This window comes from Methylobacterium hispanicum (genome assembly GCF_022179285.1).
GTDB lineage: Bacteria > Pseudomonadota > Alphaproteobacteria > Rhizobiales > Beijerinckiaceae > Methylobacterium > Methylobacterium hispanicum.
This window is the reverse complement of sequence record NZ_BPQO01000004.1, coordinates 169875-223617: the sequence shown is the minus strand read 5'-3', so window position 1 is coordinate 223617 and position 53743 is coordinate 169875. Positions and strand designations below refer to the sequence as shown.

Sequence of the window (53743 nt, the reverse complement as noted above, 5' to 3'; positions counted from 1 at the left end):
GAGACCCCGAGATCGAGAACGGCGAGACGACCGCCGAGATCGACTTGGCTCTGCGGATCCTGGCGATGCCGGGTGTGCGGCAAGAGGCGGCGCCCGGCGCACTCAGAGGCCGAGCCGCCGACGAGCTTCTCCTCACGCGGCATCGGGCAGGCACTCCGTAGCCTGCATCGCCACGACTCCGGCCTCTACCTGAAGCCAGCGAGCCAGGAAGGCCTCGACCACGCGCGGCTCGAAATGGGTGCCGGCGTTCTCGACGAGGTAAGCTTTGGCGCGCTCGGCCCGCCAAGCCTGTTTGTAGGGGCGCTCCGTGGTGAGCGCGTCGAAGACGTCGGCCACCGCCACGATGCGGCCGGAGAGTGGGATCGCTTCGCCCGCCAAGCCATGCGGGTAGCCGGTCCCATCCCAGCGCTCGTGGTGGCTGAGCGCGATCTCGGCCGCGAGCCGCATCACCGGCGAGGCGCTGCCACCGAGGATGCGCCAGCCCCGCTCGGCATGCCGCTCCATCTCGCGACGCTCCTCGGGCGTGAGCGCGCCCGGCTTGAGCAGGATCGCGTCCGGAACACCGATCTTGCCGACGTCGTGCATGGTCGCGGCGAGGCAGAGCTGCCGGCGTTCGGCCGCCGGCATTCCGAGCGCGTCCGCGATCAGGCCGGCATACGCGGAGACGCGGGCGATGTGGTCGCCCGTGTCGGTGTCCCGGTTCTCGGCCGCGCGCATCAGCGTGGAGACGATCTCGCGCTCGCGCTCCTCCACCAAGGACACGGCGGCGGCCACCTCGCGCGCGAGCTGGGCGGCGTGGTCGCGCTGTGCCATGAGCGCGCACGACAGGGCGAGAAGGTTAGACACGCGCGCCCGGATCTCGACCGGATCCGCTGGCTTGGCGAGAAAGTCGGTCGCTCCGGCCTCAAGCGCCTCCCGGCGCAAGCTCCGCTGATCGAAGCTCGTGACCATGACGACCGGAACGGTCGCGAGCCCCGGGATGCGGCGGAGCGCTCGAATGACCTCGACGCCGTTCATGCCTGGCATCTCGTAGTCGGTGACGAAGACTCCGATCTCTTCCGCGTGGACCGAAGCGAAGGCGAGCGCCTGGGCCGGTACTGTGAAATCGTGCGCCGTGCATCCCGGGATCGGCTGCAGGGCCGTAATCATCAGGAGGTTGTTCATCTCGCCGTCGTCGAGCACGACGACCCGCAAGGCCTTCTTGTCCGGCATCCGTTTCTCCGGCCTCGCGCAGCATGCGCCCGCGAATCGTGGCAGCACACCGCAAGCCAACGGGGATGCGGGCGGAGCGGTTCGGGGAATGTGCGGGAATGATGGACGGGAGGGTTTCCCATTCCTTACGGGCTACGGCTGAACGAATGCTGCGCGAAGGCCCTGACCGCAGGCCCGGTCGCCGATGCTGGGCTCCACAGCCGAAGCGACCACGAAGGTGCCGAGACGGAGGCGGGATGTACCGTCCTCTTTCCAGGCACGAGTCCTCGGAGGCTCCACCGCCCCGGCAGCTAGCTGCTTCCAGCTGCGGCCCCGCGGGCAAACAGCGGCACGAACTCCGCGACCTCTTCGTAGGCGATCCCCCGGTCGAACTGCCGGAGGCACTCGCCGTGCGCCTCCAGGAAAGCGGCCGGGGCCAGCAACACCGTCTCGAAGTCTCTATAGTCGAGCCAGCGCGGGTCGTTCGCCTTGAAGGCCGCCCGGCGCCGGTAGGCGGCCGCCTGGGCGTACCCGAGCACGCCGTGGGGCGGCTTGTTCTCGACGTGAATGGCGAAGCGGCCGGCGGAAGGATCCTCGAAGACGGCGAAGATGTCGGTCTCGCCCTGGGTGCCGTCCGGCATCGTGCACCACCAGTGCTTCCACCAGTGGGCGGCCTTCCTGGCCGCGGCCTGCTCCGCCTGCATAAGCCTTGCCGTCCGCGCGTAGCGAGCGAACCGGCCACCGGCGAGCAACCACGTGCGTAGATGCGGGGAACGTTCGAGACCCTCGGCGAAGGCGTGATCGAGCTCGGCTTCCCGCATGTCCTTCTCCGACGAGCGATCAGGCCGTTGCAGCCGACCGACGGGATGGATACCGAAGCACGCCGACTATCGGAACAGGCTCATGACGTTCTGAGAGCTGGCGTTGGCGATCGAGAGCGACTGGATGCCGAGCTGCTGCTGGGTCTGCAGGGCCTTCAGCCTCGTCGACTCCTCCTCGACGTCTGCATCGACGAGCGAGCCGATCGACGAGGTGTTGATGTCCATCAGCTGCCGGGTGAACTCCTGCTGGGCCTTCAGCAAGGTCGACATCGAGCCGAGCTTCGAGGCGCCGGTCAGCAGCTGCTGCGTGGTCGCGTCGACGATCTTCAGATAGGTCAGAAGCTTTCTCTGGTCGGCATCCGACGACGTGAGGGATTCCATGTCGAGCGTCGCAACGGACATCGTGTCGGAGCCGGCGCCGATGTAATAGGCGGTGTCCATGAAGCCGCCCCGGTCTCCGCCGCCGAGACTCACGGCGATGGCGAGGCTGGCGGAGGTATCCCGGTTCACTGCGGCGACGACGTTTGCCCAGCCTTGGGCGAGATCGGCGTTCGACGTATTCGCGGGATTGGCGTCGTAGAGGAAGAACGAGCCGATGCTCAGCGTGGTCGTGCTGACGGACACCGACCCGTTCTTGCGCGAGAAAGCCGAAACGAGATCCATGTCGAAGCTGAAGCCCGGCTTACTCGAGTCGATCGAGAGCCAGTTCGAGCCGTTCATCACCGTGTTGTCCGAGTAGTTCCTTATCGCGACCTGAGCGACTTCGATGTCGTTCTGCAGCTTGCCGCGGTCGGTGTTGGCGCTCGCGGCCGACACGAGGGCGTTGCTGATCGTCCTGAGCTGGTCGATGACCTTGGTGAGGCCTACCGCGGCGGCATCGACCGAGTTTCTGTCGAGGCTGATCGCATCCTCCAGGGCACCGAGCGAACCATTGTCGGCTTTCAGGGTGGAGGCGATGGCCCAGTAGGCAGCCCCGTCTGCTGCCGAACTGATGCGCTGACCGGTCGAGACCCGGTTGCCTGTCGCGTCGAGCTGCTGGTTGACCATCCGCATCGTCTGCAGGGCGATCAGGGCCGATCTGTTGGTCAGGATGCTGGTCATCGCGTGCGGTTGCTGCCTGGGGCTGGACGTGGGCCTTGCCGGTACATCCGGGCTCTCACCGGTGCTCGCGGAGCGGCGTCATGCCTGTGCCCGAGGGCGATCCGCGATGCTTCCAGCCAAGCGGCCAGATCAGAATCCATGCCCTCAAGCCATCGCTGCGTCCTTGCCTGCCGCTGGGCCGAGAATGACGCCGACACTCCTATGGAAGCGTTAAAGGCCCCGGGCAACGAACGGGGCCGAGCAGGCCGGTCCTTGCCGGTGCATCGGAGCGTCACCGCATCGAGCCGTGGCGTACCGCCCGAACCGTGCCGGAGGGGGCGACCCCTCTATGGTCGCGGACCCGCGGTGCATGCCTGCTCGTGCGAGGCCAAGGCCTCCGTGCAGATGGACACGATGCCCGCCATGTCCCGGGTATCGTAGCGTTTGTCTGTGCGCCTGAACTCGAGGATCCGCTCGAGCGTGTCCCGAAAGGCGTCGTCCTCGTCCGTCGAGGCCAGCGCTTCCTCCGCGATGGTGACGGCGCCCGCGACGTCGTGGCGGTCGGGCTTCATATTCGCGATCGCGCTCAGAAGAGGCGAGGACGAGGCCGGTTGCGGTCGATCGTACTGTTCGACGATGCGGCGGACGGCGATTTCTGCTGCGGACATGGCGAGCTCCTTCGCCGAAGGATCGGGAGGAGCGTCGCAAGGGTCAACGTGCTCTCCGAGAGAGACCGCCGTTCCCAATGCGACGTCCTTCCCCATCGCCCGGCACATGGTTGCGGGATTCCGCCGAACGGCAGCCTCGGGCCCTCCCACGCGGCTTTTGGCGACGTCATCGCCCCGCCAAGCGGCGCAAACTACCGAGTGCATGTCAGGACAAGTGCAAGGTGGCCTGAATCATCACGGCTTTTCCCAGTGTGGACATAAGATTGAAAACTTACATCCCCAAATCTTGGGATGCCCCACCCCTTTGTCATTCGACGAACGTGGACTACTGCCTTGCTCTCGAAGGCGGTCGACCCGGGCCGCCGGCGACTTCGGGGCCGCAGGAGACGCGGATGGGCAGGGTCGGAGAACTGAGCGGGGGCGAGCGACGGTGCCCGGGCCTGGAAACTTCGGCCCGCATGCGCCTGGGTCGCCAGCGCGCGGCCTTCGACGCGCTCCCGACGGGAGAAGCGAAAGCCCGGCTCATGGCCCTCATGCTGGCCAGAGCCGAGGAACTCCTGTCGGTCAACCCCGAGGCAGCAGACGTCCTGCTCGAGTTCCTCCCCGAAGCGGACCGCAGCAGGTTGCTCTCGGACTTCTTCGGCGGATCGTGACGCTCAGGCTCTGCGATCGCGCCAATCCGCCAGGAAGGTCCACGCCCGCGCTTCCGAAAAGCCTCTCGTCAGGTGCGATGGGCGCTCGACGGAACGTCCTGCGAGCTTCCGGAGCCACTGGAATGGTCGGCGGCCCCGCGGCATGCACGACCTCGACGTTTCGAGGATGCGCATGCCGACGAGGATAAGCCATGTGTGAAGGCTTTTCCTCCGTACCTTCGTCGATCTAAGCTTGGCGACCGAGCGGCCGCCGCAGCGTGGCGCAGCCGCTTTTCCATTGCTTCGGACGAGGACGCCGTGATCCGGCATGGCGAGACGCCGTTTCTCGAGTGCTCCTCCAAGGGTGACAAACGCTTCAGCGCCTTCTCGGCCCGTCTGCGTTCCCACGGCGGACGTTCGATCGAAGAGATCTATCAGGCCGCGAAGGTCTTCGAGGACGGGGCGACCGGCCTCGGCTGGCGCGCGGCCAAAGGCCGGCGGGCGGTGAACATGGCAGACGTCCGGCTGCTCTACGCACGCCTTTGGGATCTCCATGTTGCGGAGAATCCCGACCTGCTCCACGTCCTCCAGGCGCAGTCCGGTCTCTCCGACGTGTTCGGGCAACCCGGCAAAGCCTGTCAGGCCACCGAGCTATGGCGGATCCGCAATCGGCATCGGCCGGTCGCCGGCGTGGCGATGCCTGTTCCGGTTCAGGGAGAGCTGTTCTGAGTTCCCGCCTCGACGAGGAAGGCCTGCCGCCGAGCCACCCGGACGGTCGGCCTTGGCGCAAGGCCTGTCCCGAATGCGCGTTCCGTCGCGCGAACCCGCAGGGATTGGTCGAAGCGGACTTCGACTATCTCTGGCTCGAGCGGGCGCTCGGCGGCTACGTCTTCTACTGCGCCCACCGCGTGGTCGACGGCTGTGTGCGCGAATGCGCCTGCTGGGCGGCGATGGAGGCTGGCCGGGCGAGCCGCGGGGAGGCGGCAGCCTGAGGAGACGCCTTCAGGTCTCAGCGCACGCCCGGGGCCGCCGGCACATGTTCCGTCTCGGCGGAGGGCTCGGCTTCCAGGATCCCCTCCAAGCCGCGGACGATCTCGGAGGGCGAGACCGGCTTGGCGTAGACGGGGCCGTTGAAGCCCTCGCGACGCATCTCCGGCGGCACCATCCCGCCGGTGCACACCATGGTCGGAACGCCGTGGTGGCGCAGCAAGCGGTAGGTCGGGACCGTATCGCCGTCGGCGACGTTCACGTCGATCAGGGCGAGATCGATCGGTGCGCGTCCGATCAGGTCCAGGGCGTCGCGGTTGCTGCGCACCGGACCGACGACTTCGCCTCCGGCCTCGATGATGACGTCCTCTATGAGCAGGGCGTTCAAATACTCGTCCTCGACAACGAGGATGCGGCGGCCTGCAAGCATTTTGGACCTGGGGTTTCGGGGCGGACCCCGCAGGCTGGATACCGGCGATGAAAACCGCAATGCGTTCCGGGCGCTGCGGAGGGGCTGGCCTCTTGCGCGGCGGGGCCCCACCTTCGAATCGACGGCCCCGACGGGAGACGAGCCGATGCCGGAGAACGTGGTGGCGAAGCATGACGTCCCGCCCGACGGCGTTGACCAGGACGAACTCGAGGCCGCCATCCGGGCCGACTTCGAGCACCGCATGAGCGAGGTCAGGCGGAAGGTGTCGGACCTGCTCGCCCACTCCGCAAGCCGCGAGGCGTTCACGGCGCTGCTGGGTCTGGACGGTGACGCGCGACACGGCTTGATGCGCCACGTCGTATCGAACCTGTCCGGTCCGCGGACGATCGACGGGCTCGAAGCTTTGGCTGTGTTCGCGTCTTACTTCGTGCTGGACGACGGCGAGGTCATGGTCGTTCCCGACGTCGACGAGGAGGTCGAAAGCGTCGGCATGGCGGCGATCATGGCCAACCACGCCACGTTCGGAACCGACCCGAAGGAGGATCTCAAGGCATACGCGGATCGGGAGCGCCCGAAGACGCTCGTACTATCCGACCGCGACGAGCGGCCCGCGCGCGGGGCCGAGATCCTGGAGGCCATCCGCTTCAACGCCGACTTCGCGGTTCGGGAGGAGGCCGCGCGCGAGGCCGCGTATGCAGCGTTCCTCGACGACGACCTGGATGCCCCGGCCCCGCGCCCATAGGCGCCCTCAGGGCCGCAGCGTCGAGTCCTGAGGCCACTCTCCATAGCCGGGCACGCCCTCGACCCCGTGGAGCCGGACCAGCAGAGCCTGGACGGCACTCTCCGGGAACTCGCCGCGACGGGTCGGCGGCAGCGTGCCCGAGCGCCTCAGGAGTTCGCAGAGGGCCGGCAGCAGGCTCCCGCGGTCCACGAGGCCGTCGGTGACGTAGTTCGCGGCGTCGTGGGCGTGCCTGACGAGGTCTCCCGGCAGGTCCGCGAGATAGCGGGCGTAGCGGTTCGCGATCCACGGCGCGATCGTCGCGCACAGGTCGTTCCTCGCGCCGTCGAGGTAGGCCGTATCCACACGGTCGACGCCGCCCACCACGCGGAAGGGTCCTTGGCGCCCTCGCGTCACGAGAGCCATGTAGCGACGCGCATCCTCCAGACGATCGACGTCGAAGATATCCGCATCGCGGTCGGCCGTCGTCATCCGCCTGTCCTCGAGCGAGATCTCGTTGCCGGATGCGTTCGCCCACCACCGCGGAAGCGGAGCGGACTTGTAGAGCCGCCCGCCCGCGAAGAGCAGGTTGTCGGCCGCTCCCCGTCGGAACGAGGCCACCACCGGCGCGGCCCAGGTCAGGTCGTACCGCTCCGCTAGATCCGTCGTCCATGCGAGGGCCGGCTGCCCGTCCGGCTCCGCCTCCCGCCGTCCCGTGGCGGCGTGATAGGGGCTGTCGACGGACATCATCCCGGTGATGGCGACCTCCTTGCCCAGGAGCGAGATGCCGTCCCTCGGGTGGAGGTCGTCGGGCTCGAGTCCGTAGGGGAGCAGGACCTTGGCGTAGGTCCTGCCTTCACGGCCGGCGTAGTCGACCGGGAGTTCGGGACCTCGCGGCCATTCTCCGCCGCACATGGTGAGCGACCCCGCCAGCCTGACACTGGCGACGACGGGCAGGTCGTCGCGGACGACGGGAATGGCGCCCTCGACCCTTACGGAGATGCGACGGGCCATGCCGCCGCGCTCCACCACGTCGAGGGGGATGACGGCCCGTACGGGACATGTGGCGATCACGCTCACGGACGGGGCGCCTCCAGAGGAACGGACGGCGTCGCAATGACACCCTCGACGGAGACGAGTCTCGTCCGGAGATGGGTCCAGCCGCACCCGGCCTTCCCTGGGTCTACGCAGCCCACCGCCTCGGCGTGATCCATCAGCCCCAGGACGTCCGGCAGCATCGCCGAGGCGCGCCAGCCCTCGCCGACGGAGACGATAGTCTCGATCTCGCGCAGATCCCTCCATGCTCGAACGAGGTGGCCGGGCATCCCGAGGACGAGACGTCCGAAGACCTCGCCCAGGTAGGCATTCGCGGCGATGCAGATCTGAGCGGCATCGTTCCGATCGTCGAAATCCCTGTCGAGCTCCTCGACGACGCCCAGGACACGGGGTTCTGGCCAACGTCCGTCGCCGATGGCCGACACGAACGCGCGCGCTTCTTCCAGACGGGTGAGGCCGAACTTGAGGAGATGCCGGTCGGGCGCGCAGGCGAAGGCGGGGACTTCGAGGCGGACGACGCCCAGAGCGGGATCCGCCATCCAGGTGGGAAAGCTCGTCTGCACGTAGGGACGGCCGTCGGCGACGATGAAGCGTCGCCCGACCGCAGCCTTCAGTTCTTCAGCCGCGCGATCCATTCTTGCGGGCGCATCGGTTCCGTAGCGCTCGGCGAGACCGGCGTCGCCTCGTCCAACCGTCCGGTAGTCTCCGGAAGTCAGGCGTCGGCCCGACGCGTGCCGAAATCTCGTGGTCGTCACGTAATCCATGCCTATGGGATGGCTGGGCAGTCTATCGTCGTAGATCTCGGCGAGATTGCCGCCCGGCAGCAGGAACGCGGTGGGGGCGTAGGACCGACCTTCGTATCCGACGTAATCAAGACGGAGCCCTTCCAGCGCGAAGCGCCCCACCACCGGCAACGGGTCCGTCACTAGGTTCGGACCGCAGTTCACCGGAAACTGCAGACGGCACGCCCTACTCTCCCGATCGAACACGTCGATCTCGGCATGGATCTCGAAAACGTCGGGCGCATCGGTCACGAGAAACATCCGTCGGCACGTGTCGGATCATATGTCGAAGCGATGAAAAACCGGCGCGTCCGCTCGGTTCGTTAACCGTCGTTCCGGCAGTCCCGACGGCGCAACCGCAAAAGTCTGCGTACCCGGGGTTGAATCCGAAGTTCAGTCCGAATAGATCGCCGATCAGCGAAAGATCGCGCTGGGCTTCGATCTGCCCAAAACGCAGGCTTGCAACCGGAGATTGTGGTGTCTTCTGAAGATTCAATCCAACACCCCTCGACCGACTTCGTCACGTTGGCATCCGACATCGTTTCCGCCTACGTGAGCCGGAATCACGTTTCGCCCACGGAGCTTCCCGCGCTTCTGGTTTCCGTGCATGGGTCCCTGCAAAACCTCGCTACCGGCGTGGCGCCCGCTGCGGCCGAAGACGAGGTCGAGAAGCCGACAGCCGCGCAGATCCGCAAGTCCATCACGCACGATGGGCTGATCTCCTTCATCGACGGCAAGTCCTACAAGACGCTCAAGCGCCACCTTACCGGTCGCGGCCTCGATCCACGCTCGTACCGCGCCCGCTACGGCCTGCCGAACGACTACCCGATGGTCGCTCCCAGCTACGCGGCGCAGCGGTCCGAGCTCGCCAGGGCGATCGGCCTGGGTCGCGTCTCCGCGTCGGCCGCGGCCGAGCAGCCGAAGAAGCTCGCCGTCGAGCAGCCGAAGAAGGCTGCCGTCGAGGAACCCAAGACCCGCGGACGCCGCCGAGCCGCCTGAGCCGAGGGCGATCCGGCCTCGCTGGATCGGGACGTTCGGGTGTCCCGAATTTCATCGTGCCCGAAAGAGACCAGCGTGCCAGTATCGGGCTTCGGGGAGGGGCGGCCCTCCCCGTGATTCCCGGACCGGTACGCCGTGATCTTCGTGAGCAGACAATCGACGGCCGGCATCGAAGCCGGCCGTACCTTCGACTACTGGCGCAGCACGGCCCTCTCGCGCGTCGCCGCGACACCCGTCCAGGACGCCCGGCCCTTCGCGGCGCAACGGCTGGCGGTACTCACCTCCCACGGAACCCTGTTCCACACCTGCAGCAGTCCTCTCGTCGTCGAGAGGAGGATCGAGAGCATCCGCCGCGACGGCAACGACGACGTTTCGCTGAGCCTCCTTCTCGGCGGCCGCGCACATCACGAGCAGGGCAGCCGCGGCGGGGTCTTGTCGAGTGGCGGCATCGGCATCGTCACGAACGACCGCCCGTTCGTCTCCGGCGCACCCGAGGCCTACGAGGAAATGCGCCTCAGCGTATCCCGGTCGTTGTTCTCGGCCCACGTCGGCATCCCCGAGGACGTGAGCGGAAGAACGTTCCAGGGAAGCGGCCTCTCCGTCCTGCTGACGGACTATCTTCGGTCCTTCGCGGGATCGGTCGAGCGCATGTCCGATGCGGAAGCGGCCCACGCCTTCGAGGGGGCGATGCACCTCGTGCGCGGCATCGTCAATCTGGAAGGGGGGCGGCCTCGGCAGGACCTTCCTTCGACGGCGGTCCGATCGCTGGTCCTCGCCTACATCCAGCGCCGCCTTCACGATCCCTCGCTCGACCCCGCAGCCGTCGGGGCCGACCTGCGCATTTCCCGAACCCGGCTCTATCTCGCCTTCGCCCAGGATGGCGGCGTCGCCGCCGCGATCCGCGACGCGCGTCTGGACCTCGTCAGTCGGCGTCTTCTCTCGAGGGCTTGGGACGGAGAGACGATAGCGTCCATAGCCTTCGCCAGCGGCTTCAGGGACGCGGGCGTCTTCGGCCGCGCCTTCCGCCGTCGCTACGCCATGTCCGCCCGCGACTTCCGGCACGCAGCCCGCGGTTGAAGATGCCCGCCTGATCAGCCTGTACGCCGGCTCCCGGTTCCCGAGTTCCGGCTCGTTCCAGCGTCCAGGTCCGTCGCCCCCGCGTCGGCAGCGCGATTCGGCGAAGGAAAGGCGAGCACGTTGTCGGCGACGGCCTCGTCCGGCATCGGTGACGTCTGGCGGGACGATAGGGCGAGTGCCGCCGCGATCCGTGCCTTGGTCGCTGCGGAGAACCCCCGGCGATCAAGCCAAGCGGGGAGATGTGATGACCGCCTCATTCCGTCCTCGGTGTCCGGCACTGCCAGCCGCCCCGACACAGGAACGTAGCGCCCGCCCTCGGGGAAGAGGCTGGGCGTCCCGAAATTCCGTCTTTCCATCCCGTTCCCGCGGCCGGCCGTCTCTGCCGAAGGAGTGCACGGATTCCGCTCGATATCTTCAGCCGCCGACCGCGTGCGCCGCGCGTCGCGCCGGCGGAAGCGTCCGGATGCCCTCCACCTCCAGCCGCTCGAGGACGCCGTTCCAGAAGGGGTTGGACCGCAGGCTGGATCCGCGGCCCGTAAAGGCGTCCGGATAGGCCTGCAGGTCCTCCGCGAGGGCCGCCGCCCCCACCAGGATCTCGGCCGCACGTCGCGGCCCGTCGTTGCAACCGGCGTTCGCCGCGGCCGCCACGTCGTGCCACCGTCGGACCAGGTCCGCGGGTAGCTCGGCGATCGGGTACCTCACCGTCTCGACGAGCCACGTGCAGACCACGCCGGCGAGATCGGGCAGGTTCGTCCCCGGAGCGTGGGCGGGATCGAGGAAGTCGAGGGAGCCCCGCACGTCGATCCCGACGTCCGGTCGTCGCCTGCGCTGGTAGGCCAGCGCGTCGTCGAGCCGATCGGCGGAATACGTCCAGACGAGGTGGTGGCCGCCGGCGTGACGGTAGTCCTGCCGCTTGCGGACCACGCCGTGAGGCACCGCGAGCTGCACGACGGCACGGTCCGGATCGACCCACCACGACGGCAGATCGCTCGCGAGGTGGAGGATTCCGTCCTGCACGGCGAGGAGGCGCGAGACGTCGCGGCGGAGCTCCTCCACCTGCATCCTCGCGGCGGAGAGATCGCAGCCCCGCCACGCGGCCTCGTCCTCCCAGGGGGCCGCCTCTCCGTTCGACGCGTCGTAGACGATCTCGCCGGTCAGCGCGTGCCGGTCGGATCGCCGGCAGTCGAGGTCGATCGCCGTGAGGTGCAGCGTCTGCCGTCGCAGTTCCGCGTCCTGCGCTGTCGGCGCCACCCGCCGCTCGAGGCCCGCTCGGTCGCGAACGACCTCCGAGAGGGGGCGCATGACGGTCCCGGAGCGAGCCATCCAGGTGCACGACCAGCCGTTCGGCTTCGTCGCCGTGGCCACGACGGGCATGTCCGCGACCACCGGCACTTCGCAGACGACCGTCGTCTTCAGCCGCCGCCCTCTGCCCGCGGCATCGCGGACGTCGACCGAGATCTCGAAGTCGGATGCGATGGTGCGGAGGGCGCTCGGCATGGAACGAGCCTAGCGCCGCCGTCCGAAAAACGCGTCGGCGCAGGTGCGCTCCTTCCCGCGTCCGGGCGGCGGCGCCGGCTATCCCGGACGGCCGCATCCAGCCACGCAGCCACGCGGTCGGATCCCTACATTTGCGAGATGCGTCGCAACCGGCTCTTCACGCGACCTGGTCCATGATGGCGGCATGAAGCTCCGCCTCCTCGCCATTCTCGCCACCGCGATCCAGGCCGCCCCCACGGTGGCGGCCCCGATCCAGGACAAATGGACCGCCGAAGCCACGGAAAGCCGCGGCGGCATCGATTACCGGACGCTGCTGACCTTCACCTACGACGGGGCCGTCTCCAGCTTCAACGGCCGCGCCGAGTGGAAGGTCGCCGTCCTGTGCGAGGCGAGGAACACGGCCAGCGGCAAGCTGGACGTGTTCAACCGGGCGACGAAGTCGATCCTCGCGCAGGGCGCCTGGGAGGGAGACCTCGGGGACCGGAACTACTTCCACCTCGATCCCGGCTACAAGGACGACAAGGGCAGGATCGAGGATCCGGGCAAGTTGGAGGTGACGGACAAGCGCTGCGCCTCCGGCCGCCCGACCGTGGTGAACGATCTGGCGCCCAAGCCCGCTTCCGCCGCTCCGGCCGCGGTGCCTGCGAAAGCCTCCCCGGATCGGATCGGCAACAACGGCAAGAAGTTCGACGGCTATCTCTGGTATCACAACGGCAGCGACATGCTCGTCGACGAAGAGTTCGGCGAGATTCGCTACGACAAGCCGAAGGCGTCCATCTCGAAGGTGGTCAAACCCGGCGACGTCCTCTTCCGCGGCGTGTTCAGCAAGGACGGCACGGTCGAGGGAACGGCCTACGCCTTCAAGGTCGGATGCCCGCCCGCGGAATACGCCGTGAAGGGCCGCTACCCGAAGCCCGTCACCTTCGTGAACGGCCGCATGACCCTCACGGGTCCGGGACCGAAGTTCAAGCCTGGTTCGTGCGAGTATACGCTCTCGCCCGCGAGCGGGCATTCGAAACTCGTACTCGACGCCCATTCGGACGTCTGACCCCGCGGCAGCTCGGTTGCCGGACCGTCGGGTCCTACCTTGCGGGGACCCCGCGCGAGGGGCCACTAGGCGACGGGGATGGCCGCCAGGATGTCGACGCTCCCGTAGGCGTGCGCCAAGCCGCCTCCGCGGCGTCCCTGCTCACGATCGGGCTCCGCTGCCGTCCGGATCTCCAGGCAGGCGCGCGGGAAGTCGTCCGAGGGACGCTACCGGTCGCCGAGACGGGGTCCCCGGAGGCTCCGAGCGGAACGTGGAATGCTTGCCCCCGGCGACCCAGGGTTGTGTCGCTTGGGGCAGACCCGTCGCTGCCGGCTCGCCCCGCAGGAGCTCGGCAGGGATCCAGGCCGCCGACGCCTCGAGCTTGATGTCGCGAGATCGTCGAGTGTGTCCTCCGTCGTCGTACCATCCTCACGGGTATCCGGATTGCGGTCCCGGCCGGCGGCCCGACTGGCGATCCCAAGGCGGGCGGGGCACGATCCCCGCATTGTGACGCCCCCGCGCGTGCCAAAGCGCCGACCTGTCGCACGCCTACGCACCGCGGGGTGCCGTTTCCGCGGGAAGGGCTACGCCCAGCCCGCAGTGGCCTTTCCCCTTCGAGCGGAAGCCGTTTCCTACCGGGGCACACCTTGGGATCACCGTTCGGGCGGCTGGTCGCCGCGCCCAACCTTCGCCCTTCCCCGTTCCGCATCGGAAGGCGCGCCGGCGTCATTCGTCAGGCGGCCTGCTTCCACTCCTTGGGATAGCCTTCGCGGCCCGTCGTCGTGATCGTGCCGACGTGCCGGCGGGTCTTGCGATCGAGTCCGAGCAGGTAGACGTGGTTGCCCGGATGCTTGAGCCTCACGAAGGCGTCGGAGCGGAGCGCGCGGTCGACCCAGGCCCGCGGCTCCTCGCCGACGTCGCGCTCGGGCGCGCCCATTTCGACGAGTTGCCGGGCAGCGTGGTCGGAGCCGCGCTCCTCGTTGCGGATCTTCGAGAGGGCGCGCTGCGAGACGACCCGGCCGTCCCGCGAGAGGACCAGCGTGCGGGAGCAGCCCCGGCCGAAGTAGCCGAAGTTCAGGGCCTGATAGATGACGCCGATATGCCCCGGCTTGCATCGGTTCCCGTCCGCATCCCAGCGCTCGGTCGGGTCGGCGTAGCTGACGACGCCGACGACGTCGGGCTTCTCGGCCCGAAGCATCGACATCGCCCTGGCGACGAACCAGCTCTCGCCGTCCGACAGCACCTCGTCCAGGAGGACGAGGCGGCTCAGCTCGACGCCCCGATTGGGCTCGACGCCGATGTAGCGGGGTACCGACCGCTCGTTCATGGGAACGCCGAAGACGCAGGCGCCGACGAGGCGGGACTGCCCGACGCCGATGCGCCGCATCAGTCCTACGGCCAAGCGCGCGGCGGGGTAGGACCCCGAGTAGTGGTGCTGCGTCACGAAAGCCTTGGCATCGCGATCGCGCAGGATCTCGACGCCGAATTCGGCGGGGACGATGCGCTCGTCGGACGGGCGTCGGTACTCGCGACGGTCGCGCCAGCGCTGCGCGAAGGAATGAACGGGGGCGTCGGGGGACATGGAGCTCCGGTCAGGCGTCGTCGTCGGGACCCGACGATGCACCCGTGCCGCGCCGGCCTCCAGTCGTTCCTTCCTCTACGGTTGACGAACCCTTGCGACCGCATCCCGCGCCCGAGAAGGAACGAGAACGCGCGCCCGGATCGGCTCCGCATCGCGGCTGCCGTCGGCGCCGGAGATGTGGGCGGCGAACATGCGACCCTGGAGGACGAGGACTGCGGCGAGGAAGCAGAGGTCGGTCGCGTGAAGCCCCGTGATGCCGCGCCCGAACGCGAGGGCGAGGCCTGTCGCGGCCGCCGCGTAGGACGGAAGGCAGGCGGTCAGGATCCGGCCGCGCGTCCAGGTCCGGGCGTCGGCGCCCGAGATCCAGGCGGCCAGCATCACCGCGGTCTGGCACGCCACGGCACCGCCGAGCACCGCGAAGGCGCCGTCGGCCCTCGTGTAGCTGCCCGCGAGGGCGCCGGCAGCCATCAGGCCGGAGAAGGTGGCGGCGTTGCGGAAGGCGCGCGCGTGAACGTTCATCGAGATCTCCTGCCGGATCGTAGCGCAACGTCCGGCTTCATGCCATGCGGCGGGCCACGATAGCCGGCTCGCGTGTGCATCCCGCTCCTTCGAACCGTACAAGTCTAGCCATCGGGCTTTTCACCATGAGGGCATCTTCTGTACCGGCCGCCGCGCCGCGCCGACATTTCCGGCTCGATATCGGGCAGCGTCGATGGCATGGTGCACCCAAGCTTTCAGGGGGGTGTCGGATGCGGATACTGACGTGGCTCGCGGTCGCGGGCTCGGTCTGTCTGGGATACGGTCAAGCGGCCGCCGACCAGACCGTCAAAGGCGAGTGCCTGATCTCCGTGAAGGGTCGGACCTATCTGGATGGGCCCTGTCCGATCCTTCTCCAGCCCGGTGGCAGCTTCCAGGCCGGCAACGGGCGTGGAGGCACCCACTTCGCCACCGTCGACGTCGATGAGGCCACCGGGACAGCCACGGCGAACTGGAACGGCCGCGAGGCCGAGAGCCACGCCCACGATCCTCTGGGCGCGATGAAGCGCGACGGCGCTTGCTGGTCCAACGCGTCCGCGAAGGTCTGCGCGTGGCGGGCCGGCACGAGACCCAGGGCCGATGTCCCGTCCCTGTCGGACGGCGCCGCCGTCTCATGGGCGGCAGGCGGGAAGATCGACGTGCCGATCGTCATCGGCGGCAGCACCAAGTTCGACGCCTGCGTGGGCGCGGGTCACGTGGTCGGTCTGGACCCGAAAGGCGACGGCTTCCTCTCCGTTCGGAGCGGCCCGGGCGGTCGCCCGTACAGCGAGCTCGACCGCCTCTACAACGGGAACGAGGTCGTCATCTGCGACGAGCAGGGCCCCTGGCTCGGCGTTCTCTACGGGCCACGCTCGATGGACTGCAACACCGGGACGCCCTGGCCCACGCGGCAGGCCTACACCGGTCCCTGCAAGGCCGGATGGATCCATCGGAAGTACGTCAACATCACCAACGGTTGATCCGTGCCTTTCTACCACGTGACCAGGGCTGACCGGCTGCCGTCGATCCTGAGGCACGGCCTCGGGGGCTTCGACGGCGGCAGAAACTGGGAGTGCGAGGACGGCGTCTACCTCGCCTCGGACCCCGCCATCGGCCTGGCCGTGATGCTGCAGCACTATTGCGAGTTCGGCGCCGCCGACAGCGTGCCTTCCGAGGAGGTGGCGTCGTGGCGGTGCATCGTCGTGGACGACAGCCGGATCCGCGTCGAGCTGCTGCGACCGGATCCGGAGTTTCCGGAACCGTCAGGCCGCTCGATGATCTACGACGGCGTCGTCGACGTGCGGGGCATGCCGGTCCTCGACGTCGACGGCGTGTTGGCACCCGGCGCCGCGCCGGCGGGCGCTCCTGCTTCCTGAAGCCCGCCGTATCGTCGCCGACGAGTGCCAGCCGCTCTCCACTCCTCAGGGATCTCGGCGATGACCTGGCGAGCGCCGCCTCGGGCCTCAGGCTGGCGGTTTCGGTTTGCTCATCTTCCTCGCGCGATCTCGCGCTCAGGCGACGCAGTCTCGATCAGCGCGGTCTTCGAGAGATCCAGCGAGGCCGCAAGACCGGGCACGCCGAAAACCGCGTCGATCCGGTCGGCGTGGGCTGCGAGCACGCTCCGGGATATCCTGCCGCGGGCGAGCGTATCCGTCGCGTGTCCGGCGAAGCGCTCGTGACGGTCCCGCCAGAGAACGAGCGAGGTCGGGACGTACTTCCGGCCGAACCCCCGAACGCCGCACACGGGCGTCCAGGTGCCGGGAACGACGAACAGGAGGATTGACTCGCCCTTCCTGGCGATGAGACGCCGGCGCTCACCCCAGTCGATGCCGCGCTCGCAGCGTGGAAGCACAACGCGATCGACGAAACGCACCGGGCATTTCTCGGCGGCAGTTGCCGGCACGTCTCGGTCCCGAAGGGGGGCGAGTCGACGCATGCGGACCGCCTCAGTACCCGTCATGTCGCTTGAGCGTGGCCGCGACCTCGGCCGATTCCGGGAGATATTCATACCAGCGCACCTCGTGCGTCTCGCGCACGTCGCGCGGATCCACGGTGCGGTAGGTCATCGTGGTCTCGCGGATCGCGAGGATCCCCGAGAAGGCCGGGTCGTCCGGCGCGCTGCGCACCGCGACGTTCCAGACGCGCGTGCCGCGCTCGCCTTCCGAGCCGTAGCCCCACCGGAAGGGGTGGATGCCGGTCGAGGCGTCTTCCGCGGCGGCCACGCCGTAGCCGCGGCGCAGCAGCTTGCGCAGCGCGATGGAGACTGCCCGTTCCCTGCTCGGGTCGGATGCCTCGAATGCGTCGATGTCGAATGCCATGCAGCCATCCTGTCACTCCTTCGCGATCGGAGGAAGTTGTTCCTTCAAGATCGGTTGACGGTTCGCAAACGGCGAGGCGGGCGGCTTGCGGACATCGCAGCTATCTTCACCCCATGCGCGCGCCCGACGATCACCGCCCCAGTCCCGTCTGCCTCGAGGTCATGGCCACCGTCCTGGCCGAGTCCCGGAAGGACGGATGCCGCGAGCGCATCCGCGTCATCGTTCCTTGCCCGATCCGCGAGTTCGAGGCGCTGCCGGTCGTCGGCCGCTTCCTGTTGGCCCGCGGCAAGGAGATCGTCCGGTTCGGGTTGGACGGTCGCCCGTTCGGCCGCCACGAGGAGTTGCACGACTACGGGTCGACCTTCAGGACGCCCGCGGGCAACTTCGCCGGGCCCTGGTGCACGGAGATCCTGGGACGGGAGCTGCCCAAGCCCGCGAAGTCCGAGCCGCAGCTCCCCTCGACCGCCCAGGCCGCGAAGGGCAGGATCGGAGACCCCGCTCTCGCCGCGGCCTGGAATCTGAACCTCGACGCCGCCAGGATCGCGGCGATCGAGGAACGCGCCGCCGCCGACTTCGCCGTATGCGCAGGCGAACTACTCACGGTGGCGCCTTTCCCGAGGTGGTCGGTCAGCGGGGACGGGGCCCGGATCGAACTGGTCAAGGCCTCCGACGAGATCCTGCATGAGGAGAATTTCGTCGCAGCCGAGCGTCTATGCGCGGCCGAAGAGATCGCCGCTCTTCGGAGCGGAGAGCGTGGGCTGGCGACGTGCCGCGGCAGGGTCGTCGACTTGGACGTAGCCTACCAGACGGACCGCGACGAGGTCTTTCTCGCCCGGGGCGTGGGGCAATTCTTCGCCGAAAGGTTCAGGATTCGGGTCCAGGAACTTCCAAGCGACCTCGTGCGCGCTTGGCACGACGTCGCGAGCGGAACGCGAATGCGGCGGGACGGCGACCCGGCCCAGGCGGTGGACCTGATCGCCTCGAGCTTCAGGCTCATGGCGGCATTCGAGGCGCACCCCGAATTATCCGGCCGTACCAAGCCGCACCCCGACCCGTGGTGGCAGCGCATCCGCGACAGGATCGTCCATGTGGAGGGCCTCGGCTCTCAGGTGGTCCCAGGACCGCTGGCAACGGCATCAGGGTCGCCGAGGCTGTAAGGCCGGCAGGGCTGCCGCGGCCACGCGGCACTTCGTTCCAACTTCACGATCGCTGGGCAGCCTTTCGGATTAACACCCAAGAACGAAGCAATGGAGCCTAAGGGTGATCCGCGCTGCCGGTCGGCTCGGGCGTAGGCTTGCTCGAATGGAATTGAGGCTCTTCGTTCCACATCGCCCTGAAGGCGCCCCTACGCCTTAGGGCCTGCCCCACAAGCCAAGCGAAGCAGGCTCGGGAGGAGTGCAACTCGAACTCGGGTCAGAGGCTCCATGGTGCCTTGAAAAAGGAGAGCTGCATGACGTAGCAAGTATAGGCGATCCAGGGATAGGACTCGTCATGGTTGGCAACCAGCGAAGCAAGGTGGCAAGCTACCTGTCCGTCGTAGGCGTCATATTCGTCTGCATCATCGCCTATAAGTTCGCGACCCGAACGATCGACGCGACATATCCCGATCGAGCGCAGTACAAGTGTCAACCCGAAGGGGGCCGCCGAGACCCAAGCGATCCGAGCATCACCCGCCCGGAAGGCGTCATCAGGGTGATACGGCTCACCGACAACGGCGAGTTCGTAGACCGCTGCGAGTTGACCGAAGCCTTGTACGATCTGGCGTGCGACGAGGACCCCAGCATCTACGGCAGTCGGCGGGTATGTCGGAAGGAATCCGTCGGGTTGCCGAAACTGACCCTGCTGTACGTCCATGGATGGAAGCACGGATCTGATCCATGCGACTCGGACTACCTTAACTTCAGGAAACTCATAGATAGTCTCACAGTGGAGAACCTTGGGAAAAAGAATGTCCTCGGCATCTATGTCAGCTGGCAGGCCGACGTCAGATGGCTCCCCTGGATTTTCAAAAACATCTCCTTCTGGGACAAGAAGGCCGTTGCGGACGATATAGCGCGCTCGGGAGTCGTGACCGGAATCGTCGGCAGCGTCGCCGCGTTCTCCAATTCATCGAGAGGAAGAGGGGATCAGTTCCTGGCACTTGGCCATAGCTTCGGTGCCAGAATCCTATTTTCCGCAACAAGCCAGTCGATCATATATGAGGCGAACAGATCTCACCCCGGCTATGCCCGCGGCACCTACAAACCGATAAAAGCCGCCGCAGACGCAGTCATTCTGCTGAATCCCGCATTCGAGGCGGCCCACTTCTCGTTCATCGATGGCTTCCGGCGGGGTAGAAAGGGACCGGGGTTCTCCACGGCCGAATGCACACGGGGGAAAATCGAGGATTGGGACGAGGAGAAATTCGCTGCGGAGCAGACCCCTGTCCTGTTGTCTATTTCCAGTTCGGGAGATTATGCGACACGCTTCGCGTTCCCTGCCGGTTCACTGCTGGCATTCGACTTCAGCGAGCGACAGAGAACGACCGTAGGCAACTACTGCAACTTCGCCACGCATGTCCTAAGGACGACGAACGGCGACGAAAGCGACTGTCGACCGCAGGAGCCTTCGCAGACCACAAACACGTTCAAGGCGGAAGGCCTATGCCTGCAACGCAAGAACGACGTCGATAGATACCAGCCGAACAACCCGTTCATGGTGGCCGAGACCACGAGCGAGATCATCGAGGATCATAATGACATCTGGAACGATAAATTCTCCAGATGGCTCCTGGCCTTCGTGAAAGCCCTCGAACGCCGGATCGACGAGACGTCCGAACCCGCCCGGCGATAGTCGGGCGAGCGGTTCTGGTTTCGGAAGCTACGCGCTGACCGTCTCCGTCAGGTCCAGGACGGTCCGCGCGTTTCCGCCCTGCCGGGCACATGGCTCGTAGCCTGCGAACTCGATCGGTCGGGCACCGCGTGCCGGCCCAGATTTTACGGCACCTGAACGGAATACCGCTTGGTTCCAGTCGGACAGCATCGGCCGTCGCCTTCGCGCAGGACCTGCATCGTAAAGACGGCTTTGCCGCCCTCGAACGCGATCTTGTCGGGGCCTTGGCCGAAGACGTTCTGGACCTTGCGCACGTAGGTCCAGCGTCCGCCCTCGTTGCGGAACGTCGCAGTTTCCAAATTCTCTGCGTTCCCGGTCGGATCGGCCTGGAAGCGGACGAAGGCGATGGCGGAGCCGCCGCCGGGCGCGTAGCCGATCGTGTAGCGCGGGCCGTTTCGAGGGGTGCAGGGGACGTCGTTGCCGTCCCGCGAGACGCAGAGCGGCTTTTTCGCGCTCCGGAACCATGCGTCCACGGCCCCGGCGGCCGGCCCCTGCTCCTTGGCGCTAGCACCGGAGGCGCATGCGGCGAGCACGAGTGCGAGAGGAATTGTCGTGCGCGAAAGGCGAAGCATGCGTCCTATCCTGATCGTCGACGGCCGTGCTCGGTCCACCCCATGGGCCCAAGCGCCCGATTACATCACGCCGATTGTCGCGATCGCCTTAATCCGGTGAGGACAAAGCGAGGCTTTCGAAGCCGTGCGGTCTCAAGAGATCGCCAAGAGGCCGAGGAACAGCAATGCGCCGGCGGCAGCTAGAAGCACTGCGAGAGCGGGAGGGAACATCGGTGGCAATGCCGGAGGCATGCTGGAACCTTCTGCGTTGGTTGGCCGGAAATCGGTCTGATGCCCGCAGCCTCACGTGCGGCTTGGTAGCGGCCGTACGCGACTCCCGCGGGTGCAGAGGGGTGAACGAGCCCCCTTCACCGTGAAAGGTGGAACGTCGTCAGGGATCAGAGGGTACCCTCTACCCTTCCCTCGGATTCTGGAACGGATTCTGCCGCTATCCGCCGTCGAGCCTGCTTCGTACCTTCGGACGTTCGTAGCCAGATGATGCGCTTTGAACCTTGCGCCCGACGGATCAGTCCATGCATCTCGAGATAGAGCATCCGCTGGTGAGCGACGGCGACGCCTGTGCGATCCGAAGGCACGCCGGCAACCTCGCAGACCGCAACCAGAGAGGAGCCGGCGTTTTCGTCGAGGGCTTGGAGCAAGGCCAGATCTGTGGGCGCAAGGCTGGCGCGAAGGCCGCGATCACCCATCGGGCGATGGTCTTTCATCAGAGCACTTGGGACGTCGCGCGAAATCCCGCCGCGACAACGCGGCCTTGTTGGGACTGCGCTCTTCCGGGCCAGCTCCCGGCATTCGCAAACGGCGCGACACCATCAAGTCGGCCTCGGGCCGCCGGCTTGGGCGGCCAGCTCAGGGCAAGGCCCCTCCTCGAAGTGCCAGCGTTGGTGTTCGTTCCGCGACAGGTGGAAATCGACTCCTTCGACCCCCAAATCCCCATTCATCTTCTCGTAGAATTTCCGTCCAGCCTCACGAGCTTGCTCCTCGCTCTCGAACCCGGGGATAAATGGCTGTTCTTTCCTCATGTCTCGTTGGAGCCCTCTACTCGGAAGCCTTGGTTGGGTTGCGAACTCGCTTCGGCCGGAACTTCTGGCAGTCACAGGGCGTGCCATCGCATTCCGGGCCGATCGTCTCGTTGTTGTTCAGGCACCGGAAGCCGCCCGCCGTATGGGCGCCGAGCGTGTGCCCGCAGCGGCACATGCGGTCCCAGTTCTCCTGAAAGGCATACTGGCCCGTCACAGGATCGCGCCACCTGTCGTCGCTCGTCAAGGTATCTACCTCCCTCGGTAATCGGCCTTAGGCCGCCTCGAACGGCGGGGGCTCTCGTTCCAGATCGAAAGGCGGCTCGTGGTTGCCGGACCAAACCACGCCGCAGTCTTTGCAGGTGAACGGTGCGCCGTCCGCGACTTCGGCCGAGCCTCTTTGAGGGACAAGGTGCCCGTTCCGCCAATGGAAGGTCACGATCCCGCCTACAGTCATCTTGGCCGATCCGCAATCGGGACATTTCGGGCCGGAACGTCTCTTCATGGGCTCGACCTGATCAGTCCACCTATTCGGCCAATGCAGCGTCATCGTATGTGAGGTCGAGTCCGTGCTTCACCGCGCTGAAACGGGCGCACCACCCTGATGTCCACTGCGCGTGCGATCGCGGCTGGCGGCGCTCCTCGTGCGGGTTGTCGTCGCTGCCGACATCCTGAGCATGCGCGAGCCATCCGTCGAGGTAAGCTTCGCTTTTGTCCATCGGTTCGCTCCTTCGCTTCGCAGCCAAGATCAATCGACCATCCTACAGGCGGCAAGCACCCGCGCGCCACGCTCCGTGAGCGTGTCCGCGACATCGTGCGAGAAGTCGATCACGGCCAGACCTTCTTTTTGCAGCCACCATCGCGTGTTGTTCGCCCCCCCGATGCGCGAACGGCCAGTGAGGCCTCGGAATGCATCCCCGTGATCTCGGATCATCCGCAGCGCACGCTCCTGAGCAGCCGAGATCTTGCGCCCCAGCGGCAGGCGCGGACCGCCGTTATGGCCGACCTGTTCCGTGGGGCTCATGGTACGCTCCTCGACTCTTCCACCAGTCACCACCCCGGCGCCGGCGCAGTCCCTTCGACGCGAGACCGGAAATACGGACTCAGTTCCGGATATGCTCCAGCGCCTTCCGTCCGATAGCGCTCGGCCCCGTCATCCTCGGTTCCTCGTCGCCCGCATTTCAGACTCTTCGTTGGCGCCTCGTGCATGCGGGCTCAATGCCGCCGGATGTGTCGGCACGCCGGTTTCCCCCCAGGGACTTCGCCGCACACGATGCGCGACCCGTCCCAGAGCCAAGCTTCGGCGACGGCCTGCGCGCCCGGCTCCGAAGCCCGCACCGGCGCGAGCACCATCCAGATCGCGACGGCAGCCATGATCGATGTCATCATCCTCGACTCCTTCGCGTCGTTCCGTTGTTCGCAAGCGGCGGCGATCCTGATCCGCGACCAGCATCGACCGCCGGTCCCTCGGACATGAGGTCCGCCGCGTCGCCGATACGACGCTGCCAGTGTTGGCGCTCGCGCTCGTCCAGGAAGGGGCGCCATGTGCGGATCCGCTCCTCCTCCACGACGCTCGGTATCGATATCCGGTGCGCATGCGCTCTCGGAACGAGCGCCTCGAAGGTCGGGATCGCGCACTCGATCCGGCATGCCGGCCATGAAAAGCCGGTGCTCCATGTCGCGATCCCGAAAATCCGAAGCGGAGCGCGGTCCCAAGGGACGGTGCCGTCGGCACCTGCAGGACATCCCGTCATCGATAGTTCCCCCATCCGCCGATTCTTCCCAGCGTAGGCGCGCGTAGGCAAGCCCTGCCCTTCCACGAGGGTTATGTTCGGCCTAACGCGGTCGATAGGACTATGGAGCAAATCCACAACCCATAGCCAATGATCGAAGGAACGCTTGATCGCTCCGTCGCCCGATCATGCTCCTCTTCCAAGCGTCCTCGCGGCCGCCCCTACCTTCGCGCATGGATTCGAACCCATCGACACGATACGCCGCATACCGGCCCCAAGCCCTATCGATTCCGATTCTGGCACCGCCCGGCAATCGTAGCCGCACGCTCCCTTGCGCCCCAACCACACGCCGGCTTACCTCCTACGAGGAGCGTGAGCTTTCCCCGGGAGGGGCATCGATGTGCGTCGGGCGGACCACGACACCCAGCACGCGCGGCTATCGCATCCGGGCGGTACCCGAACGCTTCCGCGGGCATGCCCTGCTTTCCCCCGTGAACGACAACCGGGTCCGAGCGATCGTCTCCTTGCCGCATCCGCCTGACACCGGGCTCGCGGCCGCATGGCGTTTGGTGCTCGCGACCGGTACCGTCGGCCTGGTCGCGGCGGCGTTGTGCCTGTTCGGCCTGATGGAGGGGGAACGCCCGCGCTGATGGATTTCGCTTCGCCGACGGTCCACTTCTTCGAAGCAACGACGTTGCGCGTTGCGTGCTTCGATTCCTGGCTTGCGGAGGAGGTCGAAATGAACCGTCTCGCCGCTTTCGCCGCCACGGCACGCGCCTCCCTGGCGAACCGCCTCGAATCCGCGGAACGCGCGGTCGCGCCTCTCAGGCAACTCGTCGACGAACTCCTCGAGGTCGGCATCGACGCCGCCTTGGAGCTGCAGGAACCCGTACATGGGGACGGTTCCGTCCAAGGCTCGATGACCGTCCTGGCCTTCCACGAACCCGGCATCGAAGGGACGGCCGTCTACGATCTCGACATCAACGTCTCGCTCGGATCGATCCTCGTCTCGACGCATGTCCCGACACCGGACGAGGATCCCGAAGCCTTTGCCCTGGGGGAGCGGCCGCGTCCCGCGTGGGAAGACGAGTTTCGGACCGTCGAAGGCGGCTACGGCAAGCGGAGCATCGACGACATCGTACGTCTCGTGGACGAGGCGTTCGTCGCAAGGTCGCTCGCGCCGCCGCAGGGCCCGAGACCGTGAACGCCCAGATGCCGTGCTTCGACTGCGGAGACTGCCCCCTCTACGGCGGATGCCTCAACGTCTGCGCACGCTCGCTGTGGAAGGAGGCTCCGAAGGAACCCGCCAAGGACCTGTTTGAGGCCGCAGCCGTTGGCTCCGACGACGATCTCGCTCCGCGTTCACGGCGTTCCAGCCACCAGCGGCTCGTCGCGGAACTTCCGGCAAGGACACGCTCATAACCCGGCGCACCGGCATCGTCGTCTCGGATTCCGGTTTCGGATCGTCGGCCGCGGCCGCGGCCATCCGGAGCGCGGCCGCCCGCCTGCCCGACGGCGGCGACGAGCCGCGCTGGCCCGGTCAGAGCCACCGGGAGCCTGGGTGCACTTCGAGGAAACGGGACTGGGAGTTCCGCGACCGGAAAGGAAGGCGAGGCCGATGACGACCGACCGCGAGGCACCCTCCCCGTGATGGACGACCGCGTCGCCCGCCACGCCGCCGCCGCCGCCGAGGCGGTCCTGCGCAGCCGGGGAGATGCGGTCGACGTCGATTTGGAGCTCGCAGCACTTCGGGCAGCCCAGGTCCCTCCGTCGGCCGAGGCGCGGCACGTCTTCCATCCCAAGCGCGGCCACGTCTACGTCGTCTGCGGCGTGATCGAGATGCAGATCTCGCACGGCCCGTTCGCGGCAGCGGAGGGCAAGCGGGTGCAGGTCTACCATTACGCCGACGGCACGTCCTGGGGGCGCTTCGTCGAAAAGTTCGAGGACGGACACTTCGTCCAGCACGGAGGCGAAGTTGCGTGACTGGTTTCGTGGCCTCACCCGCGTCGCCGACGTCGTGGCGATCCAGCTGAGCTTCGGCCGCTGGATCGATCAGGAGGGTCGGCGGCCTAGACCGACCTACCAGTCGATGTGGTAGTGCCCTTCAGGCCACCTCGGCGGCCCCCACTGCAGCTCCCACTTCTCGGGATCGGACCCCTTGCTCCTCATGTGGCGCCGCGGCGGCGGCCGCAGATGCTCGAAGGCGCTGACCCGCTCGCGGTGCCGTTCGAGGATCGCCTGCCGATCCTTCTGCGATGCCTCGGCGGGCCCCCCGGCGGCCATCAACTCGTCGGACGCGATCTGGAACGACTTCGAGACCCGCACGTCGTGCTCCGTACGCTGGCGCTTCTCGCCCGAGCGCGACCTGCGCAGGCCTGCTTCGAGATCGGCGATCTTCAGAGCGTTCGCCTCCGCGGAACCACGCGGGGGAATCGCCGTCGCGCCCAGCCGCTCGCAGACCGCCATCCAGAACGGCTTCCCGCCGCTCGGTGGCGTAAGGCCACCGTGATGGCCGAAGGCCGCCTCCTGCGCCTTCGCCTCCGACATCCCCCCGCGCACGAGTTGCAGTTGCTTAAACGCGTTGGCGGCCTCGCCGCGGACATGCGCCTGGAAGGCTTCGCAGCGCCCGCGCCACTGCGGAACGGACACCAGCCACGTTGCCAGGAACAGGACCGCCGTGACGATGCCCAGAGCAGGGAGGCCGATCACGCAGCCTAGGCCGAACCCGACACCGCCCGACAGCAGCAGAAGGAGGAAGGCGTGGCCGCGCTTTGTAAGGGATCTCCCGATCCGCTCGATCGGATCCGCGGCGGCTGGGGAGAGGAAGACATGTCGGCCCGTGAGGATGCGTACGTCCCGGGTCTCGTTCACGAGAAGGACGCCGTCCCAGCCCGCCAGCACCAGGGCGACCTCGTCGCCGACCACGAATGGCCGATCGGTGCCGAGATAGAAGATCCTTCGCTTCTCCTCGCGACCGGTCGTGACCTCGATCCTGTTGCGGCCGACCGTCTCGCTCCGCTCCACGTAATGGTGGACGTAGACGTCGGTCCGGTCGACCCGGCCGGCCGCGCTGCCGCGGACCTCCCAATGGTGGTCGGTACCGTCGTACTCTTGCCAGCGGCGCTCGTAGGACGCGTCCGCGACCTCGGTGACGCGGCCTGTCTCGCAGACGAAGTCGACGTCTGTTCCCATAATCGGCTTGCGGCCTGATACGCCTTCCACCTTCCTGGGCGGTGCGGCAGCAGCCTGCTTGCGGGCAACGGCGGTCACGGTCATCTCCGGATGCTCGATGGCGCCGATCCTATTGGACAAGGATTTACGATCGATTGTATTCGCAGCTAGAGTTGTCGCGTGGGCGGCTCTTTCGCCGCCGTGCGGCCGACGGCTCAAGGTTTTGAATGGCGTGATAACGCGACCGGCTCGGCAGCCCTCTGCCTCTTTCCTGCAAGCCCCTCGGGCATCACAGCCCACCGGGCGAACCGCTCTCGTACGACCCAGCCGCGGGCGCGCATCCGCCGCATGCGGTTGCCGCCGAGCGAGGAGGCCCGCTCGGTGTTCAGTGTTCCGTCCAAAGCACGGCCCAGGTCGCCGGTGCTGACGATCCGCGGATCGGCGGCCATGAGGGCCAGCGCCCGCAGGATCTCGGGCGCGGGATCGCGGGCGGGCGGCCCGAAGGCGAGTGCCGCGAGGGCGGACTCAAGCACTTCCATCATGCGCTCGCGGGACGGCATGCCGCCGGCGGCCAAGTCCTTGAGGATGTCCCGGACCTCGGCCTCCGCCCTTTCCCGGCCCTGCACGCTCACCACAGTCTCGCCGTCCTCGCCTGCACGGCTCCGTCGAGCAGGATCGCGTCGAGCTGGGCTCGGCCCTCGTCGTCCAGGCGCACGCGGACCCTGAGCCGGTCGCGGGGAAGCCGGTCGACCTTCGCGGGCTCGCCCTGAGGGCCGTAGAAGCGCTCGATCCCGAAGCTGACCGCGCCCTTGAAGCAGACCTCGCCGTCCGGGCACGGCTTGCCGCCTGCGGATTTCGGATTCCCTCTCCACAGCTGGCCCGAGACCGTCTCGCCCCGGATGTAGCGGGATCCGGGGGTTGGTTTCGCGAAGGCGAGGCGCTTCATGGCGTGCAGATCGCCATCGACGGCCACGAGTTCGGCGTAGACCGGGGTCCCCTGCCCTACGTAGCAATTGTCCCGCCCCGGCCCGCAGCCGCGGACCGCCGTCCATGCTTCGGCCCCGACCGGACCGTCGTGCCGACCCAACTCGTAGGCGAGGACCGAGTACTCGCCCTTGAACAGGTCGCGCGGGTCGCGCGGCACCACGGCCAGCTCGACGGCCGTGCCCTCTTCGAGATGGCGGGTCGCGGCCACCCCGGTCAGGATGGCGGGGCCGGTCTGAATGGCCAGCAGGAGCAGGAACCCCGCGAACGGGAGTTTCGAGGCCAGCTTCGGGTTCATGCCTGCGCCCTCCCCGCAAGGTTGCCGAACCGACGCGCCATCTGGGCGGCGCCGAGGGCCAACGCGCCTGCGCCCAGCATGTGGAGCGCGGCCAAGATCAGATTTCCGCTGGTCCAAACGATCCCCAACAGGCCGAGGACGGCCATGCCGAGCGCCCAGCCGAACAAGGCCCTGCGTCCCTGGACGTGTCCTGCCGCCGCCACCATCAGGGTGGGCACGACCACCATCCACAGCGACCAGGGCGAGGCGCGTCCGCCGCCGACGAGCGGCATCGCCGCGGTCGCGAGGGCGGCGCCGAGCAGGATGATACGGTCGTACGGGACCTCCCGTGCACGGAGTCGGACCCGGCCGGCCGTCGCGAACAGGCATGTGCCGGCCACCGCGGCCGTCAGCGTCGTGGTGCCCGCCGACCGACCGCCGACGATGGCGTAGACGCCCGCGCCGGCCAGAGCCACGAGCAGGAGGCCTGCGCCGGCCCCGTCCACCATGGTCAGCCGGTCACGCAGCCGGGCGGGCATGCGCACGAGATCGGTGAGGATCGGGATGCACGTCAGGACGAGCGCGGCCAGCGCCGCCGTCAACCCGATGTCGAAGGGAAACGCCTTGGCCGACAGCGTCAAGGCCCCGGCCTGGACGTCGACGGCGGCGAGTAGAAGCAGGAAGAGGAACGCACCTGTCGGCACGATGCCGGCCAGCATGCCGCCCGCGATCGCCGCGAGCGTGCCCCAGGCCGGCAGGCCGGGTCCGCCCGATGCGACGGCCCCGTGGCCGAACAGGCCGAGGTCGGGCCAGCCTGCCACTGCGACGGCCGCGATGGCGACGCCGGCGGAGCCGCCCGATCGGGCGAGCAGGGCCGTCGCGCCGGCGACGAGGGACACCGTGGTCGCGAACCCTCTGAGATCGCCCGGCAGGTGGAAGGTCTGGCCGACCAGGGCGATGGATGCGGCCGAGACGCCGACCGAAAGCGTGGCGGCGACGTCGGCGAGCGCCCGGCGTCCCTTCGCCTCCGCCGCGCGCCTCGCGAGAGCGAAGGCCGTCCAGAGCGTCGCCGCGTCTGCGGCCGTGAGGACCACGAGGCGTGCGATCGGCGGCATGCCGGACCAGTTCGCGGCGACGAAGGCGATCATGCCCGAGACGAGCAGGAGCGCAGCGGCCAAGGCGGCGACGAAGACGATCCTGCCGCCCGGATCCTCGTGGACCAGGGTGTCCTCGATGCGCCGGCGCTGGTCGGCCTCGATCAATCCCGCACGCTCCCAGGCGGCGAGGTCGTGCCTCAGGCGTGTGGTGTAGGCTTGGAGCATCATGGCCCTAAAGGCTCGGCGCGGTCGGCAAACGGCCGCGGAGGCAGAATGCTGGACCTTCGTTCGTAACGCGTTGCGATTTCACACGGCGAGCGCGTACTGCAACGCATGCAGCGATCCGGAGCCGCCGTCCGGATCCTCGGTGGCCCGAGCCGGCCGCCGACCTCGGCTCCTGTTCGAGAGCCTATCGGAAAGCCGGCGGGACAGGGTCGCCGACCTGCGGGGAAACTGCGTTCCGGCCTTTCGGCGCACCGGGATCGACCGATGCCTCCCGCGTCAGCGCTGATAGGGCGCGCATCCGAGGCGCTTCGCGTTCTCGACGTGCCGCCGTCTGCTTTCCCAATCAGACCTGTCCGTATTCGCCAGGGAAGCGAGCACGGAGGCGCAGGAGGGGGAAGCCAGATCCCTGATATTGGCGTCGGGACATCGTCCGTCAGGCAGGGGCGTCACCGAGCACGGCATCACCTTCGGGGCAGCGTCCTCCAACGACAGCATCATCGTAGGCATCGTCTGCTGCATCAGCATCCAAGTGACGATGACCGCAGCATTCTGCTGGGCTGATGCTCCTCTGGATCCGACCACCGACAGGGAGGCCGCCAGGAGGAGCAGAGGGAGCGTTCTCATTTCGGTCTCAAACCCACTTCGCGGGAGGCGTCACGGCCTTGCTTTGAGGCAGCCGAGCTTCACGGCCCGTTCCTTTGCGAGATCGATCCGTTTCGGATCGCCGACCGCCTCTTCCTGGGCGATCCCCGCCCACGCGCCATCGCACGTCGCCTGATCCATGACGACCCGCGGCCGAAGACGTCCCTTCCCGTCACGCAAGGTGTCGACCTCGGCGTTTTTCGGTGCCGGGTCACCCTCCATGAGCAGCTGCCTGAAGACGGGACCGACGATGCCGGCGTCCGCGAAGGCATCGCGCGTGAACTGCGCCACAAGCGCCGTGGGGACGAGACAAGCTGCAGCGCAGCGACCATATCGGTTCATGTGCGAGCTCCGTTCGTTCCTTGCGTAGTTCGCTTCAAAGCTGCAGTCGATACTGGCCCGAGCCGGTCCGCTCCGCAACGGTTCTGACTGTCTGCCGGATCTTCGCCTGCCAGTGACGGCCGTTGGCTTTGGCCTTGGGATGGTGCTCGAGGGCTTCGTAGAGCCCGCGTAGACTGGCACGGCCGCCGAGCGAACGGATCGCCTGGACGACGACCTCCCGCCATGCGGGCAACGGCGGATCCTGCAAGGCAAGATGGATCATGACGGGCCGCTTCAAGGCCAGCAACTTGCCCTCGATCCCGCTTTCCAAGAGGCGTTCGACGTCGTCCACGCCGTAGGCGATGATCACGCTCGGTGCGCCGCCGTTCCTTGCCTGCGTACCGTCGGCGTGGTGAAAGCTGACGCGCCCTTTCAGGAAGAGGATGGCGTCGGCTTCGTTCCAGACGTTGTCGAAGAAGGCTTTCGTCTCCGTCCGAGCGAAGGTGAAAGCCGTTCCGCAGCCGTGCCGCGCCATCTTCGCCAGCCACGTGCCGAGCGCGCGGCCGTAGGGTGGATTGAGCCAGACGCGCCCATGCCAAGGGAGGAGCAGACCGTCCTGCGCCGGCCACGTGTAGTGCGTCCGGGCGGTCGCCCAAGGCTTCGGATCGGGGGCCGCGCAGGGATCGAGGTCGAAGGGGCCGAGCGCCTGCAGGATGGCGGGCGGCGTGAGCCACGTGTCGGTGCGTGCGTTCCGCGGCCGCTGATGGCCGCCGATGCCCAAGGTCTCGCTCATGCGGCGGATCGGTCCGTGGCCGCGCAGAGGCGGCGGATCCGCAACGCTATACCGAAGCCGCGATCGAAGGAATGGAATCGATGCCTGATGGTTGACGATGCGTCAGCGCCCGCCGAACCCGCCCTCGATCTTGCGGAAGGTGACGCCGCCCTCGTCGCCCTGGCTCGCCCGCTCGGCCTTCCATTTCTCGATCCGCTCGCGCAGGGCCTGGATGTGGGCGACGCGCGGATCCTGTTTCCGGATCTCTTCGCGAAGTTGCCGCACGGCATCCGCCTTGATCCGTTCGCGCTCCTCCTCCGCCCGCTCCTTGTCCAGCTTGCCGGGCGTGTCGAAGAAATCCTCGTAGGCGTCGCCGAGCGAGTCCTTCGGCGTATTCAGGGTGCCGTGCTTCGCCATGAGCGCGAGGTCCGAGACCTTGCCTTTGGAAGCGTACCAGAGCCACGCACCGCCGACGCTGACCAATACGAGACCGAGAATTCCCAGACAGGCGAACATGACCAGGGATCCGAAAGCACGAAGGCGTTGGGTACGCGCGTGTTCGGCCGCGGTCGGGGGCTTGGCTGTTCTCGACATCGCGGGTCTCCTGCAACAGGGAAGGAACTAGATTATGCGCTCCTTCGCAAGAGGCATCCCACATCGGCTCCTACGGCTCTCAGGCCGGATGTTCCGTCCGCGGACGCGCCCACGTTCGGAGATCTTTTACCTTCTCTGAAGGAGCCGACGGAATATGCGGGCCGGAGATCCCGACTCGGTCCATCTGCGCTGGTCCCGCGGATGGCGGCCATGCCATGGAAGGGTGCGCGGCGCGTCCGCGCCTTGAAATGCGGATGACGATGCTCCATCGAGATCGCGACGAGATCGGATCCTTCCTCGACCGACTTCGCGCCGGCAGAGCGTTACCCGGATTTGCATCGTTCCTTTTGGGCGTCATCGTCGTGATCGGGATCGCATCTCGATCGGATCCGGACGAAAGGCGGGCACGCCTTGCCGCCGGGCAGCAGTCATCCACCCCGTCGTCCAGTGATGTGGGTCGGCGCAGAGACGCGCTGCCGATCACACGGGACATGTCCGTCGAAGCCTGCTCCCGCACCGGAGCCCTGACCAAGGGCTGCGTCGGATCCGAAACCACGCTGCGCCCTCTCGCGCTCGAGGCCTGGAGTTCGGCCACGGCGGACGTCCGGAAGGCCTGCCTGGACGATGCCCGCGGCGCCGCGGAGCCCGTCGGCGTCCTCTTCGCCTGCCTGCGGGCTCAGGATCCTGCCGCGCGCCACCTGTAACGTCCACGCCGATCGGTGCGGTTGCGTACCTCGTCCGACGGATCGCTTGAGAGTTTTCCGGGGCCGTCTCGTTTTGGGAGTCTGCATCAACGTCCTCGAAACCGCGCCCGTGCTACCTGAAGTGCCCACCGCATCGGCCGGAGACGCCGAACAGATGCTTGGTTCGATCACTGCACGTGCATTCCTCGCCGCGCTCGCCCTGCTGAGCGCGGCAGCTGCTCCCTCCTCGGCCCAGACCGCCATGCGCGTTGTCGGCGTGGCCCCGAACGACGTCCTCAACGTCCGCGAGTACCCCTCCCCCGGGGCCAGGATCGTCGGCATCATCCCGCCGGACGGGCGCGGGGTAGCCCCCAACGGGGACCGCGTCGGCAACTGGATCTTCGTCAGCCACCGCCGTGTCGAAGGCTGGATCGATCGCCGCTACGTCGTTGTCGACGGGCCGGCGATCCGGCGCGGGCGCAGCTACCCCGACGACATGACCGAGTGATCGGGGCGATGCCGATCGCCCGCGTCGCCGCCGCATTCGCCGTGCTCTGCAACGTCCTGCCCGCGTGGGCGCAGCAGGACGGCCCGGTCGACAGGTTCCGGCTCTCCCTGGGGCAGATCTCGGAGCAGCCCCCGTTGGCGAGCGCGGAGGTGCCGCAGGTCGCTTGCCCCCAGGACGGCCAGGGCGGCCCCGTCGACCCTCCCGACCTGCCGCCGAGCAAACGGCTCGGCCTTCCCCTGGGCTCCGCTGAGGGGCTGGCCTTCTACACGACGCACGCCGAAGGCAGGAGCGGGGTCCTTGCCCCCCGCGGCTGGTCCTGCCACGGTCTCTACGGCTCCAACGGCGACGTCCTGGTCGTCCAGCCCCCGGGAGCCTCAGGCGACCCGCGCGATGCGTCCTACCGCGGACCTTTCGTCCTGCGCACCTTCTCCGACGGCGGCACGTCCGGCCGCTTCGAAGTCGCCCGGACCGCAGGTAGGCTGTTCCCGCAGGCGAGGGCATTCGCCGACCAGGTCAAAGCCGAAGGCATCGACGACGGCCCCTTCTCGAACGTCCCTTGGCCGAGCGACCGCATCGAGCGCCTCGGCGACGGAGTGGTCGCCTTCGAGACGCCCGGCGGCGTCCAGGGCCTCGGCCGCCAGGGCCCAGGTCCGTATGCGCCCGAGCCCGTCTCCGGCGCAGTCGCCTACCGCATTTCCAGCGAAGGCGACCCGTACCTCGTTCAGCTGACCGCCCGCCTGGACCGACGCGTCCATACCGCCGTGGCCATCGGGTTCCTCGACGGCCTCCGGCCCGGCCCAGGTCGCGGCGAGGCGCGGCAGACCTCCTCCGCCGGCGACGGCGGGCTCGCCACCGTGCGGGCTTTCTACGAGGCCCTGGGACGTGCCGACGGCGGGGCCGCATCCGGTCTCGTAGTTCCCGAGCGCCGGTCGTCCGGCCCCTATGCGCCGGCCTCGATCGCGCGGTTCTACGGAAGCCTGCGCGAGCCGCTTCGTCTCGTCGCCGCCGCACCGATGGGCGGGGGCGACGTCGAAGTCCGCTATCGCTACCGCAAGCCGAACGGCAACCTCTGCGACGGACATGCCGTCGTCTCGACCAAGCGCGAGGGCGGATCGCTCCTGATCGCCCGCATCAAGCCCTCGAACGGCTGCTGACCCGGAGCCCTCATGCTGCGTCGAACTCTCCTGCTCTGCGCCGCCGCCTTGGCCGGCACACCGGCAACGGCGGCCGAGAGCGACTACGCCCTCTCCTGCCGGCGAGAGGTCGTGAATGCCGCTCGGGCGAAGACCCGCCCGGCCGCGCGGCCCCTGAATGCCAGAATCCACTTTACCGGCACGACGTCGTCCCGACGGGAGCAGGACGGCACAGCGGTCCTCTACGAAGACTTGGTGATCTCGATCGGCGGCAGCCAGTTCCGCGGCGGCTACGTGTCCGGGTCGACGTACGACGCTTCGACCGTCTACGACGAAGCCTTCCGCAGGACGGGGTACGGCAAGACGACTTGGGCCTTCTCCAGAGGGTTCGGTGCCTTCACGCTCAACCACGAAGGGCGTCACTACGTCTGCGACCTGTTACGATAAGGCGGGGGCCAGTGATCGGGATGCGTTGGCGCGGCGGATCCCGCGTGTCCGCGAGCCGCCCGGGGTACCGATCCTAGGAACTCGACACGTCCGAAGGATCGCTGCAATCGTGAGGATCTCCGACGGGCCGCCCGGTATCGCTGCTACTGCTTCGCGTGGGGGGCAGGTGGCCTCATCCGGCCACCCCGCTCCTTCCGGTTTGCGGTTTGCACCATGCCCTCGCATCCTCGTCCCGCAGACGGAGGGACAGATGGACGGACATTCGTGGGACCCCTGCATAGAGGATGACGACACGATGCCGCCGGATGCGAACCTCTGCTCGCGCGAGGGCTGGGCGGTCTTCAACGATGCATGTGTCGAGGCCCGGATCGAGATGATCGACGTGTTCGGCAGGCTCCCCTACGACGCAGCCGCATGGGACATCGTCTGCCGCCGGGCAGCCGAAGGCAGCGAGTACCACGTGGCGGCCCTCGAGCATGTCCGCCGCCACAACGAGGGTCACTTCGTGCAGATCGAATCCCACATCCGCAACACCGGCGCCGATTACCGCAACGTACCCCAGCCGGACTTCGACGAGGTCCTTGCAGCCGTCAACCAATATGCGTTCACGGTTATGCGGCACATCGTGGACCATGCCGCAGACGTCTCAGCCCCTCGTCCCTGACAGAAGCATGGGCGTCAACGGACCGAAGGCCTACCGACCTTCTCGCAGCACGCCTGCACGTCACCTTTGGAAGTCGGCCTTCGCACTCGCCGTCAGCCTTGCCACCACGTCATCAGCCCGGCGCCCGGCGCGATCAGGATGAACGCCCAAACCAATGCCGAGGCGATGTTCGCGACCTGGAACGGCAGGCGGCGTACGCCGAAGACGCCGGCTACCAGCGGGATCACGGCCCGGATCGGTCCGAAGAAGCGTCCGAGAGCCACCGCCCCCGCGCCCCATCGGCCGCAGAATGCCTCCGCGCGTGCCACGGCCGCGGGGTAGCGCCGCATAGGCCACATCCGCTTGGCGTCGTCCTTGAAGTAGTGCCCGAACTCGTAGGAGATCCAATCGCCTAGCGCCGCCCCTATCGCGGCGCAGAGCACCACCGGCCAGAACGAGACGTCGGCTGCCGCGATCATCGGCCCGAGCGCGAGCAGGATCACGGTCGCCGGCACCAGGAAGGAAAGGAAGGCGACCGACTCGCAGAAGGCAAGTACCCCGGCGATCAGCGGCGCCCAGGCCTTGTGGGCCTCGATGAAGGCCAGCGCCCACTGCCGGATCGCGTCGAGGTCCATGATACCGCGAGGTCGTGAGCTTCTAGGATGAGCGGGGAATGCTCCAACAGCCGCCCCGCCCGGCGTTACCGCGCGGTCGCTCAGTAGCCGTAGGATCGCTGCGGATAGGCTTGCGGGGCACCGTACCCGGCGCCGCGCGGCTGAACGCGGGAACCGTAGTCGATCTCGCGCTGGCGCCGGGCTTGACGGTTGGCCAGATAGCGGCCGCCGAGGCAGCCCGCTACGGCGCCGACGACGCCACGTTCCGCCAGGTAGTGGCCTGCCAAGCCGCCGATGATCGCGCCCTTGATGCAGCCTTTCGCCTCCGCGGCCCCGGCGCCCATGAGCGTGACGATGGCGATGGCCGCGGCGTGTCCGACAAGTCGCATGCTGGTGCTCTTGGTTGATGGGCAGAAGAACCCCTGCCGCGACAGGAGCGTTCCGGCGTCCGAGCACCGAGCAAGCCTAGCCTAGCTGGGACGTCCCCGGTCCCAGCGGGATCAAGCATCGGCGACACCGAGGCGTATCGTGGCCTGCCGCTCGCGACGAACTCGGGTCGTGCGGAGGCGTCAGAACACACTGATGCAGGCGAGACCTGCCAGCATCAGCAGGCAGCCAAAGATGCGCCCGATGCTCGCTTGGTGCACCTCGAAGCCGACCCAGCCGAAATGGTCGAGGATGACCGAAGCCACGAGTTGGCCGGTCAACACCAGCGCCATCAGGGTCGCCGCTCCGAGCCGGCCGGCCAGCAGGATCGCCGCAACGCCGTAGGCCGAGCCGGCCAGACCGCCGAACCAAGCCCACCAGGGCACCGCCCCCATCTTCTCGAAGGAGGGCCAGGAGATCCGCATGGCCAGGAAGTAGGCCACCACCACGCTGAGCCCAAGCAGGTAGTTGACGATGAGGGCCGGTACCGGCTCGCCGAGGCCGCGCTTGAGTTCGGCATTGGCACCGGCCTGGACGGTGACGAGGGCGCCAGCGGCGACGGCGAAGGCCCAGGCGAGGAGCGCGGTCACAGACGCGATTCCGTAGCCGCTGCCGAACGGTGAACTGCCTTGGCGAGCATCGAAACACACCTCTGGAATCCCGGCAGTCGGCTAGGCGCGGGGAGCGAAAGTCCACGGCCGCGGCGATGGTTCCGCCAACGTCCGAGGCTGCCCTCGGGTGGTAGCGCTTCACGCAAGCCTGAGCGGAGGCCCGCCAACCCACCCAATCCGGTCTTTGACGTCTGTCAGGCCATTGTAGGAGGGCGGGCATCTGCCTCAAGCCGCGCTTTCCTGGATACGGGCGCGTGCATACATACCCTTCGTGCCCATCCTCCTCGCGCTTGGCGCCGCCCTCCTGTTCGGTCTGGTGTTCGGCCCCCATTGGTGGGTGCGCCGGGCAATGCAGCAACACGCCACCGAGCGGCCGGACTTGCCCGGGACCGGCGGCGAGCTCGCCCGCCACCTGCTCGACCTGGCGCGGCTGGAGCACGTCCTCGTCGAGATCGCGCCAGCGGACCACTACGATCCGGTCGCGAACGTCGTGCGGCTGTCACCAGGGAATCATGACGGCCGCTCGATCACGGCGGTCGCGGTCGCGGCGCACGAGGTCGCCCACGCGCTCCAGCACGCGGCGGGAGATCGACTCCTCGCGGCGCGGGTGAGGTTCGCCCCCATCGTTCAGGGTTTCGAGATCGCCGCCGCGTTGGTGATGATGACCGCGCCCATGGTGCTCGCCTTCGTCCATTCGCCGGCTCTGCTCGCCCTGCAGGTGGGTGTCGGCATCGCGCTTCTTGGCGTTCGCCTCATGTTCAATATCTTGACGCTGCCGGTCGAGTTCGACGCCAGCTTCCGCCGGGCCCTGCCCATCCTGGAGACGGGTCGCTTCCTCGACGCGGGCGACCTGCCCGGCGCCCGCACCGTGCTACGCGCCGCCGCCCTCACATACGTGGCTTCGTCCCTCATGGCGCTCGTCAACATTGCCCGCTTCCGACGGATCCTCCCCTTCTGAAACCTGCGATGTCAGCGCCCGGCATTCGGTCCCAAAGAGCTGCAGCGGACCGCCTCTTTCCGTGCCTGACCCAGACATTCCTCGTATTGCTGTTCGCCAGGAGCCGACATTGGGCAAGCTGGCGCCGAACCGCCGCTATCGACCCATAGCAGACCCATTCGGTGCTATGGAGTGAGCCTTCGGACGCTCAGGACAAGCGATGATCGGTAGGTTGGGGCTCGCCTTTGCGCTACTCAGCGGACAAGCGCATGCTCAATGTCAATGCCCTTTGATCGCGATGCAAAACTTGAATGAGTGCAAGTCAAATCTCAGGTTTCCTAGTAATGCTTCCGATAAAAGAGAAATTGATGTGATCTTTCGCGGGTTCGTAGAGAGTGATAATTGTACGGGCGACATCATAATATCCGGCGATGACGCGGATGAATTAGGGACGTCCCTAATTCCTCGTCCCGGCTGCTTGCTGAGATATCCGCCCTTCGGAACTCAGATTAAGCTTGCTGTGTATCGGCGAGGAAGCGAACGCTGGTCCTTGGCTTGCCGATCCCGCTTCTGACACATTGGAAAAATCTACGTGGCAACTGCTTCCGCTATTCGACAGTTGTGAATATTTTCAAAAGCAACTGTTTGTACAGGGGGTGTTGCCACTGAACCTGAACGTCTCGTTGTACTGTATGGTTGTGGCGTTGACGGCCAGTTTTCCGCAGATCACGCCGAGCGTGATAGTCGTCCTGTCGACCACCCATCGCTGACAGAGTGGGAAGTGCCGGACATTGTGCCCTTGCGATGCCGATCGATACTCGGCAACCAGCCCCTGGTAGGCGGCCTCCGTTGGCTCCATCCCGCTCGCCTGTTGCCACATGCCGACCGAGATCGCGCCGGCCGCAGCTTTAGAGCACGGCAACGGGTGGCACTGCTTGCCGAAGTAGGCCCGATATGATCGGTCCCCAGCCGCAGCCTCGACCCGGATAGCTCCATCGCGTTCGACGCGTCCTTGGACTTGGAGAATGTGCTCCGCCTCTTCGAGGCTCATGCCGATGTACAATTCGCCATTTGGCGCCTTGATCGTTTGTGCACTCCCATTTTGCGTTAACAGAAGAAGGCTCGCGATGTGTACGGCTATGCTCTGGAGCATCCTCATCCTGTCTCATGGGCTGCGGCACCTTGTCCGCGAGCGGGACGTTGGGACCGAGCATTCCATACCGTCCGCTCAGTCTGCAAACCACCCGTTGCGGACTCAGCGGATGGACACCAAGCGTCATATTTGGACCTCTTGACCGTCATCTCGCCTCCACAGGCGTGGAGGTCGACCTCTGCGCCACCCCTGCTGAGGTGCGTCTCGGCCAACGGCCGCCCCCTCGTCAGACCGGCAGGCGCCTGTCCCGCATCGCCTGCCGGCAACGCTCCAGGCTCCAGGTCGCGTCGATCAGGGGGCAGAGATAGGCCTTGTGCCCGGACTTCCCGCCGACCGCGTCCATGAAGTGCCGCGCCGCATCCTGATGGTACTGCTCCGGGACGATCAGACAGGACACGTCGGCGGGCTCGAAGCGGAGGTCGCCGACCACACGCCACTCGCGCTCCCACTCCCAGTAATACGTCCCGTGCCGACCAGGCAGGTCCACGTATGGGGTAAGGCGCCAGACGGGTGCCGATGCCGGATCCGGGGTCGACCACGCCGCCTGCATCATGGCTTCCAGCGCCTCCGCGTGGGGCGAGCCGTCGTATGCGTACATGATCGGCCCGCCACCGCGGCTTGCGACGAAGGACTTGCGGAAGGCGATGCCGTTCCAGGCCGAGCGGTCCGACGGCAGCCGTCGCTGAATGATCCTCAACACGAGGTGGACGGGTACCTCGGTGAAGCAGACGGCGCGCTGGGAGGCTGGATCCGGACAACTCTTCCTGGCGGCACCGAAGGGGTTGCGCGCCTCCAGACAGCCGGTGTCGAGAATTGAGAGCAGGTTCTCGTATGACTCGGAAGCGTTCGCGCCACGCGTGATGTGGATCACGTCGGGCGACATGTCCTCCCATTGGGAGTTGGCGCGCCCCAGCATCGTCGTGTTCAAGGATCGGCGTTCCCGGTCGTCGGACGGAGGGGACAGAATAACCGAACAGTCGCCGGACGCATCCACTCGATCCAGGCGATCCACCGACACGGGGCGCGCGACGACGTCGCGAAACTCAGGGCGCCGGCGAGGCCCTGCCGTCGTCACCGCGACGACTTCGCCACTCGGGGCCATGCGTCTCATCCATGATCTCGGCGTAGCGCTCCTCCGCGATCTCGCGATGCAAGACGGTCGGATACAGCCAACCCTCCCGCCCCTGCTCGTCCCGTACCTTCACCCTCGCGGTGCCGACCTTGAGCACTTCGTAGAGCAGGACGTCGCCGGCCTTCAGGCCGCTGTCGTAGAGCGCCACGACCTTCATCGTAGGGCGGAGCTGTTCCAGACGCATCGTCCCAGCGATCCTCTCAGATTTCGCCCTTCTGCCAGTAGTACCTTCTCAGGTAGGGACCGCAGGCCGTGCCATTGTCGTAATTCGTCGCGTACTCGCTGTATCGCGGGCGGTACCGAAAGCCGCAGTAGCGGTACATATGCCCCGTACCGATGATCAGCCGGCAGCCGTAGGCCATGTCCTGGTCCTCGGCCTTCCCGCTCACGAGCCGGCCGTTCGCCTTCGCGGCGAGGCACGTCGCGCGACCGTAGCGGTCCGCGATCCCGTCGGCCTTGGCTTCGGCGGCGAAGGGGCCGATCGCAACGCCGGTCGCGCCCTGCAGGGCTACGAACGGATTGAAGCTCGTGATCCTGGCGACGAAATTGCCGACTGCGCCGCTGCCGCCCTCGATCAGAAGAACGAATGCGATGGTGCCCACGTAGCCGATGGCCTTCGTCCTTCGCGGCGGCATGCCCTGGGCGGCGAAGACCCGGCACGTCAGGCGCAGCGCGAAGAGCAGTCCCGCCAACGCCAGCAGCGGGAGGATCTCGGCCTTGTTCTCCATGAACTGGGTGAAGCCGTACAAGGCGCAGCACGCGACCGTGATCAACACGGCCATTCCGATGATGCCCGACGGAGCGAACCCGGACAGGACGGATGCGACGCCCACAGGCGCCGCGTGCAGGCGGTCGAAATCCCTCCGATTCATGGTCCGCCCCCTGATGCCGCTCGCGTCTGTTCCACCCCTTCATAGCCCGCAAGCAGTTTCGACGAGGTTGCGTCGATCCATCGAATCCCGTGCTCGTCGCGCGACTGCTTGCGGACTGGCGGTCGCTCAGACCCGCCGCACGGGTTGCGATGCGGCCTTGCGGAACGCGTCCGCGAACGCGCCGCCGCGGTCCGCCCCCTGGGCCGGCTTCGACTGCATGTGCTTCGGATCGATGCGGCCGACGCCTGGGCGCAGTCCGTTCGCCGGCGCCGTCCTGTCGATCGGATCGTCGAGCCTCATGGAGAGCGAGACGCGCTGCCGTGGCACGTCGACGGCCGTCACGAGAACGCGGACGACGTCGCCGGCCTTCACGACCTCCGACGGCGACGCGATGCGCCGTTTCGACATCGCCGAGACGTGCACGAGGCCGTCCTGGTGCACGCCGATGTCGACGAAGGCTCCGAAGGCGGCGACGTTCGTGACGACGCCCTCGAGCTGCATGCCCGGCCGCAGGTCGGTGATCTTCTCGACCCCCTCCTTGAAGGTCGCCGTCTTGAAGGCTGGGCGCGGATCGCGGCCGGGCTTCTCCAGTTCGGCGATGATGTCGCACACGGTCGGAATGCCGAACCGCGCGTCGGCGAAGCTCGCAGGCGACAGCTTCCTCAGAGCCGCGGCGTCGCCCACTAGGACCTCGATGTCGCTCTTCACTGCCTCCAGGATGCGCCGTACGACGGGGTAGGCCTCCGGGTGGACGCCGGAGCGGTCGAGGGGATCGTCGCCCCCCTGGATGCGCAGGAAGCCCGCGGCGAGCTCGAACGTCTTCGGCCCGAGGCCGGGCACGTCCTTTAGAGCCGAGCGGGTGCGGAACGGGCCGTTCACGTCGCGGTGGGAGACGATGCTGGCGGCGACCGCCTCGCCCAGCCCGGACACCTGGGCGAGGAGCGCGGCCGAGGCGGTGTTCACGTCGACGCCGACCGCGTTCACCGCGTCCTCGACGACCGCCGCGAGCGAGCGGGTCAGCTTGTACTCGCTGACGTCGTGCTGGTACTGGCCCACGCCGATCGCCTTCGGGTCGATCTTCACGAGCTCCGCCAGGGGATCCTGGAGGCGGCGGGCGATGGAGGCGGCCCCGCGGTGGGACACGTCCAGGCCCGGGAGTTCGCGGCTGGCGATCTCCGAGGCCGAGTAGACGGAGGCGCCGGCCTCCGAGACCATGACCTTCGAGATCCTGAGCTCGGGATTGGCCGCGACGATCTCGGCGGCGAGCTTGTCGGTCTCGCGCGAGGCCGTGCCGTTGCCGACGGCGATCAGCTCGACGCGGTGGAGCCGGCAGAGCTGCCCGAGGATCCGGACGGTCTCCTGCCAGCGCCGCTGCGGCTCGTGCGGGAAGGTGGTCGCGACGGCCACCACCTTGCCGGTCCGGTCGACGACCGCGACCTTCACGCCGTTCCGGTAGCCGGGATCGAGCCCCATCGTGGCGCGGCCGCCGGCGGGAGCGGCCAGCAGCAGGTCCTTGAGATTGCCGGCGAAGACCTTCACGGCCTCGTCCTCGGCCTTCTCGAACAGGCGGGTGCGCAGGTCGAGCTTGATCCCGGAGCGGATCCGGGTCCGCCACGCCCAGCGGACGGCGTCGAGCAGCCAGCGGTCGCCGGCGCGGCCCTTAGCGGCGATGCCGTGTCGGCCGCAGACCGCGAGCTCGAAGGGTCCGGGCGCGCCCGGCGCCGAGTCCTCGCCCTCGGCCGCCAGCTCGAGTTCGAGGATCTCCTCCTTCTCCCCTCGGAAGAGGGCCAGGATCCGGTGCGACGGCATCCGATCCAGAGGCTCGTTCCACTCGAAGTAGTCGCTGAACTTGGCCCCGGCAGCCTCCTTGCCCTCGCGGACCCGGGACACCGCCTTGCCCTCGCGCCAGAAATCTTCGCGCAGACGGCCGACGAGGTCCGCGTCCTCGGCGAAGCGCTCGGTGAGAATGGCTTTGGCGCCGTCGAGCGCCTCGTCGACGGAGGCGATGCCCTTCGCCTCGGAGACGAACGCCTGCGCGGCTTGGCGCGGATCGATCTCGGGGCGGCCGAGCAGGCCCTCGGCCAGCGGCCCGAGCCCGGCCTCGCGGGCGGTCTGGGCCTTCGAGCGCCGCTTGGGCTTGTACGGGAGGTACACGTCCTCCAGCCGGGCCTTCGTGTCCGCCGATGCGATCGCGACGGCAAGCTCCGGCGTCATCTTGCCTTGAGAGCGGATGCTCTCGACGACGGCCTCGCGTCGGTCCTGCAGCTCGCGGAGATAGCCGAGACGCTCCTCAAGCCTGCGCAGCTGCGCGTCGTCCAGGGAGCCGGTCGCCTCCTTGCGGTAGCGTGCGATGAACGGGACGGTGGATCCGCCGTCCAGAAGATCGACGGCCGCGGCCACCTGGGCCTCGCGCACGCCGAGTTCCCGGGCGATCAGCTGATTCACGGACTTCATGAAATCTCCGAGAGACGGATGGCGCCGTCGATCGGCGCGGAGGTCGAAAGCGGAACGGATCAGCGCGTGGGCGCCGGTCCGGCCGTCGCGGGATCCGGAAGCATCGCGAGGACGGATTGATGCAGGTCCGAGCGCGACAGCGTTCCGAACATTGCGAGGTGGGCGTCGGTGGCCGGGACGAAGGCTTCGACCGTCATGCCCCAGGCAGGATCGAAGTCGGGCCTCTCCCGATCGACGACGCTCCAGGGCTCGCCCGCGAAGTAGTGGAATCCCGGCTGCACAGGCAGGTCGGCGCCGTCGAGGGCGCACTCCTGCGCGGTCCGCATCTCGTGCCGTCCGGTCCCGAAGAGGTAGGCGCCCCGGCTCGCCACCACGTAGGCCGCGCCGCGTCCCAAGACGTAGAGGATGCCATCGTCGGGCTGGGTGCGCGCGACCTCCTCCGCGACCAAGTCCTCTACGGCACCCCACGTCAGCATTCCGTCCCGGGCGTGGGCGAGGGAGATGGGTTCGGCGGCCGACCGCGCCACCAGCACGGGAGCGCCAGCGTCTGACAGCCGGATCTCGACGCCGTCGAGCGCGGCGAAACTGCCGGGGCCGGGCAGTCGCCCGACGGGGCACTCGGTCAGGAATGCCGCGTCGTGATCCAGGCCCTCGGCCTCGATGCGCACGTGGATGGGCGGCGACAGCGGCGGCAACAGCGCGCTGTCCACGATCCTGCAGGCGACACCTTCTTGACCGATGGAATCGATCACCACGACGGCATGCATGGAAAGGCGCCTCCGAAAGGAACTGCGGCGAGTGAGGTTCGTGCCGTTCCTTCAAAGATCGTCCGATCGACCGCCAATCGCAACCCTTCCCATCGACGATCCCGGCCATGGGTTTACGCTTTCGCCCGACCGTGCTTCCATGACCTCGTTCCTTCAAACGCATGAATGAGCCCAGTACGCTATGACCAGCGCCAACCAGTGGTCTCGGCGCGCCGACCCGACGGTGGGCGAGGAGGCATTCCCCCGTCCGCCGCGGCGTCGATCCTTCCAGGCTCCGCTGATCGAGCTGCTCCGCCCTTTCGGGTACTGGCCTCAACCGCTATCGCTCGAACAGGCCTTCGAGCTCCTGCGCTGGATGGTAGCGACCGGGGCGAGCAAACCCGAATACACCTCTCAGCTGCGGTGGGGCCGCGCGGGCGTCACCGAGCTGCTGTCCTCCTCCAGCGGGCTCAGTTACGACCGGGTAGAGCCGATCACATCCATCGAGGACCTCAGGCGGCGCTTCCACATGGCCATCCTCGCGCGCCCGCAGAGCCGGGGGCAGGAACTCTGGCGGTAGGAGCACGACATCGGTCCAACGTCCGTCGTGACCGTGCCCAGCCCCAGCTTCAAGCCATTCGCAGGGGCCCCCCATCTCGGCTGGCGCTCTGAGCAGGCGATCCACGAGGACCTCAAGCGCATGTTCGAGGGGACCGCGGGCACGCGGATGGCCGTCGACCTCAACAGCGTCCACGAGGACTGCAGAACCCTCCACGGGCTCCGGATCTCCGTCGGTTCAGAGTACGGCTTCGCCATCGCCGTCCGGTACGGCGACACGCACCCGAAGGATTGGGGCAGCTCCTGGGACGTCACGATCGCCCGCACGCGGGAAGGCGAGACCTTCCTCCAGACTCTCGCACGGGCCCGGGACGTGTTCGACTGTTTCGTCCATGGGCAGGCCAACGAACCTGATCTCGGGGACATCCGGAATTACTACAGGCCGGAGCATGTCCGAGACCAAGTCGCATCTCTGCACGGCAGGGCGCCTGCGCCAGACGCCGTCGCCTCGCCCGCTCCACGCTGAGGGGGGCTCGGCATGCTCGGCGCCATCGTCGGCGAGGTGGGCCGATCAACGCACGCTAGGCTCGGCCCTCCCGCGTCGTGGTCCCGCGCCCTGACGAGCCGCAGGACCACGACGTTCTCGGGCTGCAGCGCCGTCGCCGCGAGGACGATGGGCGCCACCGCTACGCCTTGCAGGGCTTCCCGCCCGGCAGAACGACCTCGGCCGCACCGTTGTAGGTCGTCCCTTTCCGGACCGGCCATTCGATCCGGTAGGAGAAACGGCGGCCGTTGAGGGTCGGGAACAGATTGAAGGCCGCGACGTACGAAAGCCCGACCTCAGCTATTAGGTAGCGGGCTTTCGCTTCGGCACTGGCCGGCGGCGCGGGACCGATCGTCGCCTCCTCGGCGAGCTGCGTCGTCCGGTACGCCTTGCTGGAGCAGACCCGCGAGACGAAGGAGCCGCCCGCAGCGTAGACGCCCGCGGCCGTCACGACGATGTCCAGTTCGGGAAGGCTCGTGTCGGCCACGGCGGCGCCGGCGGCGTAGAGCTCGTCCATCGAGGAGATCCCGTCGCGGGAGGCCAGATCCGCAATCGTGCGGGCGGCTCTCGCAACCTTCTGGTTCACCGCGACCGCCCTGGGGATCTCGAAGGAGGCGAGCAGCAGCACGATCATGATCGGGGCGGCGAGGGCGAACTCGACGGCCAAGGCCCCCTCTTCCGCTTTCCGAAATCGGCGCGCAGGAACGCGGAGCATCAGCACCTCCCCTGCGAGTAGGGCTCGGAGCGGAAGACTGCCGTCGAGGTGAGAAGTTGCTTGCCGCCGGGCATGGCGCGAGCGTGTGCGGAAAGCAGGGACGTGAACATGGGGACAGGCAATGCCGCCTGGATCGTGACGACTTGGTCGCCACCCGGACACTGGAAGACGTTGCCGAAGTCGGGATTCCATCTCCGGCCGGCCGCGTCGTAGGGCTGGTTCACGACCCGCGTGTCGAATGTCGTGGAGGCGGTGACCTCGACCTTGAGCTCGTTGCAATCGACGAAAGAGGAGCCTGCGCACATCACGGCCTTGAGGCGATCCTTGGCGGCAACGCCGTTGGCGCCGGCCTGGAAAGCCCCGGTGAACAGAACCCGGTTCGCGCGGTCCGTGGCGGCGTCCAGGGACTGCTGGGTCAGCACCGAGAGGCCGGCCTGAAAAACGACCAGCAGGACCCCGAAGAAGGGAAAGGCCAGGAAGGCGAACTCGACGGCGGTGGCGCCCATCCGGTCGCTGCAGAAGCCGCGCAAGGCGCGCCTGCCTGCGAGGCCACTCATTTCGAGATCCTCAGCTCGCTGATGGCGGACCCTATCGAACGGAAGACGGCCGTCAGGTTGCTGCTATTCTTCACGTCGTAGAACATCGACGGCGACGAAGCGCAGTTCCGCAGCAGGTCGCTCGTCCCCTCGTCCACTTCGACTCTTACGGTGAAGAGCTGGATGCCGGCGTTCTTCATGTTGGTGCAGACCTGCTCCGTGCGGGCGTCCATGGCGGCGGTGCGCCTCGCCTTGTCGTTCGACGTCGTCCCTATGCGGTTGCCCCAGATGAAGCCGATGCCCGAGTAGTAGGATCGGTTGCTGGAGTATGAATAGGCGCTCGAGTTGGCGCCGTCTGTCATCAGGACCACGTACTTCCTGGTCTTCGGATCCGTGTAGGCGATGCCGTCGGCGAACGGCGCACCGGGCGAGACCGCGTGCCATCCCCAGGCGAGCCCCAGGGCGATGTTGGTGTCGCCCTTGATCTTCATGGCCGAGATGGCGTCCAGCACCGTCGACTTGCCGGTGGTCAAGCGGGTCAGGGGCGTCAGCTCGCATCCCGAGTTCGGACCGTAGAGGTATCCCGTGCCGGCCTGACGGTCCGTCGCGCCGACCTTGAACTTGTTCTTGCCGTACTTGTCGATCTGGCCTTGTCTCGTACGGTTGTCGTTGCTCGCAGACCACGTAAAGGACGGATAGTCGTTCATGTAGTCGTTCACGGCATCGTCGTCGTTGTCGCTTTCGTCTGGGGCGAAGAAAGGCACGAACAGTGTGTCGGGTGAAGCGATGGACGGTGCCGTGTCCTGGACGTCGTAGGGGGCGGGCCTGCTCTCTACGCAGCCGGCCCAGGTCCGGTTCATCTTCGAGAGCAGCGTGAACCGGTTGGCGGCCAACGACTTGTCGGCGAAGATCTCCTTGTGGACCGACGACTTGGCGTCGAGGTCCATGAAGCTGCTCCCGGCGTAGGCGCTGCCGATGTTCACCGTCATGGAGAACGGCACCACCGCCATCTTGAGGGAATTGGGCTTTGCCGGATCGACCTCCGCGAACATGCTGTTCACGAGGTCGCTGGCTGCGGCCTTCAGGTTCGCGAGCTTGGCGCCCTCCATGCTCCCCGTGTTGTCGAGGACCAGGGCGATCTCGAGGTTGCCGCTACCGCGGCGCGTCGTGCTCTCCACGTGGAGGGGCAGACTGCGGTAGCCCATGACGCTCGTCAGGCTCGTGGGCGTCGTAGCGGCGAGGGACACCTTGATCTCGTCGCCGTTTCGCGTCGCCGTGACTACCGGATCGACGATCCGCCGGTCGGCGAGCAGCGCCTTGACTTGGCCTTCCGCCTTCGTCTGCAAATCGTTGTCCGAGACGTTCGTCTTCAGCTTCGCCAATGTGAGGGAAGTAGCATCGACCGCATTCTGCGCCTTGGTCCGGGCAGCGACGTTGACGCCGTAGTCGATCCCCATCCCTCCGAGCATGAGCATCGGAAGGAGTGCCACCCCGAAGGTCGCCGCGAAGTTGCCGCTTCCGTCGTGAACGAAGCGGCCGGTCGAACTCGTCGATCGCATCCTGTTCCTTCCAGTGCTGGAGGAACTCTGCAACCTAGACGCTGACCAGAACGTTAATACAACCTGCGGGAATGCTGCCATAAACCGTTTTTCCGGGACGACTCCGTCATCGCACGGCAGGAGGGGCATCCTCCATCGAGGGATCGGTCGCGGAAACCATGCATTCCGCCAACCAGAGGTCGGGGTCTACGACCGAGGCCTTCCCGCCCAGCGCCGCCATTCGGGTCCAGACGTGGCCCAGGGCCGCGGCCCCGTCGTCGCAGGCGTGGATTCCACCGGCTCCTTCGTAGCGCCGCGCCGTCTTTCCCAGCGTCCCGTCCGGCCTGCGCCGCTCCTCCAAAACCCAGACGTCGCCCTCGGCGCCCGCAGGCCGGCGCGCCAGGAGACTACGGACCTTGTCGACCGGGAGGAGCACCGCGAGATCGCGCCGTCCGGAACGGACCCCCTCGAACAAGGCGTCGCACTCGTCAGGCGAGGCCGAGAGCGCGCTGCCTTCCGCGACGGCGAGGGCTTCCACCACCTTCCGGCGCGCCGCGGTCAGGCCGCCTTGGTTCCCGACGACCGTCCTGGCGGCCGCGTGAAGGTCCTCGTTCTCCCGCTTCCACCGCTCGAGAAGCCTGAGCTCGTTGCGCCGCCGCAGCCAGCGGCAGGTCGAGAAGGCGTAGGATGTCACCTCATGAAGCCGGAGTGCCTCCATGGCGGAAGCGCGTTGCGCGGCAGCGGTCTCGGCGCTGACCGGCATTCCAGCCAAGAAGGCGAGAGCCAACGAGAAGGGAAGGATCCGGGATGGGAACATCATGCTGCCGCGAAGGAACGAGTTCGATGGGAGGCTTTGGGATTTCGTCGATGCCGGGCATCCTGCCGTCAGCAGCAACGAGGACGAGAGCGATGACGGACGAGGTCGACCAGCACGTGAAGGAGTCCGCCGATTGGGCCCGGCAGGCGGTCCGGGAGTTCGCCAGCTACGGGACGGTCGACCGCGTGGCGGCGGCGAAGGCCGCGGTCGCCGTCCATCACCAAGCCTCGGGCTTCGAGGGAGACCTCGCGATTCAGGTTTGGCAGCTCCTGCTCTCGATCGACGACCTGCGCTTCCTCGATGGTCAGTCCTGGGACGAGGTCTTCCGCAACCGCGACGCTTCCGCGTATCCGACCGCCGCCCACTTGGTCGGCGGCCTCGCCATGCTGTGCGCCGATTCCGGCATCGATCTCGACAAGCAGCTCCACTCCATCCTGCTGGACCTCGAGTACCTCCGACCCGACCGCGAGTGGCCGGATCTCGCGCCGTCCTGGGGGGCGCGTCCGGCGGCCTGAGGGTCCGCCGCCCGGACCGGGCGCCCCAGGCGCGCATCTCCCCGACATGCCCTAGGCTCCCGGCCCGGGCACGTCCGGGGATGCCGCCCGAGGCACGAGTCTCCCGCCCTCGACGTCGAGGATGCCGGCTGCCAGGGCGGTCGCCGCCTGCGCCAGGGACTTGGGCCACATCGGAAGGTCCGACCCAGGCCGGAAGCGAGTTCCGAGCTTCGAGACGACCTCCACGAGACGGTCGTCCCGAAGCCGGACGCGCCTTGCGATGGCGTCCGGACCTTCGTGGGGCTCGGGGGTGCGCGCATCGGTGCCGGGGCGGCCGCGGAGCCACGCCAGGGCGGTCGCGGCATCCTCCGCATGCGTCTCCGCGGCATCCTCGAACCGCTCCTCCACGAAGGCGGTGCCCGTGACGGTCAGGCCCCAGACGACGGGGTGCATCTCGTCGAGGGCTGGTACCGGCAACGCCCTGTCCCGGCGACCGCCATTGCGATCGCGCCACCAGACGGGCTCGATGAAACCGCCCTTGAAGAGCCGCTCGACCCGGCTGGCGGCGACCCCCTGCGGCTCACCCGTCTTCGGGCTGATCTGCGCAGCGGGATCCCGAAAGAGCGAGCTGGCGATCGGCAATCCGGCGTGCAGCCGGCGCAGAACCCGGACGGCGTCCGGATCCACCAGGAACTCGCGGACCGACGCGTACGAACTCGAGAGGCGGGAAAGCCGCTTGATGGCGGGCTGCAGGACATCGATGTCGGCCGCAATGCGCGCGACCTCTTGGGAGCCCAGAACGGCGAACCGCACGGATGGAGCTTCGGCGTCGGCAGCCTCCCAGCCCCGTGCCTCGAGCGTCATGCGCCACGACTCAGCGTAGGCGCAGGCGGCCAACCCGCCCATCCCCCGGGCGTCGAGTACGAAGCGGACCTCGCCGGGCGACTTCGTCAGCCGTCCGCGCAGACCGAAGGGCGGATCGATCTCCAAGGGGAGGGACGCTTTGTCGGGGCTGATGAAGTGGACGACGCGTGCCACCGACCCGATTGCTTCGATCTCGGACTTCCACCGATCCTTCCAGGCGACGAGATCGCGGTCGCTGGCGATCCGTTCCAGATGGCGGGCGCGCCACGCCGCTCCGATGTTCGAAGTCGAGTGGCGCACCCGCCCCGGCGAGACGGTCTCGGCGTCCCTCCTCAGCACCACGGCGTCGTCCAAGTCCGCGCCGGCGGCGCGCGTTCTGTCGAAGCGGATGGCCAGGACGGCCTGTACGCCGCTCGCGGAGTTGAAGGGCGCCTGCACGAGAGCGAGGCCGTTGCCCCCGAACTCGCGCGCGGCCGCGATCCAGGCATCCCTGGCGTCCGTGCCGGCGAAGGTGTGGATCGAGATCTCGGCAGCCGGGAGCTCGTCGGGGCCGGACACGCAATCCGCCGGCGTCTCCGTGCGGAGATCAGCGAACCGCAAACCGCCCGGCGCTCCCTCGTCGGCGACCAGCGGCCAGAGGCCGTGGACGGAGACCGCGGCAAAGGGATCGGGGTCGCCCTGCGGCATCGTGCTGGTCACGGGACCTACGGCCTTTCCGAGCTGGGAGACGGCACGAGCGCCGAAGGCGTGATCGTACCGTCGAGGGAGTAGCGCGCGACGAGCGCCGCCGGATCGATTTCGGGCCGGTCCGCTGCCGGCTCCGGCAGAAGGGCGACGTCGAGGATGCGGGGCACGAGCACGGGTCTCGGCCCCAGATCGAGATGCCCGAAACCAGGGTCGTCGTGCGGGTCGGCTCGCGTGAGATACATCCGGATGCGCCCGCTCCTGCCGCGGATCAGCGGATGGGCATGAAACCAATCGTGGTGTTCGGACCGGATCCAGCCGACGACCTCGCCTCGCGGCCCATCCAGCAGACGGTCGAGCGTACCCGTCAATTCGTCGAGCTGCGTGCCCGGCCGTACGATGCCCTCGTCGTCTCCGATCTCGCGTTCGAGGTTCTGCGCGCTCGTCAGGATGCGGAGCATTCCGTCGAAGACTTCGGCCCCTGGGGGAATGTCGAGATACTCCGCGTCGAACGTGGTGCCCTCCCCGAAACCAAGGGGCACGCCGCCCTCGGCGATGTCGGCGCGGTAGCGCGCATCGGACAGCAGTTGCTCGAGGGCCGCCTGCCGTCCGTCGTCGAGATCGGCCTTCAGCCGGGCGACTACGCACCACTGCCAGTCGGTGGACATGTTTCACCTATCCCGCGTGCAGAAACCGGACCCGGCCGGCCCGGGGGAGCTCCATCAGCGAACCTCCCAAACCACCGTAACGCGCGACGAAACCTCAAGCCCCCCGCCGTGGGAGCGAGAGGAAGACGCCGCGCGTATCGTCCGGACCGCTCCAGTCTCGCCGGCGGCATCGCCCTCGCGGATCTGGACGAGGCGACCGAGCTTCGCGCCGAGAGCGTGGGCGAACGTCGCCGCCTTCACGAGCGCATCGTCGACGGCCGCTTTGCGCGCCGTGGCGCGGGCTTCGTCGGATACCTTGAAGTCCGGACCTGAAACCTCGGTCGCACCCGCATCGACGGCGCGTCCGGCGATATCGCCGAGGTGGGCGAAGTTTCCGTCCTTGAGGCTGCCGATCTCGACCGTCATTCCGGTGCGCGCGCGATGGCGAGCCCGGGTACGATCGACGACGGCATGAAGCGCGTCCGGCCGGATCGGTTCCAGGTGGACCTGCTCGGTCGTGATCTCCCGTGCTTCGAGGCCGACCTCCAGCAGCGCGGCGCGGACCGTCTGCACGGTGGCCGCGTTCCGCGTGACGGCGGCGGTGGCGCTCTCGTCCTCCGAGACGATGCCGAGCCGCAGGGTGGCTGCGTCCGGGGCTGCGCGAACGGCACCCTCCCCCGTCACGACGATCGTGCCGGGCCGCACCTGCGGGGAGGCGGCCGCGGCGGCAGCCCGCCTGATCTCGTCGAGACGATCCGCGAGGGGAGCGAGACCTGGCAGGAGCGGGTCGAAGGCGCGCGGCACCCCGAGCCCGTCGCCCGGGGGGTCGGCCGCCGCCTCCGCCGCGTCCCCGAGGTCGGTATCGACCGTCGCTACGGGGGAGGCATGGAGAATGGCTTCGCCATCGAAGCTCCGGAAGGCGGCGTAGCCCTCCCCTTCGGCCGATCTGCCGAGCGCGCCCGAACACGCGAGACCGATGCAGGGCAGCAGGCTCACAGCGAGCAGGAAGGGAATGACGCGCGGACGCGCAGCGCCTTCGGGTTCGGGTTGCATGGTCGTGGTCCGTCGGTCTGCACGCATGGTCATTCCTTCAAGGCATTGCCCTTCGAGCACCACCCGTCAACGAACTTTCGCTCGAAGGAGCCGCTCACCGCCCTGCCACGGGATGGACGTGCCGTTCCTTCCATGACAAGTCGGAGGCTTCCGATCAGGAGTTCTCGATGCAAGCTCTTCGCGGCAAGGCGCCGAAGTACATCGTCGCCGGCATGGCGGCCCTCATGCTTCTCGGAGCGGCCGCGCCTGCGCTGCACGATCTCGCCTTGAGGGTGTTCCCGTAGCCCTCGCCCCCGGGGCACGTACGCACCCTCGCCGGGTGCCGAGGCGAGATGGGTGCCGCTCGTGGAACGGCGCCGCTTCCCGCGGGACGGAGCCTCGGCCGCCCCCGAAGGAACCGGTCGGAAAAGCGCACCACTGAGCACTACCGGCCTCGATCCGCTCCCAAAGAGGGGGCGGATCCGCAGGTGGCGCTCGACCGCAACGGCGCACCGGCGCACCGTTCTCAGGTACCGATCCCATGGAAGCGGAAGTCGGGCCGAGCGTCGAAATGCATCGCGGACGCCTCCGCATAGGCGAGCATCGGCTCCGAGGAGATGAACCGGCGGCCCAACTCAAGCGCCACCTTGCCCGTGGTGTTCGATCCCGCCATCGGATCGTAGACGGTCTGACCAACGTCCGTGGTGAGCTGGATCACCCGGCGCGGGAGCGCTTCGGGGAAGCGGGCCGGATGAATCGGCACGCCGGCCTCGCGGCAGCGCTTCGCGAAAGTGCTGGCGCCGCTCGCGCCGCCCGCCACCAGCAGGTTGCCGGGGATGGGCCCGTTGTCGTTCCGCTCGAACGCGGTCTCGTTCAGGTCGTAGCCGCTCGGCCGTACCGTCGAGACGCGCCGGCGTTCGGCTGCCAGCCGCGCTTCGCTGCGGTCCGCGTAGTTCTCGCGCGGAAGACGACGCGTATCCCAGCTCGGATTGGCGTCCTTGGAGAACAGGATGACGTGCTCCACGCTGTTGCGCAGCCGGACCCGGCGCTTCACGGCCCATTCGATGTTGGCCAGCTTGGTCGGCGAGTGCCACGGCATGCGCCCGGCCAGATGGAGGCCATGCCGGTCGATCGCATCGATGGTGAACCGTTCGACGTAGGGTGAAAGGCACGGCGCGCCCGGCTGGAAGACGTCCATCAGGTTCACGCACAGCGTGCCTCGTTCCGTCAGGAGCTGCTTCCACATGCCGACGAGGTCGGACATCCAGGCCAGCCAGTCGGGAACGGTGAACTTGCCAT

At 67.6% G+C, this 53743-nt stretch carries 64 protein-coding genes (1 of these 64 running past the window's edge); 24 read left to right on the top strand and 40 right to left on the bottom strand.

All coding sequences use genetic code 11. The annotated features are described in order from the left end of the window. Window positions 1-132: 132 nt before the first annotated feature. From MFF56_RS06650 to MFF56_RS06635, 4 genes are all read right to left on the bottom strand, one after another. The gene (locus tag MFF56_RS06650; RefSeq protein ID WP_238229879.1) at window positions 133-1194 is read right to left on the bottom strand and encodes an HD domain-containing phosphohydrolase; all 1062 of its coding nucleotides are present in this window, start codon (window positions 1192-1194) and stop codon (window positions 133-135) included. A gap of 308 nt (window positions 1195-1502) precedes the next feature. Next, on the bottom strand, window positions 1503-2012 hold the full coding sequence (locus MFF56_RS06645; RefSeq protein WP_238229824.1) for a hypothetical protein: 510 nt from the start codon (window positions 2010-2012) through the stop codon (window positions 1503-1505). A 66-nt stretch (window positions 2013-2078) separates the two neighbouring features. After that, window positions 2079-3113 carry a flagellin N-terminal helical domain-containing protein gene (locus MFF56_RS06640; RefSeq protein WP_238229823.1) on the bottom strand — a complete coding sequence of 345 codons (1035 nt, stop codon included), beginning with the start codon at window positions 3111-3113 and terminating at the stop codon, window positions 2079-2081. Window positions 3114-3439: 326 nt separating this feature from the next. After that, window positions 3440-3760 (bottom strand): hypothetical protein, encoded by a 321-nt coding sequence (locus MFF56_RS06635; RefSeq protein WP_238229822.1) that lies wholly within the window; start codon window positions 3758-3760, stop codon window positions 3440-3442. A gap of 458 nt (window positions 3761-4218) precedes the next feature. On the opposite strand from MFF56_RS06635, the gene MFF56_RS06630 reads away from it, so the two are divergent. The 3 genes from MFF56_RS06630 to MFF56_RS06620 all read left to right on the top strand — a co-directional run bounded on the left by MFF56_RS06630 (window position 4219) and on the right by MFF56_RS06620 (window position 5384). After that, entirely contained in the window at window positions 4219-4413 is a 195-nt protein-coding gene (locus MFF56_RS06630; RefSeq protein WP_238229821.1) for a hypothetical protein, read from the top strand. A 195-nt stretch (window positions 4414-4608) separates the two neighbouring features. Next, window positions 4609-5121: a hypothetical protein gene (locus MFF56_RS06625; RefSeq protein ID WP_238229820.1), complete on the top strand. Its 513-nt coding sequence runs from the start codon at window positions 4609-4611 to the stop codon at window positions 5119-5121. A gap of 104 nt (window positions 5122-5225) precedes the next feature. Further along, window positions 5226-5384 carry a hypothetical protein gene (locus tag MFF56_RS06620; protein WP_238229819.1) on the top strand — a complete coding sequence of 53 codons (159 nt, stop codon included), beginning with the start codon at window positions 5226-5228 and terminating at the stop codon, window positions 5382-5384. Window positions 5385-5401: 17 nt separating this feature from the next. Here the strand turns inward: MFF56_RS06620 and MFF56_RS06615 are convergent, their stop codons facing one another. Next, complete coding sequence (locus MFF56_RS06615) at window positions 5402-5809, bottom strand: response regulator (RefSeq protein ID WP_238229818.1); 408 nt, start codon at window positions 5807-5809, stop codon at window positions 5402-5404. Window positions 5810-5954: 145 nt separating this feature from the next. Here MFF56_RS06615 and MFF56_RS06610 point away from each other — a divergent pair, with 145 nt between their 5' ends. Continuing rightward, entirely contained in the window at window positions 5955-6551 is a 597-nt protein-coding gene (locus tag MFF56_RS06610; protein ID WP_238229817.1) for a hypothetical protein, read from the top strand. 6 nt (window positions 6552-6557) lie between these two features. Here MFF56_RS06610 and MFF56_RS06605 read toward each other — a convergent pair whose 3' ends face one another. Next, the gene (locus MFF56_RS06605; RefSeq protein WP_238229816.1) at window positions 6558-7607 is read right to left on the bottom strand and encodes a hypothetical protein; all 1050 of its coding nucleotides are present in this window, start codon (window positions 7605-7607) and stop codon (window positions 6558-6560) included. Beyond that, a complete protein-coding gene (locus MFF56_RS06600) occupies window positions 7604-8626 on the bottom strand; it encodes a hypothetical protein (RefSeq protein WP_238229815.1) in 1023 nt (340 codons plus the stop codon). Before MFF56_RS06600 ends, MFF56_RS06605 begins: the two co-directional genes overlap by 4 nt. Window positions 8627-8890: 264 nt before the next feature. Between MFF56_RS06600 and MFF56_RS06595 the strand changes: the two genes are divergently transcribed. Both MFF56_RS06595 and MFF56_RS06590 read left to right on the top strand, forming a co-directional pair. Next, on the top strand, window positions 8891-9364 hold the full coding sequence (locus MFF56_RS06595) for a Ros/MucR family transcriptional regulator (RefSeq protein WP_238229814.1): 474 nt from the start codon (window positions 8891-8893) through the stop codon (window positions 9362-9364). 144 nt (window positions 9365-9508) lie between these two features. Continuing rightward, on the top strand, window positions 9509-10441 hold the full coding sequence (locus tag MFF56_RS06590) for a helix-turn-helix domain-containing protein (protein WP_238229813.1): 933 nt from the start codon (window positions 9509-9511) through the stop codon (window positions 10439-10441). 414 nt (window positions 10442-10855) lie between these two features. Here MFF56_RS06590 and MFF56_RS06585 read toward each other — a convergent pair whose 3' ends face one another. After that, the gene (locus tag MFF56_RS06585) at window positions 10856-11938 is read right to left on the bottom strand and encodes a hypothetical protein (RefSeq protein WP_238229812.1); all 1083 of its coding nucleotides are present in this window, start codon (window positions 11936-11938) and stop codon (window positions 10856-10858) included. 184 nt (window positions 11939-12122) lie between these two features. Between MFF56_RS06585 and MFF56_RS06580 the strand changes: the two genes are divergently transcribed. Beyond that, a complete protein-coding gene (locus tag MFF56_RS06580; RefSeq protein WP_238229811.1) occupies window positions 12123-12986 on the top strand; it encodes a hypothetical protein in 864 nt (287 codons plus the stop codon). Between the two features lie 712 nt (window positions 12987-13698). Here the strand turns inward: MFF56_RS06580 and MFF56_RS06575 are convergent. Together MFF56_RS06575 and MFF56_RS06570 are read right to left on the bottom strand one after the other, a co-directional pair. Beyond that, window positions 13699-14547: a Mom family adenine methylcarbamoylation protein gene (locus tag MFF56_RS06575; RefSeq protein WP_238229810.1), complete on the bottom strand. Its 849-nt coding sequence runs from the start codon at window positions 14545-14547 to the stop codon at window positions 13699-13701. A 75-nt stretch (window positions 14548-14622) separates the two neighbouring features. Further along, on the bottom strand, window positions 14623-15066 hold the full coding sequence (locus MFF56_RS06570) for a hypothetical protein (protein ID WP_238229809.1): 444 nt from the start codon (window positions 15064-15066) through the stop codon (window positions 14623-14625). A gap of 230 nt (window positions 15067-15296) precedes the next feature. Here MFF56_RS06570 and MFF56_RS06565 point away from each other — a divergent pair, with 230 nt between their 5' ends. After that, window positions 15297-16043, top strand: coding sequence for a hypothetical protein (locus MFF56_RS06565; RefSeq protein WP_238229808.1), 747 nt, complete (start codon window positions 15297-15299; stop codon window positions 16041-16043). A 3-nt stretch (window positions 16044-16046) separates the two neighbouring features. Continuing rightward, window positions 16047-16439, top strand: a complete 393-nt coding sequence (locus tag MFF56_RS06560) for a hypothetical protein (RefSeq protein ID WP_238229807.1) — start codon at window positions 16047-16049, stop codon at window positions 16437-16439. Window positions 16440-16549: 110 nt separating this feature from the next. Here the strand turns inward: MFF56_RS06560 and MFF56_RS06555 are convergent, their stop codons facing one another. Next, window positions 16550-16999 carry a hypothetical protein gene (locus MFF56_RS06555; protein ID WP_238229806.1) on the bottom strand — a complete coding sequence of 150 codons (450 nt, stop codon included), beginning with the start codon at window positions 16997-16999 and terminating at the stop codon, window positions 16550-16552. 10 nt (window positions 17000-17009) lie between these two features. Beyond that, a complete protein-coding gene (locus MFF56_RS06550) occupies window positions 17010-17381 on the bottom strand; it encodes a hypothetical protein (protein WP_238229805.1) in 372 nt (123 codons plus the stop codon). Between the two features lie 161 nt (window positions 17382-17542). Here MFF56_RS06550 and MFF56_RS06545 point away from each other — a divergent pair, with 161 nt between their 5' ends. Both MFF56_RS06545 and MFF56_RS06540 read left to right on the top strand, forming a co-directional pair. Next, window positions 17543-18538 (top strand): hypothetical protein, encoded by a 996-nt coding sequence (locus tag MFF56_RS06545; RefSeq protein WP_238229804.1) that lies wholly within the window; start codon window positions 17543-17545, stop codon window positions 18536-18538. Window positions 18539-18872: 334 nt separating this feature from the next. Further along, the gene (locus MFF56_RS06540; RefSeq protein ID WP_238229803.1) at window positions 18873-20213 is read left to right on the top strand and encodes a hypothetical protein; all 1341 of its coding nucleotides are present in this window, start codon (window positions 18873-18875) and stop codon (window positions 20211-20213) included. Between the two features lie 143 nt (window positions 20214-20356). On the opposite strand, the gene MFF56_RS06535 is transcribed toward MFF56_RS06540, so the two are convergent. The 4 genes from MFF56_RS06535 to MFF56_RS06520 form a co-directional block, all read right to left on the bottom strand. Next, on the bottom strand, window positions 20357-20824 hold the full coding sequence (locus tag MFF56_RS06535) for a hypothetical protein (RefSeq protein ID WP_238229802.1): 468 nt from the start codon (window positions 20822-20824) through the stop codon (window positions 20357-20359). A 1035-nt stretch (window positions 20825-21859) separates the two neighbouring features. Then, window positions 21860-22087, bottom strand: coding sequence for a hypothetical protein (locus tag MFF56_RS06530; RefSeq protein ID WP_238229801.1), 228 nt, complete (start codon window positions 22085-22087; stop codon window positions 21860-21862). Between the two features lie 280 nt (window positions 22088-22367). Next, the gene (locus tag MFF56_RS06525) at window positions 22368-22559 is read right to left on the bottom strand and encodes a hypothetical protein (RefSeq protein ID WP_238229800.1); all 192 of its coding nucleotides are present in this window, start codon (window positions 22557-22559) and stop codon (window positions 22368-22370) included. Window positions 22560-22588: 29 nt separating this feature from the next. After that, window positions 22589-22864 (bottom strand): hypothetical protein, encoded by a 276-nt coding sequence (locus tag MFF56_RS06520; RefSeq protein ID WP_238229799.1) that lies wholly within the window; start codon window positions 22862-22864, stop codon window positions 22589-22591. 249 nt (window positions 22865-23113) lie between these two features. Here MFF56_RS06520 and MFF56_RS06515 point away from each other — a divergent pair, with 249 nt between their 5' ends. The 4 genes from MFF56_RS06515 to MFF56_RS32090 all read left to right on the top strand — a co-directional run bounded on the left by MFF56_RS06515 (window position 23114) and on the right by MFF56_RS32090 (window position 25671). Next, a complete protein-coding gene (locus MFF56_RS06515; protein ID WP_238229798.1) occupies window positions 23114-23317 on the top strand; it encodes a hypothetical protein in 204 nt (67 codons plus the stop codon). An 815-nt stretch (window positions 23318-24132) separates the two neighbouring features. Then, a complete protein-coding gene (locus MFF56_RS06510) occupies window positions 24133-24777 on the top strand; it encodes a hypothetical protein (protein WP_238229797.1) in 645 nt (214 codons plus the stop codon). A 446-nt stretch (window positions 24778-25223) separates the two neighbouring features. Then, the gene (locus MFF56_RS06505; protein WP_238229796.1) at window positions 25224-25556 is read left to right on the top strand and encodes a hypothetical protein; all 333 of its coding nucleotides are present in this window, start codon (window positions 25224-25226) and stop codon (window positions 25554-25556) included. After that, the gene (locus tag MFF56_RS32090) at window positions 25549-25671 is read left to right on the top strand and encodes a hypothetical protein (protein WP_283207411.1); all 123 of its coding nucleotides are present in this window, start codon (window positions 25549-25551) and stop codon (window positions 25669-25671) included. Before MFF56_RS06505 ends, MFF56_RS32090 begins: the two co-directional genes overlap by 8 nt. On the opposite strand, the gene MFF56_RS06500 is transcribed toward MFF56_RS32090, so the two are convergent. From MFF56_RS06500 to MFF56_RS06470, 7 genes are all read right to left on the bottom strand, one after another. Then, a complete protein-coding gene (locus tag MFF56_RS06500) occupies window positions 25653-26963 on the bottom strand; it encodes a hypothetical protein (RefSeq protein ID WP_238229795.1) in 1311 nt (436 codons plus the stop codon). The genes MFF56_RS32090 and MFF56_RS06500 overlap by 19 nt on opposite strands. Then, window positions 26960-27376: a hypothetical protein gene (locus MFF56_RS06495; protein ID WP_238229794.1), complete on the bottom strand. Its 417-nt coding sequence runs from the start codon at window positions 27374-27376 to the stop codon at window positions 26960-26962. The genes MFF56_RS06500 and MFF56_RS06495 overlap by 4 nt, the downstream gene beginning before the upstream one ends. Then, on the bottom strand, window positions 27373-28026 hold the full coding sequence (locus MFF56_RS06490) for a GDYXXLXY domain-containing protein (protein WP_238229793.1): 654 nt from the start codon (window positions 28024-28026) through the stop codon (window positions 27373-27375). Before MFF56_RS06490 ends, MFF56_RS06495 begins: the two co-directional genes overlap by 4 nt. Beyond that, window positions 28023-29330, bottom strand: a complete 1308-nt coding sequence (locus MFF56_RS06485) for a DUF2157 domain-containing protein (protein ID WP_238229792.1) — start codon at window positions 29328-29330, stop codon at window positions 28023-28025. The genes MFF56_RS06490 and MFF56_RS06485 overlap by 4 nt, the downstream gene beginning before the upstream one ends. Before the next feature lie 651 nt (window positions 29331-29981). Continuing rightward, on the bottom strand, window positions 29982-30260 hold the full coding sequence (locus MFF56_RS06480) for a hypothetical protein (RefSeq protein WP_238229791.1): 279 nt from the start codon (window positions 30258-30260) through the stop codon (window positions 29982-29984). An 85-nt stretch (window positions 30261-30345) separates the two neighbouring features. Further along, a complete protein-coding gene (locus tag MFF56_RS06475) occupies window positions 30346-31083 on the bottom strand; it encodes a DNA N-6-adenine-methyltransferase (RefSeq protein ID WP_238229790.1) in 738 nt (245 codons plus the stop codon). 102 nt (window positions 31084-31185) lie between these two features. Further along, window positions 31186-31578 (bottom strand): hypothetical protein, encoded by a 393-nt coding sequence (locus MFF56_RS06470; protein WP_238229789.1) that lies wholly within the window; start codon window positions 31576-31578, stop codon window positions 31186-31188. Between the two features lie 332 nt (window positions 31579-31910). Between MFF56_RS06470 and MFF56_RS06465 the strand changes: the two genes are divergently transcribed. From MFF56_RS06465 to MFF56_RS06445, 5 genes are all read left to right on the top strand, one after another. After that, on the top strand, window positions 31911-32360 hold the full coding sequence (locus tag MFF56_RS06465) for a hypothetical protein (RefSeq protein ID WP_238229788.1): 450 nt from the start codon (window positions 31911-31913) through the stop codon (window positions 32358-32360). A gap of 154 nt (window positions 32361-32514) precedes the next feature. Then, entirely contained in the window at window positions 32515-32847 is a 333-nt protein-coding gene (locus MFF56_RS06460) for an SH3 domain-containing protein (protein ID WP_238229787.1), read from the top strand. Between the two features lie 8 nt (window positions 32848-32855). Then, window positions 32856-34001: a hypothetical protein gene (locus tag MFF56_RS06455; protein ID WP_238229786.1), complete on the top strand. Its 1146-nt coding sequence runs from the start codon at window positions 32856-32858 to the stop codon at window positions 33999-34001. 12 nt (window positions 34002-34013) lie between these two features. After that, window positions 34014-34427: a hypothetical protein gene (locus MFF56_RS06450; RefSeq protein ID WP_238229785.1), complete on the top strand. Its 414-nt coding sequence runs from the start codon at window positions 34014-34016 to the stop codon at window positions 34425-34427. A 250-nt stretch (window positions 34428-34677) separates the two neighbouring features. Further along, the gene (locus MFF56_RS06445) at window positions 34678-35091 is read left to right on the top strand and encodes a hypothetical protein (protein ID WP_238229784.1); all 414 of its coding nucleotides are present in this window, start codon (window positions 34678-34680) and stop codon (window positions 35089-35091) included. A gap of 92 nt (window positions 35092-35183) precedes the next feature. Here MFF56_RS06445 and MFF56_RS06440 read toward each other — a convergent pair whose 3' ends face one another. The 3 genes from MFF56_RS06440 to MFF56_RS06430 form a co-directional block, all read right to left on the bottom strand. Next, entirely contained in the window at window positions 35184-35705 is a 522-nt protein-coding gene (locus tag MFF56_RS06440) for a DedA family protein (RefSeq protein WP_238229783.1), read from the bottom strand. Between the two features lie 80 nt (window positions 35706-35785). After that, window positions 35786-36073 carry a hypothetical protein gene (locus MFF56_RS06435; RefSeq protein WP_238229782.1) on the bottom strand — a complete coding sequence of 96 codons (288 nt, stop codon included), beginning with the start codon at window positions 36071-36073 and terminating at the stop codon, window positions 35786-35788. Between the two features lie 180 nt (window positions 36074-36253). Beyond that, window positions 36254-36700 carry a DMT family transporter gene (locus tag MFF56_RS06430; RefSeq protein ID WP_238229781.1) on the bottom strand — a complete coding sequence of 149 codons (447 nt, stop codon included), beginning with the start codon at window positions 36698-36700 and terminating at the stop codon, window positions 36254-36256. Between the two features lie 292 nt (window positions 36701-36992). On the opposite strand from MFF56_RS06430, the gene MFF56_RS06425 reads away from it, so the two are divergent. Beyond that, window positions 36993-37679, top strand: a complete 687-nt coding sequence (locus MFF56_RS06425) for a zinc metallopeptidase (protein WP_238229780.1) — start codon at window positions 36993-36995, stop codon at window positions 37677-37679. 610 nt (window positions 37680-38289) lie between these two features. Here MFF56_RS06425 and MFF56_RS06420 read toward each other — a convergent pair. The 6 genes from MFF56_RS06420 to MFF56_RS06395 form a co-directional block, all read right to left on the bottom strand. Then, complete coding sequence (locus MFF56_RS06420) at window positions 38290-38817, bottom strand: hypothetical protein (RefSeq protein ID WP_238229779.1); 528 nt, start codon at window positions 38815-38817, stop codon at window positions 38290-38292. A 220-nt stretch (window positions 38818-39037) separates the two neighbouring features. Continuing rightward, a complete protein-coding gene (locus tag MFF56_RS06415) occupies window positions 39038-39739 on the bottom strand; it encodes a hypothetical protein (RefSeq protein WP_238229778.1) in 702 nt (233 codons plus the stop codon). 115 nt (window positions 39740-39854) lie between these two features. Next, entirely contained in the window at window positions 39855-40127 is a 273-nt protein-coding gene (locus tag MFF56_RS06410) for a hypothetical protein (protein WP_238229777.1), read from the bottom strand. 16 nt (window positions 40128-40143) lie between these two features. Continuing rightward, on the bottom strand, window positions 40144-40725 hold the full coding sequence (locus MFF56_RS06405; RefSeq protein WP_238229776.1) for a hypothetical protein: 582 nt from the start codon (window positions 40723-40725) through the stop codon (window positions 40144-40146). A 216-nt stretch (window positions 40726-40941) separates the two neighbouring features. Further along, the gene (locus MFF56_RS06400) at window positions 40942-43269 is read right to left on the bottom strand and encodes a Tex family protein (RefSeq protein WP_238229775.1); all 2328 of its coding nucleotides are present in this window, start codon (window positions 43267-43269) and stop codon (window positions 40942-40944) included. 59 nt (window positions 43270-43328) lie between these two features. After that, the gene (locus MFF56_RS06395; protein WP_238229774.1) at window positions 43329-44036 is read right to left on the bottom strand and encodes a hypothetical protein; all 708 of its coding nucleotides are present in this window, start codon (window positions 44034-44036) and stop codon (window positions 43329-43331) included. A gap of 181 nt (window positions 44037-44217) precedes the next feature. Here MFF56_RS06395 and MFF56_RS06390 point away from each other — a divergent pair, with 181 nt between their 5' ends. Together MFF56_RS06390 and MFF56_RS06385 are read left to right on the top strand one after the other, a co-directional pair. Then, window positions 44218-44595 (top strand): hypothetical protein, encoded by a 378-nt coding sequence (locus MFF56_RS06390; RefSeq protein ID WP_238229773.1) that lies wholly within the window; start codon window positions 44218-44220, stop codon window positions 44593-44595. Window positions 44596-44715: 120 nt separating this feature from the next. Beyond that, window positions 44716-45099, top strand: coding sequence for a hypothetical protein (locus MFF56_RS06385; RefSeq protein WP_238229772.1), 384 nt, complete (start codon window positions 44716-44718; stop codon window positions 45097-45099). A gap of 160 nt (window positions 45100-45259) precedes the next feature. Here MFF56_RS06385 and MFF56_RS06380 read toward each other — a convergent pair whose 3' ends face one another. The 4 genes from MFF56_RS06380 to MFF56_RS06365 form a co-directional block, all read right to left on the bottom strand. Next, window positions 45260-45784 carry a TadE/TadG family type IV pilus assembly protein gene (locus MFF56_RS06380; protein ID WP_238229771.1) on the bottom strand — a complete coding sequence of 175 codons (525 nt, stop codon included), beginning with the start codon at window positions 45782-45784 and terminating at the stop codon, window positions 45260-45262. Window positions 45785-45831: 47 nt separating this feature from the next. Beyond that, window positions 45832-46389, bottom strand: coding sequence for a TadE/TadG family type IV pilus assembly protein (locus MFF56_RS06375; protein ID WP_238229770.1), 558 nt, complete (start codon window positions 46387-46389; stop codon window positions 45832-45834). Then, entirely contained in the window at window positions 46386-47927 is a 1542-nt protein-coding gene (locus MFF56_RS06370; protein WP_238229769.1) for a TadE/TadG family type IV pilus assembly protein, read from the bottom strand. Before MFF56_RS06370 ends, MFF56_RS06375 begins: the two co-directional genes overlap by 4 nt. A 106-nt stretch (window positions 47928-48033) precedes the next feature. Continuing rightward, window positions 48034-48600, bottom strand: coding sequence for a hypothetical protein (locus tag MFF56_RS06365; protein ID WP_238229768.1), 567 nt, complete (start codon window positions 48598-48600; stop codon window positions 48034-48036). 215 nt (window positions 48601-48815) lie between these two features. On the opposite strand from MFF56_RS06365, the gene MFF56_RS06360 reads away from it, so the two are divergent. Further along, window positions 48816-49238 carry a hypothetical protein gene (locus MFF56_RS06360; RefSeq protein ID WP_238229767.1) on the top strand — a complete coding sequence of 141 codons (423 nt, stop codon included), beginning with the start codon at window positions 48816-48818 and terminating at the stop codon, window positions 49236-49238. 51 nt (window positions 49239-49289) lie between these two features. Here the strand turns inward: MFF56_RS06360 and MFF56_RS06355 are convergent, their stop codons facing one another. The 4 genes from MFF56_RS06355 to MFF56_RS06340 all read right to left on the bottom strand — a co-directional run. After that, a complete protein-coding gene (locus MFF56_RS06355) occupies window positions 49290-50780 on the bottom strand; it encodes a hypothetical protein (RefSeq protein WP_238229766.1) in 1491 nt (496 codons plus the stop codon). Window positions 50781-50785: 5 nt separating this feature from the next. Beyond that, window positions 50786-51433, bottom strand: a complete 648-nt coding sequence (locus MFF56_RS06350; protein ID WP_238229765.1) for a hypothetical protein — start codon at window positions 51431-51433, stop codon at window positions 50786-50788. A 54-nt stretch (window positions 51434-51487) separates the two neighbouring features. Beyond that, the gene (locus MFF56_RS06345) at window positions 51488-52465 is read right to left on the bottom strand and encodes an SIMPL domain-containing protein (RefSeq protein ID WP_238229764.1); all 978 of its coding nucleotides are present in this window, start codon (window positions 52463-52465) and stop codon (window positions 51488-51490) included. Window positions 52466-52970: 505 nt separating this feature from the next. Continuing rightward, window positions 52971-53743 carry the 3' portion of a site-specific DNA-methyltransferase gene (locus tag MFF56_RS06340; protein WP_238229763.1) on the bottom strand. Its footprint extends 655 nt past the window's final position, so only the last 773 of its 1428 coding nucleotides appear in the window; the start codon falls outside the window, past its right edge — the gene reads right to left on this strand; its stop codon occupies window positions 52971-52973.

Coding starts and splice junctions, on each gene's coding strand:
- MFF56_RS06645 (WP_238229824.1), bottom strand. CDS start 2,012: ATGCGGGAAGCCGAGCTCGATCACGCCTTCGCCGAGGGTCTCGAACGT.
- MFF56_RS06640 (WP_238229823.1), bottom strand. CDS start 3,113: ATGACCAGCATCCTGACCAACAGATCGGCCCTGATCGCCCTGCAGACG.
- MFF56_RS06635 (WP_238229822.1), bottom strand. CDS start 3,760: ATGTCCGCAGCAGAAATCGCCGTCCGCCGCATCGTCGAACAGTACGAT.
- MFF56_RS06630 (WP_238229821.1), top strand. CDS start 4,219: ATGCGCCTGGGTCGCCAGCGCGCGGCCTTCGACGCGCTCCCGACGGGA.
- MFF56_RS06615 (WP_238229818.1), bottom strand. CDS start 5,809: ATGCTTGCAGGCCGCCGCATCCTCGTTGTCGAGGACGAGTATTTGAAC.
- MFF56_RS06610 (WP_238229817.1), top strand. CDS start 5,955: ATGCCGGAGAACGTGGTGGCGAAGCATGACGTCCCGCCCGACGGCGTT.
- MFF56_RS06600 (WP_238229815.1), bottom strand. CDS start 8,626: ATGTTTCTCGTGACCGATGCGCCCGACGTTTTCGAGATCCATGCCGAG.
- MFF56_RS06585 (WP_238229812.1), bottom strand. CDS start 11,938: ATGCCGAGCGCCCTCCGCACCATCGCATCCGACTTCGAGATCTCGGTC.
- MFF56_RS06580 (WP_238229811.1), top strand. CDS start 12,123: ATGAAGCTCCGCCTCCTCGCCATTCTCGCCACCGCGATCCAGGCCGCC.
- MFF56_RS06575 (WP_238229810.1), bottom strand. CDS start 14,547: ATGTCCCCCGACGCCCCCGTTCATTCCTTCGCGCAGCGCTGGCGCGAC.
- MFF56_RS06570 (WP_238229809.1), bottom strand. CDS start 15,066: ATGAACGTTCACGCGCGCGCCTTCCGCAACGCCGCCACCTTCTCCGGC.
- MFF56_RS06565 (WP_238229808.1), top strand. CDS start 15,297: ATGCGGATACTGACGTGGCTCGCGGTCGCGGGCTCGGTCTGTCTGGGA.
- MFF56_RS06555 (WP_238229806.1), bottom strand. CDS start 16,999: ATGCGTCGACTCGCCCCCCTTCGGGACCGAGACGTGCCGGCAACTGCC.
- MFF56_RS06550 (WP_238229805.1), bottom strand. CDS start 17,381: ATGGCATTCGACATCGACGCATTCGAGGCATCCGACCCGAGCAGGGAA.
- MFF56_RS06545 (WP_238229804.1), top strand. CDS start 17,543: ATGGCCACCGTCCTGGCCGAGTCCCGGAAGGACGGATGCCGCGAGCGC.
- MFF56_RS06540 (WP_238229803.1), top strand. CDS start 18,873: ATGGTTGGCAACCAGCGAAGCAAGGTGGCAAGCTACCTGTCCGTCGTA.
- MFF56_RS06535 (WP_238229802.1), bottom strand. CDS start 20,824: ATGCTTCGCCTTTCGCGCACGACAATTCCTCTCGCACTCGTGCTCGCC.
- MFF56_RS06525 (WP_238229800.1), bottom strand. CDS start 22,559: ATGGACAAAAGCGAAGCTTACCTCGACGGATGGCTCGCGCATGCTCAG.
- MFF56_RS06520 (WP_238229799.1), bottom strand. CDS start 22,864: ATGAGCCCCACGGAACAGGTCGGCCATAACGGCGGTCCGCGCCTGCCG.
- MFF56_RS06515 (WP_238229798.1), top strand. CDS start 23,114: ATGCGCGACCCGTCCCAGAGCCAAGCTTCGGCGACGGCCTGCGCGCCC.
- MFF56_RS06510 (WP_238229797.1), top strand. CDS start 24,133: ATGGCGTTTGGTGCTCGCGACCGGTACCGTCGGCCTGGTCGCGGCGGC.
- MFF56_RS06505 (WP_238229796.1), top strand. CDS start 25,224: ATGGACGACCGCGTCGCCCGCCACGCCGCCGCCGCCGCCGAGGCGGTC.
- MFF56_RS06490 (WP_238229793.1), bottom strand. CDS start 28,026: ATGAACCCGAAGCTGGCCTCGAAACTCCCGTTCGCGGGGTTCCTGCTC.
- MFF56_RS06485 (WP_238229792.1), bottom strand. CDS start 29,330: ATGATGCTCCAAGCCTACACCACACGCCTGAGGCACGACCTCGCCGCC.
- MFF56_RS06475 (WP_238229790.1), bottom strand. CDS start 31,083: ATGAGCGAGACCTTGGGCATCGGCGGCCATCAGCGGCCGCGGAACGCA.
- MFF56_RS06470 (WP_238229789.1), bottom strand. CDS start 31,578: ATGTTCGCCTGTCTGGGAATTCTCGGTCTCGTATTGGTCAGCGTCGGC.
- MFF56_RS06465 (WP_238229788.1), top strand. CDS start 31,911: ATGACGATGCTCCATCGAGATCGCGACGAGATCGGATCCTTCCTCGAC.
- MFF56_RS06460 (WP_238229787.1), top strand. CDS start 32,515: ATGCTTGGTTCGATCACTGCACGTGCATTCCTCGCCGCGCTCGCCCTG.
- MFF56_RS06455 (WP_238229786.1), top strand. CDS start 32,856: ATGCCGATCGCCCGCGTCGCCGCCGCATTCGCCGTGCTCTGCAACGTC.
- MFF56_RS06450 (WP_238229785.1), top strand. CDS start 34,014: ATGCTGCGTCGAACTCTCCTGCTCTGCGCCGCCGCCTTGGCCGGCACA.
- MFF56_RS06445 (WP_238229784.1), top strand. CDS start 34,678: ATGGACGGACATTCGTGGGACCCCTGCATAGAGGATGACGACACGATG.
- MFF56_RS06440 (WP_238229783.1), bottom strand. CDS start 35,705: ATGGACCTCGACGCGATCCGGCAGTGGGCGCTGGCCTTCATCGAGGCC.
- MFF56_RS06435 (WP_238229782.1), bottom strand. CDS start 36,073: ATGCGACTTGTCGGACACGCCGCGGCCATCGCCATCGTCACGCTCATG.
- MFF56_RS06420 (WP_238229779.1), bottom strand. CDS start 38,817: ATGAGGATGCTCCAGAGCATAGCCGTACACATCGCGAGCCTTCTTCTG.
- MFF56_RS06410 (WP_238229777.1), bottom strand. CDS start 40,127: ATGCGTCTGGAACAGCTCCGCCCTACGATGAAGGTCGTGGCGCTCTAC.
- MFF56_RS06405 (WP_238229776.1), bottom strand. CDS start 40,725: ATGGCCGTGTTGATCACGGTCGCGTGCTGCGCCTTGTACGGCTTCACC.
- MFF56_RS06400 (WP_238229775.1), bottom strand. CDS start 43,269: ATGAAGTCCGTGAATCAGCTGATCGCCCGGGAACTCGGCGTGCGCGAG.
- MFF56_RS06395 (WP_238229774.1), bottom strand. CDS start 44,036: ATGCATGCCGTCGTGGTGATCGATTCCATCGGTCAAGAAGGTGTCGCC.
- MFF56_RS06390 (WP_238229773.1), top strand. CDS start 44,218: ATGACCAGCGCCAACCAGTGGTCTCGGCGCGCCGACCCGACGGTGGGC.
- MFF56_RS06385 (WP_238229772.1), top strand. CDS start 44,716: ATGTTCGAGGGGACCGCGGGCACGCGGATGGCCGTCGACCTCAACAGC.
- MFF56_RS06375 (WP_238229770.1), bottom strand. CDS start 46,389: ATGAGTGGCCTCGCAGGCAGGCGCGCCTTGCGCGGCTTCTGCAGCGAC.
- MFF56_RS06370 (WP_238229769.1), bottom strand. CDS start 47,927: ATGCGATCGACGAGTTCGACCGGCCGCTTCGTTCACGACGGAAGCGGC.
- MFF56_RS06360 (WP_238229767.1), top strand. CDS start 48,816: ATGACGGACGAGGTCGACCAGCACGTGAAGGAGTCCGCCGATTGGGCC.
- MFF56_RS06350 (WP_238229765.1), bottom strand. CDS start 51,433: ATGTCCACCGACTGGCAGTGGTGCGTAGTCGCCCGGCTGAAGGCCGAT.
- MFF56_RS06345 (WP_238229764.1), bottom strand. CDS start 52,465: ATGCAACCCGAACCCGAAGGCGCTGCGCGTCCGCGCGTCATTCCCTTC.